This window comes from Legionella quinlivanii, from assembly GCF_003265995.1.
Classification (GTDB): domain Bacteria; phylum Pseudomonadota; class Gammaproteobacteria; order Legionellales; family Legionellaceae; genus Legionella_C; species Legionella_C quinlivanii_A.
The window spans coordinates 1-57,671 of record NZ_MVJN01000015.1; the positions used below are offsets into that span (position 1 = coordinate 1).

Consider the following 57,671-nt stretch of genomic DNA (forward strand, 5'->3'; position numbering starts at 1 on the left):
AGGCAATCAATAAGTTAGAAAATACTGGCAATCTTCCCCAGCGCCCTCGCTCACAATAGGGTATAGGTCAACACTGCCATTAATTTAAGGAATTCTCCAATTACCTGTAGGTTGGGCCCTTGGCCCATAGCCGTCAGGCTAAGAATATCTGATCCCCTCTCCACCGCGCGCAGCGGGGGAGAGGGTTAGGGAGAGGGGGCTATAAACAAGGTCGCGTAGCGATTCATTAATCATATTTCTGTGATTAGGGTTTATTGCCACAACAAAATGGAATCACTAACGTGATAAATTTTTTAACCCCCTCACCCTACCCTCTCCCCCACGCTGCGCGCGGTGGAGAGGGGATAACATTACTTCTTAGCCTGACGGCTATGGGCCCTTGGCCCAACATTCGGTTCTGAAGTGACCCTACAATAATTCCTTAATGCCAGTGGCCTCCTTGCCTTTACTTTTCATTTTCCCGACTCAATGCCATACTCATCTCTTTCTATACCGAGCAGATCTTGTGATAAAGAAAACAGCTTATCTAATTATTATAACGGTGATCATAGGAGTGCTTTCTGGCCTAAGTGGAATGTGTATTGCCTTGCTATTGCACTGGATACAGCATATCGCTTACGGTTACAGCTTACAGCATATTATCAGCCCGGAGAGCTTTCTCCAGGGGGTCGAGGCAGCTTCGGGCGAACGCCGGCTATCGGTTTTGGTCATTTGCGGCTTGGTCGCCGGTATTGGCTGGGGACTCCTCTACCGCTTTGGCACTCCACTGCTTGGCATCTCCAACTCCATTAAAAAAGCCGAGCCTATGCCGGTCATTGCAACGAGCATCCACTCTCTTTTGCAGGTAATAACCGTTGCACTTGGTTCACCGCTGGGCAGAGAAGTAGCGCCTCGCGAAATAGGCGCACTGTTCGCTGGATGGATTTCGCAAAAAAGCGGGCTGAGAAGCGAAGATACCAAAATAATGATCGCTTGTGGGGCCGGTGCTGGTCTGGCCGCGGTCTATAACGTTCCATTGGGTGGCGCCCTGTTTATTGCAGAAGTCTTGTTGCTTAGTTTTAACTGGTCGGTGCTGCTGCCAGCCCTTGTCAGTTCCACAATAGCGGTTGCCGTCTCCTGGATTGGTTTGGGTAATCAGCCGCAATATGATCTTTCAGGATTAGTGCTCAGTCCCGGAATTATGGCCTGGTCAATACTCACCGGACCTGTTTATGGGCTTGCGGGTTACTGGTTTAGTAGAATTGCGAATCAATGCCGTAAAGCGGCAAAGCACAACTGGCAACTACCGATTCTTTGTATTCTGAATTTTAGTTTAATCGGCGTGCTGGCTATTTTCTTTCCAGCTATTTTAGGGAACGGTAAAAGTGTCATCCATGTCGAATTTGGAGCCGTCACGCTGATGTCGCTCTCGGCAATATTATTTCTGTTGCGTGTTATAACCACCTGGTCGAGTTTACGGGCCGGGGCAGAAGGAGGCTTGTTAACGCCCTCAATGGCGGCCGGTGCCTTGTTGGGCGGTTTTTTAGGCGGTTTATGGAATCTGTATTTTCCAGGTATTATCCCTGCTTCCTTTGCTGCAATTGGCGCCACCGCGATGCTGGCTGCCAGTCAGAAAATGCCGCTGACCGCTATTGTACTTATCTTTGAATTTACCCGTATTGATTTCAGCTTTATTATGCCCGTCCTCTTCGCAGTATGCGGATCACTTGCCGTTTGCAAATTATGTATGAGTCTTGAAAAATAACCCGGCTGGGCATAACCGGGTTCATTGCATCAGGACATGCGATAGATGAGCGTGCCGGAAAGCCCATTATCCTGCACATTAGAGGCCCATTGTGCAATATAGGAAAGCTTCAACTGCAAATGATCTGTCTCAGGAGGCTGCAATAACAAACCTGCATCAATCAGTACAGAATTTCGCGCAATGGGACTGCCATAAATAGTAAAGGGGTTACTGCCGCTATTAAAGGCCATCAGCGTCTGCGGGTCTAAATGATGATTCGCATGCTGCCATCCCAGCATAAGACGTTGAGCAATGCTGATTCTGTCATTGACAAGCAGATTGGATGTTTCACGAAGTCCCAGAGTGGAATAGAAAAGATTTTCCTGACCGCGGCCATTTAAGGCGGCAGGACTGCCGGACTCGAAAAAGCGGCGCGTTTCCACATTCACATAGCTGCCGCCTATAAAGGGTTCTGCTTCTATATTGTTCATTGTGAGCGGATAGCCTAATTCCCCAAACAATTGTGCTGTATTGCCGTTGGAATTGGATTTAACCGAGTTGGAAAAGCCGGGGAATACAATATTACGATGCGTATGAATATCATGCCAGGTATAGGCCGCTCCACCTCGTAAATTAAACCAGGCCAGATGACTGCCTGCATAAACTCCCAAATCGTAATTGTCGCTGGATACCCAGGAGTTTCGTGCATACACTTTAATGTCTGAATTACTAATCCCACCAATCATTCCAAGACGAAATGGCAAAACAGAGGTTGTGTCAGCTCCCAGGAAAAATCCACGGGTTCTGCGATCAGTTTGCGCCGCATTCCCATTGCCTTCCAGTTTACCCCAGGCGCCAAAACCTTGGCCCCACCAGCTGAGACCTGACAGCTTCTGGACTTTCTGATTAGTATCCACCTGTACACCTTTCAAACCTGAGAAAGCCTGCTGCAAGCGATTTAAAGCCGCATAGCGCAGATAACGGCTTTCTTCCATAAAGGCACCTAATGTCGATACATGGATTTCCCCAGAAAGGCTGTCAAATGCCTGTGGGGCGAACTGTAAACTGCTCAGGTTACTGATTGCGTCAAAGACCGGATTACCGCCACCAAGACTCTCTACCCCTTCCGCCGTATTGAACTGATTGACAGTTAAGGCGGTACTGGAAAATCGCAGACCATTTCGCAGAATATCCAGATAAACATGCTGCGAATCATAGGCAAGAATAAAATCCAGAAACGGTAAATGCGCATTAAGACTATTGTAGGTTCCTGTAACCCCGCCAAGCGCTGTTAAAATGGTATAGCGGGTTCCAGCAGAATAAACCCCGGGGCTGCGTAGCAACAATACTTCGGCACCAGTAATACTCGCCGCTCCTCCGATACTGATCAAATCCGATTGACCGGCCGCATTAATTTCAAGCTCATAAATTGAGCCAGGAAGCTGCAGATAATTCCCAAGCACAGAGAATGTACCAATTGAATTGCCTGGGGCGATATTTCCACCAATAATTGCCGAGCCCACTGAACCCGTACCTTGCAGGCGCGCCCCAGGCAATACATCAACCGCGCCGGGAAGGCTGCCATCGATTCGTAAAATCCCCTGATTGACGCTTGTTGGCCCGGTATAAGTCTGTTGGCCGCCAATGGTTAACTGTCCTGCCCCGATTTTGGTTAAACCGCCGCAGCCATCGAACACATTATCGGTCCCAATATTAAATCCATTGGAATCAATCGTTAATCCCTGGCAACTTACGAATAACTGTCCAGGAAGAAAACCGCTGATAAACTGCTCATTATTTCCATTGGCTCTGAGAACACCGCCATCGAAATGAGTAGCAATGAAGAGACTGTTGCCCACTAGCTGGTTCGTCTGCAGAACGCCATTAGCGACAATCTCAAGCAGAGCAGGACCATTTCCAAGAACAGTTTTCTGCATCACATTGACCAGCCCTCCATCCTGAATACTGAGAAAACCCGCAGAGTTTTGCCCCACTGTCAAAGACGTATTATTCCAGAGTGAACCCTCACCATTCACTATCACTGCTCCCACGGATCCTGCGTCGGCAGCAATAATTCCCTGCTGATTGCTCACAGTGCCGCCGCCGCTTATAAACAGACTGCCGTTTCCGGATCCACCGACAGTCAGACTGCCATTGTTAGACCAAAGTGAGTTTTCGCCATTCACATCGGCGATACTGACCGAGCTCGCGCCCGCAGCAATTACGGCTGATTGGGAGGTAACCAGACCGCCAAAGAAAATCGACAGCGATCCGTCAGATAATAAGCCTATGTATAAATCCCCTTGATTATGCCACTGTGAGCCATCACCTTCTACGCCCACCCCGCCTGTAGAACCTATTTCCGCACCGAGTATGGCATTCAGATTGGATACCATGCCGCCATCGCAAATACATAAATCGCCGAATCCGCCCTTTCCAAGAATCAGATCACCGCTATTAATCCACTGAGAACCCGGCCCCTGGACATCAATCACCCCCACAGCATTTGCGGTATAGGCAACAGTGGTGGTGTTACTATTGACCTGACTGCCATTATCAATAATTACGTCCCCGGTTCCATCAAAGCCAATTAACCATTGGCTGTTGATGTTCAGCAAGCCGTTATCCATCATCAGCATACCAAGAGAACCAGCCGTTAGACCCATGGTGAAATTGGCCGTATTGACAGCCCCTCCATCCAGGATATTCAAATTGCCAGTGCCAAAACCGCCAAGCTCGAGTACAGCTGCATTATTCCACTGAGAACCAGGGCCATTTACGGTCACCGTTCCACTTGAACCTATGTTGGTACCAATTTGCGCCAGAAAATCGCTTACAACACCCCCATTCACAATATCCAGTATCCCTTCATTGGTATCGCCAACGATTAAGGAAAGCAGAAATGCCGTTGAATTACCGTTGACTTCTGTCGAATTAGGAATAATCGTATCAATGATTACCGAATCACCTGGAACTGGAACCCCTGGAATCCAGTTCAGAGGATCAAACCAGTCATTTGACACTGACCCTGTCCAGTCTACTGCCCATGCGGGATTGGACAAGCAGAAAATAGTCAATAAAGAGATTAATTGTTTGCTGGAAAAGAAAGAATGGGTATTTCTTTTTTTTAGTGAGTGGTTCAAATTCTAAGCTCCGTTTAAACATTCCTGTTTCACTGAATCTTCCTTTAAAACTCACCCTCTCAGGAAGAGATTTTCTATTAAGGAATATTCCATTAAGTCCTCTCTCCCTCAGGGAGAGAGTTAGAGAGAGGTTTTAAAAATCAACCCTCACCTTAACACCCACTGCCATTAAATTAAGCTGTATATTAAACTGTCCTCCCCGCGAAGGCGGGGATCCATCTCTGAGCGAGCTATAATGCCAATTGAGGAATGGATTCTCGCCTTCGCGAGAATGACTGAGTTCCTTCACTTAATGCATTGCCCCTAACCCTCTCCAGCGCGGGAAAGAAATTTTCTCGCAAACATTAATTCCGGTAACAACAACAGATCCAAATTGATAATACTTGAAATTATTCAAGTGTGAAATGGGCTTTTGTATGAACCCTGCTATTGCTAAAGACTATCCGATTCCAAAGCTTTCAACTCAAGGCCCTCAATCTCCTGTAAGGATTTTCCGGCGATACCTTGTAAATCGCCATACATACCCACGGTGGCATTCATCACCCGTTCGATTTGCTCGGCACGCTTTGCCCATTGTTTCATAATCGCTTTACGCTCTTTATCCAGATCTGTCTGCATTGAAGAAAAGGCTTCAACTATGGCTTCAATCCGCTGCCGGAAGCGAGAACCGGTGAGGTATTGATAAACCATTTCCATTTTGCCTAGCTGGCCTTCAGATGATTTTCTGGCAAGAGACAATTCGAGCAGAGTCTGGCGAAGCACTGTCGCTACGGGAAAAGCCGCTTTTGGATGAGTGACCCACACGCCGTCAATCAAATCGAAGGTTTCAACCCCATCCGGTAGTGCCTGACTGACCAGAACTGAAATTTCCGCTTTCGCGCTGCGCTGGTCCTCTCTCAGTTTACTTAACCAGCCGTCACTCCAGTGTTTGGTGCGCTTGGATTCCCATAAAATACTCCCGCAGGGCTGCTGATTACCTCCAAACACCCTTTGCAGCACATCTCCGCCAAATTCGCCTTTGGGCACCGGTTCGATTAAGTCAAAGGGAAATTTGGTTTGCAGCATGGACTCCAGATAAAGCTCCTGCACTTCACCCTGCAATTGCTGCGAACCCTGTTCCGCTTTTCGCTTCAGATCTTCAATCTGTTTTTGCATGCTGGAAATAGTTTGTTCTTTTTCCTTAATTTTAAAAACCAGTCCTTCCTCTGCTTCAAGACGCGCCTTATTCTTAACCGACTCAAGACCCTCATTGATGCGTTTTTCAATGGTTAAGTCCATTTCACGTTTAGCATCCTCAAGCTCACGCTGTTTTTTAATCGCTTCCGCCTGCATCTTTTGTGCTTCAGCAAGTTTTTCATCACGTGTTTTAAGAATGGCCTGTAATTCAGCAATCTCTTTGAGCCTGTTTTCCAGGTCGGAACCGATTGCCAGCTTCGCTTTTTGCGATTCCTCGACAGCGATGCGGCTGCGCTCTTTTTTTAGCTGAGTTTCAAGCTCATCAGCAATTTTCTTTTGCATCTGTTGCTCAGCCTGTTTCAGCAGCTCCTCTTTCTGGCGTACCGCTTCTTCTTTCTGAAATATTGCCTGATCTTTTTCGAGTAATTGCTGCTGGAATTGTTTTTTTGTGGTTTCAATCAGGGGCGCTGCCAGTGATTCGGTTAACTTGATGTCTGTTTTACAGGAAGGACAGCGAATGGTGGGCTCAGTCATTTTTCACCAAAGAGTAAAAAAGGCCCATTTTAAATACCTCGCAACAAAACATCTACTTCCGCATAAAAAAATATATTGCCTATTTTATGTACATTTAATTCTATAACTTATACTTATTAAATCATTATCAGATTTTAGAATGACCCATGAGCAAAGATTATGAAGATGTAAACCCCGCCCCTCCAGTGGCCAGAGATCATCTTCCACAAACAGCAGCGGTGATAGACGCCGATCCCGAACAGTACGTGTACGCCAAGTTTGAAATGGTAACCAAAGCGGATAACGTACAGACGGTTCGCCCGGGAGATACGAAAGAGGATGGAACACCCATAAATGGCATCTTCACTGCCGGTATGACCACCTGTGTTGCCCTCGCCTTCATCGTTCGTGATGAGAAAGGGAATATTTCGCAAATCTCGATGATGCATGTACCGGGCTCAATTGGTTCTTCCACCTTTGAGGGTATTGACGGGATTGATGTGGAAGGTCCCGCTATCATGGATAAAATGCTCAAGGGAGCACCAAAAGGTTCAAGTGTGGAAGTGGTGGTTGGCTGGAGTAAAGATAGTTATGTAGAAGACTTTAAAATTAGAGGAAAAACTACATTAATTGAGGCAGAACTCTCCGAAACAATACAAAAAGTGATCACTGAAAGAGGCTATAAACTGGATAAAATTGAAACCTACTGGGGGGCGAAAAATAATCTGAGTGGAAGCGCTTGCAGTTTTGGCATCAACCTTCAGGGCGAGCGCGGTGAATTTAAAAACTGTCGGGGTAATTGCGATCAGGAAATGGCTTCCCGGATCAAAAAAACTGATTCTCCAGGCACCCCATCAATGGCAGCCTTCATGTTGAACTGGGCTCGAACTATTCGAGATAAAGTATTCTTTAATGATATAAAAAAAGATCTTGCTTCAACCAATAATCCCGATTTTGATGAAGTAAAAAAAATCGGCTTTGACTACAGTAAAGCCGAGCTGCCATTGAATGATATGGTTAAATTAAAAGAAATGATGGTGCTGGCGCGTGAAAAAAACGATGCCAGACTCTGGGCTACCATCAAAGACGCCCTGGTGGAGCAGATTCAAAACAGGCCCGATAAAGCGGCAGCGGTCGCTGAGCGAAAAGAATTATTGTCCATGCATTTTAAGGGGAAAGATAGTAATGGAGAATATAAAGGCAGCGGGCTTTGCCGGATGTTTCAAGGCGGCGAAACCGCTCACTGGCGTCAGGTAAAGCAATTTGAAGACTCAGCACAGGCGGTCATGCAAAAATCGACTGAAATGAAAGCTCAGCTCAGACTTTCAAACCCGGCTCCTGACACGCAGCCCTTGCTAGAGTCGGACAAGGAAGAGGAGCAAGAAAACAGAGCAAGCATTAGCGCCTAGAATCAATATGAGCTTAGATTCCGCCATTTTGTTTTTTAAACCGGAATAGTATACTAGCTGCTTTTCTTTCTTAAGTACCAGCATGACCGAACTATTCCATAGCGCTCTCACCTTTATTAACAGCACCAAGCTGCTCAGCTCGCTTTATGCTGCCGGCTTAATTGTGGTGGGCTACATTGTCGCACAACGAGTCAGCACCATGACTAATCACTCGATCAGCAAACGCTTTTCCCGGCATCATGCCTTACTGATTAGCCGTATTGTGTTTTATATTATTCTCGGATTATTTGCCGTATCCAGTCTTCAGCATCTTGGATTTAAGCTGGGCGTATTGCTGGGGGCGGCAGGTATTTTTACGGTCGCTATCAGTTTTGCCTCGCAAACCGCTGCCTCCAATTTAATCAGCGGTATTTTTCTGTTGTTTGAGCATCCTTTTAAAGTAGGCGATACCATCGAACTTAAAGGGATTAATGGGGTGGTAGAATCCATTGATCTGCTTTCGACCAAATTACGCACTTCTGATAATAAGCTCATCCGCATTCCTAATGAGGTATTGATTAAATCTGAGCTGGCCAATCTGAACTATTTCGACACACGCCGCATTGATTTAATTATTGGGGTAGCTTATCAAAGCAATATCAATGAAGTTAAAGCCACATTACTTGATATTGCCAGCCACTGCGCTCAAGTGCTAAAAGATCCTGCACCCAATGTGAACATTAATACCTTTGCAGACTCTGCAATTGAGCTAAAATTCATGGTATGGGTTAAAACAGAAGATCACTCGGCAGTTAAGAATCAACTGCAGGAAATTATTAAAGAAAAGTTTGATCTCAAAGGGATTGAAATGCCCTTCCCGCAGGTCACCATTCACCGCGTTTAAATAACAGGATGACAACATGACGATTGCCTTACTTGCAACCGGGGATGAAATCATTAATGGGGATACCCTCAACAGCAATGCCCATTTTCTGGCCCATGCCTTAAGCTCGGAAGGACTAACAGTCGGCCGGCATATGTCTTGTAGTGACAGGCAGGAAGATATCCATGAATGCATCCAGTTCTTAGCAAAAGATCATTCCATTCTCATTATTATCGGCGGCCTGGGCCCTACCTCTGACGATCGGACACGCTTCGCCCTCGGTCAATTCATGGGAACAGCTCTGATAGAATTCCCGGAAGCTTTAGAGCATGTACGAAATCGTCTGCTCAAAAGCAAGCTTGCCTTAACTGAGGGTAACCGGCAGCAGGCCAAATTCCCTCCGCAAGCTCTGTTATTGCCGAATCCTAACGGTACCGCTTTAGGTTGTTTTTGCGAGTGGAACGGTCAATTATTCTTTTTACTTCCCGGCCCGCCGCGAGAATGCCATCCCATGTTCAATGAGCACGTCCTTCCCAGATTACAATCGACAGAACATGAAAATACCCGATTATTAAAGTGGCGAGCGTTTGGTGTTGCGGAAGGGCAGATTGCCCAGCAGCTGGATGATGCTTTGAAAAATATAGAGTGTGTGACCGGATATCGTCTGGAAACGCCCTATGTCGAATGCAAAGTCCGTTGCAAACCTGAGCTCATCGCAGAGGTTAATACTATTGTAGAACCTATTCTAAGACCCCATTTAATTACCCGAAGTGATAAAAAAGCATCGGAAGAATTTATTCTGGCTCTTTCTAAAACAGAGATAAGGCTTGCCGTCATCGACAAAGCGACAGGCGGCCATCTGCAGACCCTCATACAAAAGCCCGAGAACCGGCAACAACTTCAATTTCATGACAAAAATGAAGCTGATCTGCACTTGGAGATTACAGGATTAAGCGAGTACTGGCAGCAAAGCTCGAATAGCGGCACGACCCAGCTGACAATACACTGGCGCCGGGGCGACGAGCAAGGCAGTGAGACACACAGCCTGCCCTATCGAAGCGCCCTGGTAGTTCATTCAGCGACGGAATGGTTATGCTTCCGTCTGCTTCATCTCATCAATCAGCTGCATAAGTGAATAACAAAGCTGCTGGGTGCCCTCTCCAGTCATCGCGGAAATCTGGAAGACTTTGTCAGTCCAGTTTAAACCTTGAATCACTTTGTTAATGGCAGCCTCTCTTTCCTCTGGATCAGGAAGCATGTCGATTTTATTGAGCACCAGCCAGCGAGGCTTTTGCAATAGGGCAGGATCATACTCTCCCAGTTCATGAATAATTGTTTTTGCCGCTTCCACTGGATCACTGTCATCTACTGGCGCCATATCGATAACATGCAGCAAAATACAGGTACGTGCCAAATGCCTTAAAAAACGATGCCCAAGACCCGCCCCTTCGGCGGCACCCTCTATCAGACCGGGAATATCAGCCATCACAAAACTTTTATGCGATGAAACACTCACCACCGCCAGACTGGGATGCAAGGTCGTAAATGGATAATCGGCAACTTTGGGTCTTGCAGCAGAAACCGCACGAATAAGGGTGGATTTACCGGCATTGGGAAGCCCTAAAAGACCGACGTCTGCCAAAACCCTCAACTCCAGCCGCAGATGACGGGATTCGCCGGGTGTACCGGGTGTGGTCTGACGGGGGGCGCGATTAACACTGCTTTTGTAACGGGTATTTCCCAAACCATGAAAACCGCCCTGAGCCACCAGCAATTGCTGACCGTGCTCACTCACATCGCCCAGTAATTCACGCGAATCCACATCATACACCAGTGTTCCTACAGGAACTGGGATGACTAAATCCTCCCCTCGCTTGCCCGTGCAGTTTCCACCCATTCCCGGTTGACCATTTTCAGCTTTAAAATGCCTTTGATAGCGAAAATCGACCAAAGTATTGAGGCTGTTATTGCCTTCCAGATATACGCAGCCGCCATCGCCGCCATCGCCGCCATCTGGCCCGCCGCGAGGAACAAATTTCTCGCGCCTGAAGCTCAGACAACCATGACCGCCATTACCAGCATCTACTTTAATGAGGGCTTCATCAACAAATTTCATGTTTTCTTACCCAAAATGAAAAAAAAAGCCCCGGTAGCGGGGCTTAAAGCTATTATCCTGCATGAACAGATTATGCCTGTTCTTCTACTGCCTGGACATTAACAAATTTACGATTTTTGGCGCCTTTTACATTGAATTCAACATACCCGGTAACCAAAGCATACAATGTATGATCGCGGCCACAACCCACACCAACGCCTGGGTGGAAACGTGTACCACGCTGACGCACAAGGATTTCTCCCGCATTCACAAATTGACCGCCAAAGCGTTTTACACCAAGATACTTGGGATTCGAGTCACGTCCGTTACGCGTACTACCACCCGCTTTCTTATGAGCCATTTCTCTCCCCTCTACTTGCTGATCGCAGTAATTTTAACCTGCGTATAATATTGTCGGTGCCCCATTTGTTTCATATGGTGCTTACGACGTCTGAATTTAATAATCTTAACCTTTTTGTGTCGGCCATGCTCAAGCACTTCAGCAGTTACAGAGGCATTGGAGATTAAAGGAGAGCCACAGGTCACCTTATCGCCGTCTGTCAGCATTAGCACTTCGCTAAAGTTGATTTCTTTGCCAACGTCTGCGGTCAGCAATTCTAATTTTAAAACATCGCCTTCTTTGACACGGTACTGCTTACCGCCGCTCTTAATTACCGCATACATAGCTCTTCTCCCACTCGCCACATTTGGCTTACACAAGTTCAACAAAGTGGCATATTCTATGAAATTACTGCCCTGACTTCAAGTTGTATTTAAATTATTGTATACTTCCCTGCCCATCAATTTTAGCATTTTCCCTGGTCGCGGGCAAAATGCCGGGTAAATTTAACGATTTTTATTTATTTGGAGATTTTTTAATGCCTATTTTACTGGAAGCCGAATCAAGAACTGATATGGGAAAAGGTGCGAGCCGCCGCCTGCGTCGTCTTGAAAATAAAGTTCCTGCCATTCTTTACGGCGGCGACAAAAAACCACAAACAATCCATTTATTACATAATAAAGTGATCAAGGCACTTGAACAGGAAAGTATTTACGCAAGTATTTTTGATCTGAAAGTGGATGGCAAGGTTGAGCATGTTATTCTTAAAGATTTACAACGTCATCCTTATAAGCCCATTGTTCTGCATATGGATTTACAACGTGTTTCTGCTAAAGATGTACTGATTAAACACGTCCCTGTTCATTTCACGAACGAACAGCAATGCAAAGCAGTTAAAGCAGGCGGTATTGTTAACCACACGATGACGCAGGTTGAAGTTCGTTGCCAGGCAAAAGATTTACCTGAATTTATTGAAGTTGATTTGTCCAGCATGGTAATGGACCAGGTAATTCATTTATCTGACCTGAAAATGCCTAAAGGCGTTCAACTTACTGTTGACCTGGCAGATGGCACTCACAATCATCCAGTAGTCAGCATTCATGCCCCCAGAGGCAGTGCAGGCGATGCGGAAGAAGGTGAATCCGCAGAAGCAGCAGAATAATTTGTTTTGGAAGAGGCGCAAACCGCCTCTTCCCTGATTTGCTTATTTTATGACTATTAAATTAATAATTGGCCTTCGCAACCCGGGTTCAGCCTATGCGCCCACTCGGCATAATGCCGGCGCCTGGTTCGTGGAAGCTTTAGCACAACATTCTGATCTGGCTTTCAAAACCGAAAAGAAATTAAATGCTGAACTGGCAACTTTGGATGGCCGCTGCCGGCTTCTCCTTCCATTAACCTTTATGAATAACAGCGGTCTCCCAGCGCGGGAAGTTGCCCAGTTTTATCGTATAAAACCTGAAGAAATTCTGGTTGTTCATGATGAACTTGATTTGCCCGCAGGCCGAATCAAGCTGAAATCAGGTGGAGGACATGGCGGACATAATGGCTTACGCGATATTATCGCTCATCTTGGCAGCCAGGCGTTTCATCGTCTGCGAGTGGGAATTGATCACCCGGGCCACAAAGATTTGGTGCTTAATTATGTGCTGGGTAAACCATCGCAGAATGACAAACAATTAATTCTGGAAGCAATTGATCGGGCAATCCAGGCTGCACCGACCATTATTGACGGCAATATTGCTGCCGCAATGAATGTCATTAATGGATAATAACTCATCAATTGATGAGCTTAATTGATTTTGAAGTGAGGTTACTATGGGATTTAAATGCGGTATCGTCGGCTTACCCAATGTCGGTAAATCGACATTATTCAACGCGCTGACCAAGGCAGGAATTGAAGCAGCCAACTATCCTTTCTGTACCATAGAACCTAATGTGGGGATTGTAACTGTTCCCGATCCGCGCCTTGATGCGCTTAGTGCTATCGTTAAACCCCAGCAAACCCTGCCGACTACCATGCAGTTTGTTGATATCGCAGGATTAGTTAAAGGCGCTGCCAAAGGAGAAGGGCTTGGAAATCAATTCCTGGCAAATATTCGCGAGACAGACGCTATCGCCCATGTGGTCCGCTGTTTTGATAATTCCGATGTAATTCATGTTGACGGACGAGTAGATCCACTGTCTGACATTGAAATCATTAATACGGAACTGGCGCTTGCCGATATGGAAACCGTCGATAAAGCCATCCTGAAGTCCGCAAAAAACAGCAGAAGCGGTAATAAGGAAGCGCTTTTTGAAAAGCAGACTCTTGAGAAAATTAAAACGCATCTCGATGAGGGAATTCCGGTAAGAACCCTGGCATTATCCAATGAAGAAGATCAGATTATCAAACGGCTCTTCCTGCTAACAGCCAAGCCGGTGCTCTATATTGCCAACGTAAGCGATGAAGGTCAGGAAAATAATCCTTATCTTGATAAGGTCAAAGAGCTGGCCGCCAGCGAAAATGCCAAAGTGGTTGCTCTATGTGCATCAACCGAATCAGATCTGATTGATTTGGATGATGAAGAGCGTGTTGAATATATGAAGGAACTCGGCATTTCCGAGCCTGGTCTGAACCGGGTTATTCGTGCAGGTTATGACCTGCTGGGCTTACAGACCTATTTCACTGCCGGCGTTAAAGAAGTTCGCGCCTGGACAGTGGCGAAAGGAGCCACAGCACCGCAGGCAGCCGGCGTTATTCACACCGATTTTGAAAAGGGCTTCATTCGCGCTGAAGTAATTGCTTATGAAGATTTTATTCAGAATCGCGGCGAACAAGGTGCAAAGGAAGCAGGCAAATTGCGGTTGGAAGGGAAAGACTACATTGTTCGCGATGGCGATGTGATGCATTTCAGATTTAATGTCTGATACCTGTAGCTCTCCATCGATACGAAAATAGCTTTCTCTTCAGGATCAACGGGACTCGGAAACCATTCTCCTGCGTCCCACGACTTCGACCTTCTACCCTACGTACCGCGACTTGTTCGCGGTATCCAGAAATGCCTGTATCCACGCCTCAACCTGGATGCCTCGGACAAGCCGAGGCACGTAGGGAGGGGAATACCTCAATCTGAATGCCTTAGACAAGCCGAGGGTCGTAAAGGGCCAAAATACTTCAATCAGGGATTAATTACCTCACTAATTTCATAAATCTTTCGCTCTATACTATAAAGACCTTTAAAATCATCAGGTACTTCGCTTCGCATTGCTGCAGCGTGGTGCTCCAGATAAGACTGATAGGCCAGATAGTTTTTCACATAATAGTCGACCTTGATTTTTTTCCATGAAACCGGTTCTGTTTCGATGCAGGTCAATACTTCAGCTTTTAAAAAACCTTCAATATCAAGTAATTTACCGACATGCGTGATGAGCCATGCCATATACTCATCGAATATATCCGGATGAATTTCCACGCTGATTTCATATTTTATCATGGCTATTTTCCGCCTAGCTGCTTATCGCATTATAAGAACCTGCCAGATAATTATTATTGACCTGACGGGTCATTAAATAATAATTAATTAGTTCCGCAAGATTCTTCATTCCCAGTTTCCTCATGATATTCGCCCGATGAATCTCCACTGTGGACAGCGCAATATTGAGCGTATAGCCGATCTCTTTGTTCATTTTGCCATTAATTACATATTCCAGAACTTCCTTTTCCCGAGGCGTTAATTTCATCATATCGTCTTTAAACCGGGTGACAGTATTACACAAGGGAATAGCAGCAAATGACTTCTGCACTGCAGCCAGTAGTTGCTGGTTGTTAAAAGGCTTGGGGATGAAATCGAACGCGCCAATTTTCATGGCTCTTACAGCCATTTCAATATCACCATGCGCAGTAATAAAAATAACAGGCAGTAAATTTTTGCTTTGTGTCAAACTCTCCTGTAACTCCAATCCCCCCATGTTTGGAAGCCGCACATCCAGAATGATACAACCATTCTGAACCTCTCCACGTTGAAAAGCTTCCAGAAATAGATAGGGATCATTGTAACAAACCACCTCAATTTGCACCGACTCAAACAAGGCCATAAGTGCTCTGCTGATAGAAAGATCATCTTCTACCAGATAGACGCAAAAATTAGATTTATGCATTGATTTGACTTCCTGAATCATCAATTATTGCGTATCTTAAAGAGATTAATATCGCTTGACAATTCATTTTTATCGCAGGCTCGCGTATAAAAGATATTTCGTTTGAGCCATTATCAATGGTGATTTAATATTGAAAATTATGTTCGTGGGTAACGCTGAAAACACTAATTCCACTCCTGATGCAGAGCAAATGATGCGTTGCTTACATCAGTTGACTGTGCAACGCACAGGTAACAAAAGCCTCTACTCCCTTCTCCAGGAGCATCTGGAACTTATCATCCAGCTGTTCAAAGTGTCTTATGCCCAATTGAGCCTGCAGAATGTAGATACTCATCAGGTGCTTATTGAAGTGGGGGAAAACCTGAGCGTTAATCCCGTCTCCATTTTGCGCCTAAGTCACAAAGCTGAGAAAATTCATAATAGTTTCTATATTGATAATTCCGTGCTCACCGAGAATATTGCAAGCCGCTTTATACTTATTCCTGTGTCAAGCCCAACAAAAAGCGCCCTGGGCAATCTTTTAATATATTGGACACATGCAGAGAGACCGGATGATATGAGTATCTCCTGTCTTGAGTTAATTGCTTATCATACAGGCAATTTATTACAGCAACGGGAAATTGACAGTCTTTCCAGTCTTTATAAAACAACGGCAACCGAGGAAGGTTATGCGAAAAAACTTTTTTTAGCCACTCTTTCCCATGATCTTCGCTCACCGCTTACTTCAATTTTGACCTGGGCTCAATTATTAAAAACTACCTCATCTCCTCCGGATAAATTACAAACTGGCCTGAATTTTATTGAGGAAAGTGCACTTCGACAAAATAAAATTATCGATAATCTTATTCACATTTCTGAAGTGCTTTTAAATAAAACACCAATGGAATTTGAGTTCACTGATCTCAATTCCATTCTTAACAAATCCCTGCAATCAGTTATTTCGCTGGTACAAAACAGAAATCTGCAAGTTAAAAAATGTCTGACGCCGCACCCGCTCATAATTCGCGCGGACTCGTTTCGGATTAAACAGGTTTTTTGTAATTTGCTCGCCAATGCTATTAAATTCAGTTTTGAAAGCGGAGAGTTATTGATCAAAACAGAGCATTTGGTTTTAAATAAAAAGAGTTATGCCCAGATCGTGTTTGAGGATCATGGTGTGGGTATGAAAAAAGAACAATTAACAAGAATTCTTCGACTATTTAATGAAGACGATGGTATAAAGGCCAAAGAGGGAATGGGAATCGGCCTTGCTTTTTCTGCCTATCTGATCAAATTGCACAACGGCTTTATGGATGCAGAGAATAAGGGAGAGAATAAAGGCGCTATTTTCAGGGTCATGATACCGCTGGTTTAATTATGAATAGTGGTTAACCATTAGTGCAAAGTTAAAAACCCGTATTTTTTGATTGATAAGAACAGGTTATCGTTTCAGTTCTTCTTATAATTCAATGCATTGAGGAAATAGAATGACTGAACGATTAACAGGTAAGGTAAAATGGTTTGATCCTAAAAAAGGATTTGGCTTTATCCATGCTGATGGGCAAGACTATTTTGTGCATTTTCGTAATATTCAGGCGACAGGATTCAGAACATTGACTGAAGGAGCTGAAGTGAGTTTTTCTCCTTGTAAGGAAGATAAGGGATTGAAAGCATGCGAAGTAGAAATTATTAACCAGGTCTGAATTTGAAAATGCGATGAGAAATTAAACATTTGTTAGAGACAAGGAGAGCTCTAGTTAAAATGGAAATTTTGAAACTAAATGCTTTACAGGGGCCAAATTGCTGGTCAAATACACATCCCCGTTTAATAGTCCTGGAACTGGATCTGTTAAACTACGGGGCGCGCCCAAGTAACTCACTACAGGGATTTACTGAGGCCTTGGAAAAGCTGCTCCCTTCTCTAGGAGAAAATCCCTCTTCCGATAATTGCGAGGGGGGATTTTCGCAGAGACTGCGAAGAGGTATTCCCTTAAGCTGCGTCATTGAGCAAGTCGCTCTTGAATTACAATCTCTGGCAGGCATGAGCTGCAGTTTCGGCAGGACCCACTATGTTGCCAGCAAGGGGGTTTATCAGATTGTTTTCAGTTATGAATTTGAGAAAGCAGGCCTATACGCAGCGAAAACCGCAGTCTCTATTGTCGAGTGCCTGGCGCTCAGCAAACCTTATCTTTGCCTGGAAAACGATCTGTCCTATCTGCAACAAATCCGAGTACTTGCCAGTCCAGCCCCAGGTATTCTGTCTATTTTAAGAGAAGCTGAGAAGAGAAATATACCTTATTATCGGCTTGATAACGAACCGTTCTATCGGCTTGGACAAGGATGTAATCAAAAACTTCTTTGCGCAACCCTTGGGTCTCAGAATAGCAGTATCGGTGTTGATAATACTTATGATGAAACAGCAGTGAAAAAAATTCTGGATTCTCAATGTATACCCGTAACTCAAAGCTCGAGCGTCAAGGGGCAGAGTTTTATCTTTTTAGTCATTAATTTCAAACTGGCTGCGGTGATCAAACAGAACCAGCCAACCGCCCAAATTAAAGAAGAAAAAGAAATTACCCCAACGGAGGTTACGGCTCAAACCCATCCTTCCTATGCATTTCTTGCGGAGCGTGTTGCAAGGCTAATGCATCTTAGCGTATGCGAAGTGGTTATAGTAAGTGAAGATATTCGTTTACCACTTAATGAGACCAGCAAAGCAGTCTATGAAGTGAATGCAACTCCCCGTCTTGGCCAGTATCCCCTTGTAAAACCTATTGCAGCATCTATTATTGATATGCTCTATCCACCTAATCAATCTTCACGCATTCCTATTGTTGCTTTCACCGGCGTCAAAGGTCAGCCAGGACTGGCTCAATTAATTGCGTCAATGGCAGAAAAATATGATTTTTCAAGTGGATTTACCTCTATTAATGGAGCCTGTATCACTGGGCAGCCAATTACCTTCAACAACGACAAGCCATTTAATCAGGTGAGAGCAGTATTAAGGGATCCAGCCGTAAACTTTGCGGTTTTTGAATGCGATGCCGAAAGTATCTATGATTTCGGGCTGGCGTTTGACCACTGTGATGTCGGAATCGTAATGAATGTTGCAAAAGAAAACTCAGATTTTGAACGAGTCAAAGAAACCATAGTCCGCAGCGTCCACTCTAAAGGCTACTGTATTTTAAATGCAGATGATGATCAGGTTTATGCGATGCGAACAGTTCCTGATTGCCCCGTGGCTTTATTCAGTCTGAATGCCGATAATTTAAGAATTAGCGAACACTGCCAGCAAAATGGCCTGACAGCTTATTTTGAGGACCAGTTCCTAATCGTTCGTAAAGGCAATAAAATCAAATGCCGCATTTATCTGCCTGAAATAACTCAGGGCAGCATCGCACAAAATATTCTGGCAACTGTGCTGGTATATGCTTGTTTTGAGTTTAATATGGACTCTATCGATAGAAAACTTGCCAGCATTCTGGAGAAAGAACAATCTGATGCGCCTCGCCTATACGACGTTGTTCCTGAATAAGCGAAGCGCAGTTGGCTCAGCGCTAGTGAGTTAAAGCAAGCAAGTCTGCCAGATCATTAGCGTGGTCCTCTTCTTCCTCCAGAATCACTTCCAGCATGCGCCGCGTGGTGGGATCTTCCTGTCCAAACCAGGCGATTAATTTGCGATAGACCATAATCGCAATTCGCTCAGCAACCAGATCATCCTCAATCATACCGCGCAAATCGGTACTGGAACCGAACTCTGTAGCAGAACGTGAAAGGATGTTGGCAGGATTGAAATCAGGGTCACCTCCCAACTGATTAATTCGCTCAGCAATCATAAGCATATGATGCTCTTCCTGCTGCGCATGTTCTTCAAATTCTGCAGCCACCTGGATGTAATCAATGCCCTTGGCAATAATCTGATGGTGGCGATAGCGCAATACACATAAGATCTCTGTCGCCAAAGCATCATTTAACAACTTGCAGGCCTGCGTTAAATCAAGCGGATAGTCACAGGTCACCGCACCGTCCTGTAGGCTATTTTTCGCTTCGTTTCGTATTTCCTGCAGATTATAGGGAACAGCAACCTGTTCTGTGTCTTTCATTATCTATCCTTGACTAGACGCTTTATAGAACATTATAGACAATATTTAATATGAAGAACCAAATAAAATACATCCTGATGCTAGGGAAAACCACTAATAAATCCTGTAAATTCCCCTATTTATAAATAAATACAAACAAGAGATGATAAATAATAGTCGTTTTTCCCTTAAATCGCGCTAACCATGACAAACGCTACTGTACAATTAATGGAGTAAATTTTATGACGGATAAAATTAAAGGAAAGGTTAAATGGTTTAATGCTAAGAAAGGTTATGGATTCATTATGGCCAATAATGAGGATTATTTCGTTCATTTTCGAGAGATTCAGTGCACAGGCTTTCGCACTCTGATAGAAGGTTCAGAAGTAACGTTCGTTGCAGAGCACACGGTAAGGGGGCCACAAGCTTTGAATGTAGAAGTTACTGGCTCTGAGACAAGGAATTGAAGGCTGATTTACAGAGCGAGAATATCCTGTTTGTTTCATCTTTATAAATACTTGATTCCCCTTTTGCTGCACCAGAAAATTTCCCGCCCAAGCGGGAAATTAAACTGGCTCCTTCGTCAGAAACTAATAAGAAGAACCATTTGAACTGCCACTTCCTGTTCCAGTACTGCCTGTTCCGGGATTTGTTGTATCTGTACCAGTTCCTGTGCTGTCGGTTCCAGGATTGGTTGTGCCTGTTCCGGTACTGCCGGCTCCAGGATTAGTTGTGCCTGTGCCATTGCTATCGGTTCCAGGATTGGTTGTAGTACTGTCAGTTCCCGTTCCGGTACTTCCTGTGCCAGTGTTGCCCGTACCCGTTGTAGAGGAAGTGCCCGTATCTGGCGTGCTGGTTGTTGCATTAGTGCCGGTTGATGTGGTGGAATTCGTGCTGCTGCCTGTGTTGGCATGCAGTGAAAATGCCATCACGGTGAATAGAAATGCTATCATCCTTTTCATACTTATCTCCTGACTATGAATTTTTATTTACAAGATCGTTTGATTTATTAAATTGAACGGCGGATCTGGACTGAAATATCATTTGTCCTTAATTGTTCTCACCTTTAAGTTTAGTACAAAATACTCGAGCAAACGCCAGTTTATAAAACTATTTCAGCCGGATAAATTATTTTATGATAGACTAAGTTCAATTTAATCCATACCAGGAGTAAGAATGGAAAGCATGTTCACCTGTCTTGTTCTCTTATTTATCCTGGTTATTTCGGGCGTGGTGTCACGACTATTACCGTCATTACCCTCACCCCTGGTCCAAATCGCGCTGGGAGCGCTTGCCAGCAGCCTTTCTCCCAACTTTTATATTGGTTTTAATCCTGAGTTGTTCATGCTGTTGTTCATACCTCCATTATTATTCAGCGATAGCTGGCATTTCCCTAAAAGAGAGTTCTTTTCCAATACCCGCCCGATTATTATGCTCTCTATCGGACTCGTATTTTTTACAGTCGCCGGCATGGGGTATCTGCTTCACTGGCTAGAACCCTCAATCCCTTTAGCAGCCTGCTTCGCACTGGCCGCAGCTTTATCACCGACTGACGCTGTATCTTTAAAATCAATGACAAGCAAAACCGGAATGCCCGAGCGTTTGCGGCATATTCTGCAAGGCGAGGCATTATTAAATGACGCCTCTGGTCTTGTGTCTTTTAAATTTTCAGTTACCGCGATGCTGACCGGTTTTTTTTCGTTCACTAATGCCACTATCAGTCTGCTTCTGGTGGGATTAGGAGGAATTATCATTGGCGTTCTGCTGACCTATTTATTCATTGCTGCCCTCGGACAGTTAAGCCGTCGAAACGCCAGTGAAACCACCACCGAAAATCTGCTGCTTTTACTTTTGCCTTATGCAGCCTATCTTGCAGCCGAACATCTGGGATGCTCAGGCATTATTGCCGCAGTGGCTGCCGGTTTTACCCTCGATCAGGCCGGTTTTCTGGATAAAACAATGGCTATCATGCGTATTGAAGGCCGCTTTGTCTGGGGTATGCTCGAGACTACCTTAAATGGCATCATTTTCATTTTGCTGGGCCTGTACTTACCCAATTCCTTTCAAATCATTGCTTATACCGGCACCAGCGTATCGAATTGCTTCCTGATTATTGCATTGATAACCTGCTCTCTGATTGCGCTCAGGGCACTCTGGATTTATCTGACCTTGCCTTTTGAGGCAATGATAGCGAGACGAAAACAGGCAGAGTGGAAAATCCCCAATTTAAAAATTGTAACCGCCATAGCGTTTGGCGGAATTCGCGGAGCTATCGCTTTAGCAGCAATTCTTTCATTACCTACCTGGATGCCTGACGGCTCACCCTTCCCCATGAGGGATCTCTTAATCAGCGTAGTCGTGGGTGTCGTACTCTGCTCCCTGTTATTGAGTGCAATAGTACTGCCTCTTATTATTCCCAGCCTGCGCTCTTTAATTATTGAATCGCCGGATGATGAAGAATTTCAGGCCAGAATCGCTGCCGCCCAGGCCGGTATACAGGCTATAGAACAGGAACTTGCTCAACTGGCCGAAAATTTAAATGAAGAGGAATTCAATCTGTGCACACAGGTGGGCAAAACACTTACCGCTTCCCTGAGTCAATTTGTTTCCTCCAGTGTCGGTGGAGAAACAGAGAAAATGGCAAGTCTGAAAGCACTTGATTTTGAAGAATCTTTACGCCTGGCAGCCCTGGAAGGCGCTCGCAAAGAGCTACGACAGCTTCGCAAAAAGGGGCGAATTAATAATTCCACGATGATTGGCATTATCCACTTGCTGGATATTCGCCAGCTTTCGCTGGTGGATAATTACAGACAATCTCAATTAAAAAAAATTAAGCGCTGAAGCTCATTTTCCAGAACTGAGCAAGTGAGAGCTGCTATCATTGAGTCTCGCCAGTAATTCAGTAGTTATAAGCTCTCCCTCCATCTGCCCGCTAATCATTTCAGAGGAGGTCAGATAACTCAAGCCCAACGCCAGCTCTTTAATTTCCGAGCCCATCTCCTGTGAGAGGTACTGGCGAATACGATCAATTAAAGCGAGACAACCCTCTCGGTCTGTCATTGGTAACAGAAAAAACATAGTGCCTTCCATCCTGGAGGATAAATCGCTTTCGCGAAAGATTTGCCGCAATTTTTTAAAAAATTGTCCCATAGCCCGCTCGGTATTAACAATTCCTTTCTCATGCAGTAATTGATCTTCATTGAGGATGCGCAAGGTCATTATGCTGAAATACCAGGTGTTATAACGTTCTGCCAGTTTGGCTTGCCAGGATACAATCGCCATAAAAACGATATAGTCGATGACATTAAAAAACTGATGAAAATTGTGGTAAATTTCCTTTTCTATACCCTGTACCAGATATTCCGCTCTGCGCGTTAATGAATAGTCATACAAAAGTCTTGTTTTTAATTCATCAATGAAAAAGAGACGCTGACAAACCAGGCACATCATATTCACTTCCGCTTCAGCAAAAAAATGACCGCAATCCATGCACATTTTATCTTCGACAGGCTTATCATAATCCACACCCAGTTCTTCGAGCTTGGTATTACAGCGGCTGCAAATCAATCGCTCCCGACGAAGAAACTCTGGAACAGGCCCTATTTTGCCGCAAGTATAACAATGAACAAAATTCTGTATTTTAATACGAATCGAATGGCAGCTGGGGCAGGAATTTTTCAAATTTAACAGACCGGAACTACAGAAACTGCAAATCTTGATTTCATCAATCAAATTATGCTGAGAAAGGATATCCCTTAAGACCAAATCTTCAAGAAATTCCCAGTCATCCCTTTTCTCCTCCGGAGAAGAAAACAGGGTAATTAATGGAAAATAATAGACATAGGGATTGTGATAACTAATCTGACCTCTTAATTTTAATTCGGGACGTGTGTAAAGATAAGTGCTTAGCATTACCTCTTTCTCTTCTGACAAAAGCACATTCCCCGGAATCTTTTTTAAACGCTGATGAATAGCATGAGCTTTAGTCAATAATTCATCGTCAGCCGAACCATCAAATAAGTCATGGAGAGACTCATCAATATCACCATGGTAGAAAATAGGCGTATACCGATACGTGGGAATCGAACGAAGTTCGCGCAACAAGGCAATCCACTCCTGCCGCTCTTTCTTAGACATCACAATAGCATAGGGGGATTGCTTGGGAAGCTCATTGATCTGCCCCACGATTTCTACCTTGAACGGCAAAAATTTATCATCGCTAATATTGCTAATCATCCAAATTGATTGCGGATTATTTATTGTCATTGCGGTTATCCTGACTCAACTTATATTTTGAGTTTAGACCATTTACATTTTGAATACCGCAAAGAGCAGGCATGTTTATAGCCAGGCACTTCTGTTACCGTCCTCTTCAAACTTGACATTATCGCTGACCCGACTTAGCATGCGAGCATAACAAGCGCAGGGGCAGATTATGACGGTTAATCGTTTGAGGGCATTAGTCAGCGAAGACTTTGAAGCCGTTAATTCATTAATTATTGATAAAATCCAGTCACAGGTCGGGTTAATTGAAGACTTGTCGCACTATATTGTCCAGAGCGGCGGTAAACGCTTACGTCCTCTTCTGTTATTATTAGCGAGCCGCGCCTGTGGATATGAAGGCCGGGATCACATTCCCCTGGCCGCTATGATTGAGTATTTTCACACTGCAACCTTATTACATGACGATGTGGTTGACGAATCTACCTTAAGACGCGGAAGAGAAACTGCTAATGAAATCTGGGGCAGTAAAGCCAGTATACTCGTTGGGGATTATCTCTTCACCCAGTCCGTTCAATTGATGGTGAATGTACACAACTGGTCAGTCCTTCACCTTCTGGCTGACACCTCTCATCAAATAAGCTGTGGCGAAGTCAAGCAGCTGGTCAACAAGCATAATTCCTCACTAACAGTCAAAGACTATTATGATGTGATTCGCGCAAAAACCGCCCTGTTATTTGCCGCCGCCGCATCGATTGGCGCTATCCTTAGCAATGCCGGCGAACCTTTGGAAAAGGCGCTTTATGCTTATGGACTCCATCTGGGAAATGCCTTTCAGCTCATTGACGATGCCCTCGACTACTGTGCAGACAGTAAAACCATCGGCAAAAATATCGGCGATGATCTTGCAGATGGAAAGGCAACCATGCCATTATTACATGCACTGGAGCACTCAAATCCAGAACAACAGCAAATTATCAGAGAAAGCCTGCAAACAGGCAATCGCGATAAACTGGAAACTATATTGCAGATAATCGAAGAAACGCAATCCATTGCCTACACAAAGCAATGTGCGGCAGAGGAAGTCAACCACGCGCTTTGCGCTCTGGATATTCTGCCCGCATCCCAGTACAAAACAGCGCTGGTGGAATTGGCCGAATTTGCGATAAATCGAAATCATTAGAATCAACGGAGTGTAGCTCAGACTGGTAGAGCACTGCCTTCGGGAGGCAGGGGTCGCAGGTTCAATTCCTGTCACTCCGACCAATAAAATCAACAGGTTACGTTATTTACCTTGCACCAAACTTCACTTGTAAAGTGCATATAAAGTGCTAATTTATTGTATAAGCATGAGTAAAGTGTAAAACAAACGCTGTGACCATTTTGACTCGCAATCTCCTTCTTTATTATTTCATCATTTCTATACCGCTTTACTTAATGTATCGTTCAATCGTAAATGCCAAATTATTAGACATATTAACTGAGCTTCTGTAAAATAATTGTTCTTTAAAATAGGTTTAATAGGAGACTCCATGTTTTTATCACAGTACAAAATAGGCAGAACGGTGGCTATAGATGAACAAATGATTCACCTGAGCAAGAAAGATCTTGATAATCTTTTTGGCTTGAAATGGAGTTTAGACATGGCAAAACAAGAAAAACGGAAAATAATTATTAATACCAATGGATTAGAAATTACTGAAGAAATGCAAAAGTTGTTTGAAGAATATGATGCTCAAGTCGAGGATTCCTCAAAAGCCCCCAGAATGGGCTAACTCATATAGATAGTTCAAAAGTATCGCGTGAACTTACAAGCTAAATTTCCGAATATGTAAAATATAGTCTTCTCACCTAATTAAGACTGAGAAGACTGAGAAGACTGAATCTTAAGATTATCAGATTGAATCGCTACGCTCTTCTATGCTGGTCGAGCCATGTATCCAAATCCTCTTTTAAATAGCGAATTGATCGCCCTATTTTAATATATTTCGGACCGGGCGTGCGGTTAGCTAGTGTTCCATATGCCCTATCTTGAGAAAGAAAAGAACGACTCATGCAGATATAACTTGCTGCTTCCGCCTCTTTAAAAACCCTTTTTTCCATGTTGTATCCTTATATACTAAGACTAAATCAGATGTAAGATTATATTATACGCATATACGTATAATATCAACAAGGATACATTTATTAAGTATATTTATTTTTTCATACTATACTGAACTTCAAATACTTTCCTATCTACAGAAAACTTACCCTCAAATCGCGTAAGCCCATCTCCTCTCATTTTGGGTGCAAAGTCAGTGAAATACTGGTCTAGTGCTGCTCTGCTCTCTAGTTGATATTGTACCGTTAGTTTTTCTTGACCACTTACCCCTTCTTCTGGCTTTAGGATCTTTGCTTTGATAAAGCCCGGTAACTGAATCATTTCCTCTGCATGTTTCTTTAACCACTCTTGGTATTCAGGATATATATCAGAATCGATAGCCAAATTTACTTCGTAGATAACCATAGCTTTTCCTTTCATGATTAATTATTAACAAACTTAGAGCTGCACAAATGGTAATTGGAATACCCGGATTAACTTGATCCTTTGATGATATCATCCAGTAAGGCATTAGCCCCGCAAATAATGCCAGGCTGATGTTATAAGAAATAGCGAGAGCCTTACCACGTTGTTCTTTTGAAAACTGCATGACAAGAAATGCCGGGAGCGCTGAGTTGAGTAATGCCTGTACTATGGCAAACAGTGCTAACGTTACAATGCAGCTGGTAATACCCAGCTGAGGCAGTAATGCAAATACTACATATGAAAAGAGTAAATAGAGGATAGAGGTGAGCTTTATCTGTTTTCTGATACCAATCCTATCCGCCAACATTCCTCCAAACGGCAAAAGCAATAAATAAATGACTAGCGATAAGAGAGTGATCAGAATTGATTCTTTATGAGAATGCGCATTTAATAGTGACGTTAAAAATGTCGGCAAGAAAACAAAGGTAATATAAAAGGCTGAGGCCGATAAATTTGAGATCACAAACGCTTCAATTAATTCCCGTTTATGGGTTTTCACCAGATTCAGATAAGCTAAAGACGATGAGCGCGACTCCCTAACCACCCCTTTCATACTATGTCGGATAAACAAAACAGCTAAACAACCAAGCGTCCCAAATAGAAAGGGAATTCTCCACGCAAATTGAATGATCCTTTCATGAGATACCATATATAAAAGAATAAAGGCTGCAAAATTGGCAAACACAATCCCAATACAACCCCCGACAAAGGCCAAGCTTCCAAATACGGCCGGCTTGATTTTCCCATGTTCAACAGCAAAAATCATCGCTGATGAAAATTCGCCTGATATCGATAAGCCCTGCATTACCCGGCAAACAATTAAAAGGGAACCATAACTGGCGCACAACCAGCGAGTAGGTAATAGACCAATTGATAAGGTAGCAATAGTCATTAATAATGTCGTGTACAACATTATCTTCTTTTGCCCAAATTGATCTATCAAATAGCCACAGCTAATTGCACCAATGGGTTTTATCAAATAGCTAACTATATAAGCCAGAACAGTAAAATTTATACTCGCTCTACCCGGGTATTCTTGAGAAAAGACTTCAACTAAAACCGGAATCAAAAAGGGAAATACCGTAAAATCATAAACCTCTATAATTGTCCCTAAAAATGCCGAGAGAAGAGGAGCTTTTTTCATTTACATCCCAGTAAAGTTTGAGTACATTATTATAACACTGGATGTATTTAATTAGCAGTATGGACTTACAGTTGTATTCAAAATCAAAAAACCCTCACGGCAGCTTTCCCGAAAAATTTGAACTCCAATTTTATCAGGCCTTTCATACCTTAAAAAAGTTAGGTTGCGACTATTTATATTTCCTGGGTATAGAAGATCAAATATCTTACCGTTTTTGTACACATGACTATTGGATGGATATTTACAATACAGAAAAACTCATCCTAAATGACCCACTTAGACGGGTTAGTGAAAGCAGTAACTTTATTCTTCTTCCTTGGACACAAATCACTCACCTTCACGGTGATGAGAAAAAAACAATGAATGCAAGGAGTTCTAATGGACTGTTTAACGGATTAACAATCTCAAGACAACATAATAACAAAAAATATATTTTTGCCTTAGCAACAGAGTTAAAAGATCATGATTTAGCCAGATATCTAGTATTGGAGAACATAAACACTGTTGAACAAGTCTTCAGTTATTATATTAAATTATTTAATCAATACTTAGCCCTTCAGTGTGAGCCCAATTGCAAGCGAAGTATTATATTTAATTAGCTACAAAATATGCTAGCCTTGAATACCCACTTAAGTTTAATACTAAATTAAAATGATGGACTGTGAAATGAATTTTTATGCTTTTTTAAGTGCTGCATTATGGCCTCTTACAATTGTTTTTTTAACTTACTATTTCGGTTCTGATATATCTAAGCTTCTTTCTCGAATTAAGTTGGCACGTTGGGGTCAAAGTAGTGCTGAGTTTGAATCTCACAGCCAGGAACAGGATATTATTAAGGAAGCAATATCAGATGCAGGTAATTTCTCAGATGTTCCTCAATTTTATGAGTCTCAGAACGAACTTATGAACACCCTTTTGAATAATTTAACGTCAGAGGAAGCTGTAAAGGAATATTGTCGCCGTAATTTTCCAATTATTTTTCTTAATTTTATCTTTTATAAGATTTATCAGAATATATTTGGAACACAGCTTGAATTGTTGTTTTATTTAAACTCCATGCGTTCCACCAAGAGTTTAAATTTACGTCAATTCTATTTGAAGGGAAAAGAGCAATATCCGGACGTATACCACAATATTACACTAGAGGCGTATTTGTCTTTTTTAATAAATAATGGATTAATGCAAGAGCAAAATGGGATAGTGACCTTGACATCTACAGGGCGGGATTTTATAAAATTTCTTAATTATGAACAACTTCCCCCTCGTCCCTTTTAGTGACTATCAGTAAGTCAAATTTGAGCAGTATCTGCGCTAAAATATAAGATACTAATTTACTGCTAACACTCAGACTAATGAGAATTTCCTATATATCATATATCTAGGAATAACGAATTACCTCTTTCTTCGCAAAGCTCTACTGATAAGCCTAGATTTGCGAATTGTTTATGAACATAGTCCAAGGCTCCGAGAATAACGGCTTTGTTATATGCATCCATTCCTGATTTAACAACAAGCCCACCTAATTCGATTTTTCGGCGTGTTTCAGCACGTCGCTTTTTTAGTTTTTCAATCATCAATGATTTTTCTTCACGGCAAACGATTTGTTTCTGTTTTAAAATCTGTTTAGTTATGTCCATGAATCACCTCACGGGCTAACTTGGCAAAGAGAGAATCTAGCTGATTAAGTTCGATTTGATGCAGGCCGTGCTTGTAGGCCAAATGACCAATTTTGAGCTGGTGCTTTTCTTGTAAGAGATCCAGCTTTTCTTTCGCTTTTTGAATTTTATCCATAAGTACAGCTTCCATTTGCGATACTGTCTTCTTTGACATAATTACTCCGCAAATTTGAACGAGATCAAAAACATCATATACCCACAGATCTCCGAGTTCAATAGCTTTTATCCATGAGCGCCAGCGAATTCCACCTGTCCCGAAGAAAAGAATTTTCTAAGGGCGCAATATACAAACTATCGTTTGTTTGCTAAATTCACGCATATGGCGATTTCCTATGCGAATATTTCCGTGCATAGCAGGAGCAAAGGGCACAGTGCTGTGGCTGCCGCCGCGTACCGTGCTGGAATGAAGCTCTATGATGAACGTCTCGGCTTAACCTATGATTTTAGCAATCGACATGATGTGAAATTTTCTGAACTCCTGTTACCTGAAGGAGCAGAACAAGATTTCACAGACCGGCAATTCATCTGGAATGAGGTCGAACGAGCAGAATCGAGAAAGAACGCCCAAGTCTGCAAAGACGTCATGCTCGCCTTGCCTAAAGAGCTGGATTTAATTCAGCAAATCGAATTAGCCAAGCGTTTTGCTCAAACTCATTTTGTCGATAAGGGAATCCCTGCGGACGTTTCCATTCACGACCACGGTGATGGCAATCCGCATGCGCACATCCTAATCACCACCAGACGTTTAGAACAAACTCAATTCTCGAAACACAAAGCCCGTGATTTAAACCCGCAGTTCGCCAAAGGATTTATTACCGAAAAAGAACAATGGCATCAGCAATGGCGAGACTTTCAGAACGTATATTTTGAAGAAAAAGGAATTGATTTAACGGTAGACCTTAACCATATCATTCCAGAACGACATCACGGCGGTTTCAGGGATAAAGCCAGTCATTATCTTCTCGAAGAAAATGAACTCATCAAGCAAGCGCGTGAAGAAATTGCTTTAAATGATATCGAGAATTTCATCAATATTCTGTCGATTGAACACAGCGTTTTTACAGAAGAAGATATCAAAGACTTATTATTTAAAACCATTACAAAAGAAAAATACGACGAGTTTTTTCAATTGACTGTTGAACGGGTGTTAACAAATGAAAACCTCGTTTGTTTGGGTGAAAATGAGCAGGGACATAAAGCCTTTACCACGCGGCATCAGTACTTGCAGGAAAGCAAACTACTAGAAGATGTTGAAACGTTGCAGGCAAGAACAGCCCATGTCTATCAAACAGATACAGCAGAGTTCTTGAAAAGGACTCAGTTAAGTGAAGAACAACAGCAAGCGTTTGAGTTCATCGTGAATAGTGGTGATATCAGTTGTATTATTGGTCGCCCGGGTGTGGGGAAAAGTTACATGTTAACACCCGTTAAAGACTTCTATCAGCAACAAGGTTGCCGTGTTTTAGGCGCAACACTGTCAGGGAAAGTCGCTAAACAATTACAAATAGAATCAGGCATTGAGTCGTCCACCATCGCTTCCTTAACCGCAGGAATTCTTTCCGGAAAACAAACATTAACTGCCAATGATATATTAATCATTGATGAAGCGGGTATGGTGGATTTTGCCAACATGTCCTTTCTAATTAATAAAGTAAGAGAAGCCAATGCCAAAATCGTTTTAGTCGGTGACCCTGACCAACTTAAACCCATTAAGAAAGGCGCTATTTTTAAAGGGATTGCAGCCCTTGCAGGCTGCTTCACGATGGTCGATATCAAACGGCAGCGTAATTCTGGAGACCGACACGCCAGTATTGAATTATCGAAAGGCAATATAGCGGCAGGCCTTGGCCATTACTTTGAACAAAATGCGATTACTATTGCAGATAATCAGAAGGAAATTTTTGCGACAGACCTTCTGATTCGTTCTTGGCAGACCGGTATACATGAATATGAGGACTTACGAAAAAGAATCATTTTGGCCAATGCGAATGATACGGTTGACAGCTTAAATCTGAGTGCACGCGATATTTTAATAGAAAAAGGTATTTCGGGTGCTCAGCAAATTCCTTTTGTTAAAGAAATAAAAAATAAGGGATGCGATTATCGACCTGGTCAATACATCATGGTTACCCAAAGCGATAATGAATTAGGCCTCATCGGTGGTGAACAAGGCAGGATTAGTGAGATAGACGAAGAGAAGAATTTAACGCTGCTAATGAACGATAACCGTGCAATCAAAGTGCCAGCCCATTTAAGACGCTATGTCGAGAAAACTGGTCTACAAGATATTTTCCTAACGACAGGAGAGCGGGTATTCTTTAAGAAAGGCGATACCAGCATTGGCGTTAAGAATGGCGATTTAGGAACTATTGTGCAAATCAATGAGGAGGGTTTTACGGCACTTTTAGATTCCGGGACAGAAATCACTGTTCCTAAGCGCTACAAGCAAATAGATTATGCGTATGCCATGACTGTTCACAAATCGCAGGGAATGTCCGTTGAGAATACCTATGCCTGCGTTGACACCATGTGGTGGAACAGGGCATTAAGTTTTGTTGCTTTTACCCGTCATAAAGAAAAATTAAAAATATTTGCTAACAGCAAAAACCATCCTGATTTTGAAACGATGGTTCAGCTATTATCGCGAAATACCTTACAAGATAACGTCATTGATTACCCAATGAATCTCGGGCTTCGACATGGATTTGAATGGGATGATTTGGCAGAACGTGCAGTGAAGCGCATTACTCCTGTTTCACAAATCATCAGGGATAAAGTCAATTACCTTTATCACTATGCACAAGCAGTCAAAATGCAGCAGCTCACAATCAACAATAGGCGCGCCGGCCGGCAATTGGGAAGAGATATTGCCCAGTACATTGACCTAAAAGCACAAATTGCCCTCCATTATGGGCAATTGAAAAGAAAGGCCGAACAAACAGGGTGTAAGATGTCTGAGCTAAAGGAGTTCGATTATTTTTACAAACTAAGCTGTGCTCGCGACAAAAAAGCGACTGAACTCCTCCATACGGAACAATCGCAACTTTCTAAAATCAAGCTTAAACATTTCAATATGAATCAATTAGAAAAAGAAGCAACCCGCTATGAGAAGATAAAAACAATTCGAGCCATTATTAATGCAAAACCTAATTTTAAAGAGGATAGCGAGCTAGGTAAATGCGCTAATAAGCTATCTATCACAGAAGATGCAATGCCCATCGCTCAGGAAATAAAGAAAGCCAAAGGCTCTAAAAAAATATTCCACGATCAATTACAATCATTGCAACAGCATTATAGAAAAACAATTTATACGAATTTACAAAATGAGAATCCAATATTAAAGCGATATCATGATCTGACTTCGGTGTGTTCAAAGCTAACAGGTTTACAAGCAGAGCAATTGAACAAAGAACTTTTGAAGGCAGCTAGAATGATAGTATCGAACAAACTATTATTCAAAAAGATTCAAAATGACTTACCTAATTTGTCTAATAAACTCAGAACCCAGTGTCTCACACTGGATAAAAATGTTGAGTTAACCTACTAATTCCTTATAGAAGCATTGTATAAGAATATGACTGTATAGCTAATAACCACCAGTAACGCCAAGCCGGTTTCTAACTTACTTTCCGGAAGTGTTGCTTCGTCATCCCATCCCTATTCGCGTATAACAATAACTACATGACTAGCCAATACAAGGTCTACTCGTCGCAAGCTCCTGCGTTCCACCTTGCATTGGCTAGTCATCCCGTTAGAACTCTTTTTTGCGAATGGGGATGACGAAGCAACAAGCAAGTTCTGCGCATTCAAGTGGGAAAAGGAATTCGCTTTGCTCATCACTGTTTAGAAAGCGATGGGTTTAAGGAATCAAAAGCATCAAAATTTTTGAAAACCATGCAAGAAAACATTCTTTATGAAAGCCAATAAAACAATAGGTTATCGATATAAAATTGAGCGGATTAATGATTTTGGTTCAAGTAACAAATAGTTAAAGCGTGATATTCAATCATGCGAAATCTAGCTTCTGTAATTAAAGCTAGATTTCGAGAGCATTATCAGTTAGTTAATGAATCAGCTAATTCTTTATATGCTATCTTGGCAACATTGAAATATAAGTCATCTTGATTTCCTTTAGACTGAGAAAATCTTTTCTTGGCAGAAGTTAAATAGTCCTTAATCTGGTCAATCGAACTTTCGCGCTTTAAATTCTTATACCACTGTTTGGTAATTCCAAAAAACATGCCGTCTAAGTCAGACCGGTTATATTCTTTCAACATAGAAATAATTGAGGGAATATAGATATCTTCAAGTTTTTTAGATTTATAAGCTAATTCAAGCTTTAAACCTAGCTGCAGAGACGGCTCAACTCCTACCATTCTATCCTCTATGAGCTTTAGCTTGCTTCTAACATCAGAGGCAGAATGAAGATCAATAAACCCTCTAATAACTTTATCTGCATCCCTAGGGCTTAACTCTTGATTTAACAATTTTGAATAGAATTGTTTTAGCATTGCAAAATCAGAGGTATTAACTGTTTGTTCCCAGTGATTTTGATAATAAATCATTAAGCCCTGAACCAATTTAGATTTAATTTCATCATTGTGTATTTCGTCATATAAAGAGATAAACTTTGATATTACATCTGGCTCATTAGACACAGCCAATCTATCAATAAATACGCTGCGCTTGGCTTCATTCACCTCCGGGTTAAACAAAAACTCCCATTCCTTCGCAATATGAGTTGGGGTTTCCTCAGCCATAGGAATATCGGCAAGCTCTACAAATTTTTCATACGGAAGCTTATTTAACTCTTCTGCTGTCAATTCGGAGAATTGTTGCTCAATTCTATCCATTAAAGGTATTTGGTTTGGTATTGAGCTGAATTCTTCAGAAAATGCATCGCCATTTGCGTATGGAAATGTGTTGAAAACATTTAATGGAAGCATAATACGATTATTCATTATTTGCGAATAACCTGCACTATAGAAGTCCCATGCTACATACGTATCACAGCGCCAAAAGCCACATTTTGTAGGAACTCTATTTGCAGGATTACCTTGACCAATAACATAAGCGGTAGAGGTTGAGTACGAGGGGCACCACCAACTTTGATGAAATGCTTCAACCAAAACAGCATATGTCCCGGAACTGTAATCACCTATCCCGGAGCGACTACCCCAATACCTGGATCTGGAGGTAAAATTATTAAAGGTATTAAATTGAATAACAGGACTTTCATTTAAAACTTCAATGATTATTTGCGTTGGTTTACCGACATCGTCCCCAGTACCTAATCCAACATGACCAATCCATCCCATCCCAGGTATTAATAAATCTCTTCCTGCTATATCCCCGGAAGCTAATGGTCTTCTTGCCTCTGCACTAAATGCAATTGAGACCATACATAATATCAAGAACTTCTTATTCAACATCTTCTCCTTTTGTCTACAATAAGATGAAACTAACTTTTCGCTAGTACTTTATAACTGACACAAACCAATAAGTGCATTAAAAGAATTAAGGATATAAATAAATAAAAAAGATTAAATAAACCGAGTCCTTTTACTTCAACATAAAATGGCAACCAGTTTTGAATTAGATATCCAAGAAATAAAACGACTGCAAAAACATTTGTATACCAAATATGCGATCGAGTTAGAAATAAAGCGATTAGGGAATAAATTAAACCAATTATATTTGCATAAACAATACCTAATAAAATGAGGATGGGCCACCAACTTCTTACGTCAGTATTTTGTGATTTCAATAACAAAGAGACTATTAATGCTAAGAAAAAACTATACGAAATTGATAGGAAATCATAGCAAAATGAGCTTTTAGTGCCTTTATGCAGAAATGTCTGCGAAAGTAACAAAAATAGCGAAACTAGAGAAAAACTTAAGAAACTATTTGGCCAATCAACTTTTGCTCCAATTTGTATCGAAACAAGCAAAGAAATAAACAAGAGCAATAAAACTGTTGCAAACAATCTGAAGCGAAACATACCTACTCCTTTAGGTGAAAGTTGATGCAGCTCTATCTCACCTCATTGCGGCGAATTCTAGCATAAATATATAGTATTTCAACTTTGCTAAAAGAGAGATGGCAAGAAGGATAATGTAATACAATTAAGTCAAAATATGCGCTATCATTCGTTCAAAATATAAATAAATCGTTTAGTTTATATGTTAATAGCCCGCTGATTTTCATGGAAAATATATTACAAATTTATGCTTATATCAGGAAGCAATATATAATCACTATAAGACGTATGATTAAATTCTTCTCAGGTTTTTTTTCATCTAAAGTATATTCCATTCTATCTACATGCCCTTAATAGACTGAAAAACGCTTTTGGAATCATACAAACAATTATCGTAATATTCCTCTAAGTCGGATGGTAGATGGAATCTCGAATCAAATGGTAGCTCAACATAAACGCATTTATAGTAATATTTAACTGTATTTAAAGCATTGTGTAATTTAGGTATATTCATTACCTTTTCCGAGTCAAGGTGTCCTACAAATTTATCACGATATTTTTTTATATTTTCTCGATCTTTATTGAACTCACCCTCACTAAGATTGCAATAATCGAGCATTTTAACTTTAAAAGTTTCAGAGTCACGAATTATTTTCGTCCAATGATGTTTATCCGTGTATGATCCGAATAATTTCATCCACTCTAAAATGGATATATCTAAAAAATTATTTTGCACTGTAATCCAGAATTTATTATTTGCCATCGATATCCCATCAACCCACCCTCCCCGGTAATAGGCATAATTCCTAACAAAGTGGCAACATAATAATGCAGTCCTGCGTAAACGTTCGATTCTATTCATTAATACCTCCAAAAAAATCATCCCTCTGCTTATCTCATAGTAAAGCACATAGAGATCTATCGGTTAGCACCTCACGCTTGAATGCGTTGCGATGTATTTCATTAATCTGCAAATTTAAAGCGGGTTCCTGAAGGCATTTCAGCTTTTCTTTATACCAGATGAATTGTTCCGCTTTGACTGACGGAAACCCGGAACGCATGATTAAGGTATTCTCCGCTGGGATCTTCATAATCGCTTCAGGTCGCATTAGCGGCACTGCCTGATAATTTTTGCCATGACTGTTGCTAATACCTTGTGCCTGTAATGAAGTGGATTCATTGGCTACCCGCTGCGTTTTAGTGCCTAACATTTTGCTGATGAACTCGGCATCTCCCAAATCTTCAGTGGTAAATGCTACCTTTGTTTTAATATTGGTAAAGGCTTTGGCTTCATCTTGAGAATATTTTTCATAGGTTTGGGCAATGTATTGAAACATGAGAATACAGCGTACCCTATATTCGCGAAGCAGCTTTAATGAACGCCGTAAGCGCTCGATTCGGCCTAAGGAAGAAAACTCATCAATCAGGCACAATAACGGGTACGGTTCTTTTTTAAGATCAGGAATTTCTCTAATCATGGCTGAAATTAATTGCTGCCAAAATAACGTAAGTAAGGGTGCCAAGCGTTCCATGTCATCATCGGTGAAGCCGACATATATCGTCATTTTCTTACGCCGTAACTCTTTGAAATCAAAATCACTGGCGCTAGTCGCTGAATCGATAAACGGATCGTCAAAGAGTTCTAAATAGCCGGAGAAGGATTCTAAAATCGAGCTTCGGGTTTTTTCATGATTATTGATGTAAGAATAGCCGTTGCGGTAAAACTCTGGGTCAAGATGGTCAGTGTTATCGAGCAAGTCTTGCAGCCACACATCGAATTGCTGCTGTTTAATCAAGCGGTTCATTTCGCCTAACGTCGTTCGCCGCTCGGGCGTATCCAGTAGATAGAGTGTTAAGCATTTAAAGAGTTTGCGACTGGCTTGCGTCCAGATAACATCCCCTTTTGGGTTATCCGGTATTAAAATATGTGCGGTTCGTTGAATGTCGGTCATGCGGTGATTAACGTCTTTGCTGATACTGGCCAAGGGGTTAAATCGATGCGTTCGCCCTTCCGGGTGGGTCGGTGCAAAGCAATAGCATTCATGGCCTAATACCTTTTGCCGGTAACCTGATGTCGTTTCAAAGAGAGTTAATTTGACATCATTACAAACCACCGAATAGGGATAATTGAATAAGTTGGGAATGGCAATACTTCGTGTTTTACCACTCCCGGACGGGGCAAAGACCAAGACATGTTCAAAGCCGTTAGAATACAGCGGAACCCCGTATTTCTTACCGATGATTAAACTTTCCTCTTTTTTTTTAAAAAAATCGGCTTTCTGAATTTCATAGCCGTTGGCAAAATGAGCATTCCCCAATACTTTGTTGCCAGGGCGAAATCGTTCAAACAGGGCATGCATAGGAAGTGCGAAGACTAAAAAGAACCCCGCGAGCTCACAACCAATAAAACGGCGTAAGGGTTCGGGTTCTTCAGAAAGCTCCTGCAAAAAAGCGATCAACTCAGCGATATTGTTAAAGGTTTCTTGCGACCACCATTGATAGATGAAAACGCCAACAATTGAGGCAGTTACTGAAAGCACTAAACAAAGGAGCACAATACCGCTTAACCAACGGATAAAGCCGCCTTTGAGATAGCAGGCAGCCAAAATGAAAGGAAGGGATGCGCACAACAATGCCCCTGCACACAAGCCGTAATAACCAAAACGGAACAACACAAAGAGCGACCAAGGATAAGGGGTATTGGAAAGTCCCAAGCCCCACAGACAAATAAAACTGGCTATTTCTAAAGTCAGCAGCAAGCACACCATCGCGATTATTATTTTTTTAGGCATGACTTATCCTTAAAACTGACGCACAGCGCGCACATGGCCTAAAGTGCTTGCTTTATCACTGGCAATCACCTCCCCAGTGCTAAAGTTTTGTAGCCATGCCTGAGAGACGCTTGATTCAGTCGAACTCCAATAGTAATCGGGCGCAAAACTCGTTAACCCCTGCAGTTGTAAGTTCGCCTTCAAAAGGCTTAATTCATAAATAGATGGCAGATACCAACCGCCATAGCAAAGGCTTTGCGCGTTAGCAGGGGTCACACAAGGTGTTTCCCCATCCTCCGACACACTGTATTGATGCGCCAGAAGGGCTGCAAATTGGCCGTTTTGATTATCAATGGTCTGTTCGCTAATGATTAATCGGGTGTTGGATTCACCAGCGCCAATACCATCCGCCCGGGCATTGGTAATCTTATTGCCGCTTTCCCCATTTCGCCATTGAATGCCTTGAGCATTCACATCATGGGTACTGGCAATTAATCCATGCTGACCGGTGTTATCCACCCAGAAGACAATACCGCCCTGATACAGCTCACCTATTTGATGGGTAATGATATTGGCACTAATCACCTCGCCTTCAATGCGAATGCCACTACCGGCCTGATAATGCCCTGCTGGTCCTCGCTCCCCTTTTTGTCCAGGCATTCCCTGTGGACCTTGAGGGCCAGCGGGAATGGAGGCAATTCGATTCGCCAACGCGATAATTTGATTGGACACCAAGACCATTTGGTCTTGCAGCTTACCAATGTGCTCCCACATATCGACTTCCCCTGCATGAGCGCTGTTCAAACACACACAAGACAAGGCAGTAATCGCTAGCTTTTTCATGTATCACCTCATTAATAATTCCGGGGCTGCTCCTTTGAAATAAATCCATGAAATGCCGCGTCCATTGGGTGTTTTTTGCAGTTGAATGATGACATCCACCACTTGATTGATTTCGCGCAGAATGTCTTCATCGCGCATCGAAGGGACATTGTTTAATTTGTAGAGTTGCACCATGCGCATGAGGGCGATTTGCGGGTTATTAGCATGAATGCTGGTCATTGACCCCTCGTGTCCTGTGGAACACGCCGCAATAAAATCCAATATCTCTCGTCCTCTGATTTCCCCCATCATCAAGCGGTCAGGACGAAGCCTTAACGAACATTGCACCAAGTCTTGCATGCAAAGGGCTGTTTCACTTTTAGTTTTCGGGGCTAATAAATTCACTTGGTTGGAATGAGGCAATCGCAGCTCGTAAGTATCCTCTAAAGTGATAATGCGCTCATGCTGGGGGATTCGTTGACAGCAGGCATTTAAGAAGGTGGTTTTACCGGAAGACGTACCGCCTGAAATCACGATATTCTTTTTAGCCAAGATAGCCGACTCGATAAACTCAGGCCAGCATTGTTTACGATAAAAGGCTAGCAATTGCGTATCACTGTCAGTTTCCAGCGATTTATTCCCGTCTATTAAATAGGGCTTGGCATTTCGATAAAAATGCTCCTCGTAATCGCTTAAATGGCGACTGGCTACCGTTTGCCGGCGAATCGACAAAGTATAATGCCTGGCTGCTGGCGGGATGACTAACTGCACCCGTGAGCCATCCATTAAATTGCCCGATAACAAGGGATGCACTTCATTGAGTAGCTGTTTATTCTCATTGGCGATTAAACCAAAGAGACGCTTTAAATGCAGGCTATCCAATGCAGGCACTGAATGCACCTGCATTGTGCCTTGCTGCTCAACAAACACTTCTCGCGGTCGATTGATTAAAACTTCCGAGACACTGGCATCATTTAGCCAGGGCGATAAGGGTTGCAATAACCCCTCTGAACCCGGTGCGTAAAAGGCTTTTGCTTCCATTAGCCTCTGCCTCCCTTCACGCCATAGAAATCCAAATCATGCGCGACAAAGACATTGATTAAGGTGCCTTGATTGACTTGCAAGGTCGGCCGAATGGCCATGCCGGCATTCACTGCCTGGCCTGCGGTTTGCTGAAAGCTCGATGCAATCGCCATGCGGTATTGCGATTCAGAGTTATAGCGGTCTTGACCGTTTACGCCACTGGTAGCGGTATAAGCACCCAAGATGGATAACAAAGCACTGGTGCCAAAGCGCTCGAAGAAATGACGATTGATATAATCCGCTCCTTGGCCTGAACGGCCGATAGCATCTGTGCTCGGGCTGTTTAGACTGACTATCACGCCATTGGCGAGCTGTATCCGATTCCAGACCACAAGTATTCGGCTTTGCCCATCCACCACTTGTGAATCAAACTGACCGACTAACACCGAGCCTTTAGGGATTAGACAATGCTGGCCTTCCAGTGAAAAAATATCGCGCTGCGTAATGGCGCGCACCATGCCCGGTAATTCCGAATTAATTGCCGTTTCCAAAGTCGCTGCCAGCATTTCGCCTGCGGGTACGGTTGAACCCGGATGCGGTAATTTGGTCGCAGTGACTGAGGTAATTTCATTTTGCTGATTCAAAAACTGGGCATTCGGGTTATTACCAGCAAAAGTATTGGGCGACCCGGCATTACCAGTTCCTGCTACACTACTAACAGCTTGCCGATTCACCAGAAACGTAGTCGGTGCATTCATTCGCGCCAGCATTTCTTTGCTCATGTGCTCTTTATGGCGAAGCTTGGGCGGTCTAATCGGTTGTTGATTAGTCAGCTTCGTTTGAGTACCGATAACCGGCTTGGCAGCCTCGGCTTTCATTTTTTCAATCAGCTCAAGGTTTTGTGACAGGGTATAATCGTTTTGCGAATGTGTGGTTGGCTCCTCTGTCTTAACCGTTTTAGCATGCTTGGGCATAAAGGCATAACCTAATAGAATAATTGAAACCCCCATCACTACCGCCATTTTAGGATTTATTCGGAAATAGGACTTTTTAGGCGGTGTCACTTGGGATAGTTCGCTTAAAGACGCATCGTTGTTATCTTGTTTGGTGGATTGCATGCTTATCTCCTGCCTTGTCGAAGTCGTTCAATTTCATTGCTGTTAAAGATGGAGGCCACCAAGCCACCGCTTCGCAAGGTGAACTGGGGGGGCTAAGCGTTGAATAATTAAGAGGTGGCCTTGCCTGCGGGTATTCACTATCGACTCTTTGCCTTGCTTATTATCGACTGCAAAGACCGCCGGCACGGGTTGGGTTGGACTGAATTCAAAATAGGTGAATTGGCCATCGTCATAAACATGCTGCGGGGTTAATTCGGCTCTGCCACTGAAACGATAGTTCCAGTTCAAAGTTTTTGGGTCTTTATGCTGTTTGTTCAAAGAGGCATTGCGAAGCACTGCCGCTTTGCGTGCCGCTTCAAGCTTTGCTTTTTCTTCTTTAGGGTAAGTAAATTGCAAGGCATAGATGGGCTTTACCGAATCACTATCAATAGATTTGTTGCTGGTGATTTGAAAGTAGTAGTTATGCTTATCAGTCACCACCGTCATATTGGTATCGCTGTTGAACAGCGCAGGCTTAACAAATACCATGTAAGGCAAATGCTCGTGAAAAGTCACCATCCACCCCGCATTGTCACCGCCTTCCACCACTAAAATGGTTTCATTGCGATTAAAAAGGATTTGCGTATTGGTAAATGTACGCGCTTTCAGCTTCACCACATTATGCTCTTGAAAAGGTACCAGTGTGACCCGCGCATCCTGCTTGGTGGATTGGGGAAGCTGCTGTCCAAACGCCAGCGTATGGGCAAGCAGTAGTCCTGTCATTATTAATCGTTTCATTATCACCTCACACATTCCGAAGTTGTTTGCTGTAGCGGGTTACCTGAAAGCCATCCCAGTTTTTCCAGCGGATATCGGGCGCATTCGAGGGTTGGTTATACACCCATGCGATTAAAGCGTTGTACTGGGTTTCTGTTTGATGGCCGGTGGCTTTGTCGGTATCAATCAAGGTAAAAACGACTTCCGCCACATTGTGGTGGTTCTTTGGGAAGTCCTTGTCGTTAAACAGGACATTATCAAGAAAGTTAATGCTGTAGACGTGAACGCTTCGCGTCAGCTTCGTGCCGAGCTGCATCACAGGAGATTGCGGATTGCTTTTGGATTGCTCGCGAAGGTACTCATCATTCACCGACTCACTAGACAAAAGCCCCACCAAATCGTATTGCGCACGATAAGCGCTGACTTCATAACTTTCGCGGTGGGTTATATAGCGGACAATGTCGCTTTCGACTTGCGTTTGATTAATGGGTGCATTGGTTTGCGTCACTGGCTCAATGGTGGTCACCCCATTGTCATAATGATGCACCAGCATCGGCACCAGGGTTTGCATGGGAGCGAGGACTGCAACCGCCAATACTGCACAAAGATTCAATCCCATTGAGGTCAAAAAGGCCATTTGATAACGGTTTCGTGATACTTCCACCCGGGTGAACTGGTCATCTGCCCAGTGCTTTGCTTGTTTAAAATAGTCATTTAAAGGCTCTTTGCTTTTATTCATGATTAACCTCGAAAGGATTGAAGATTAAGAGGAGCGCGTGACGCTTGATAGACTTGCACCGGTGATTTGGCACTAGCCGGCACCAGTTGTTTTAAAGTCTCTTGGGATTGGCTGCCGGCTTCTTTTGCCTTTTGGCTAGCACCGATAGCCCCACCAATAAACCCGCCCAGCATGGCAGTGCCATTACTGGTCGAACAAGACGCACCAATGCTTTTGGCAATGGCGGTGACTTCAAGCAAGGCCATGACACAAAAGGCAGCGACCAAGAGAATTGGGATCCAATCCGATAGGCCAATATCAAGGGCATGGTTGGCATAATGCCCATAAACCGACCAATGAATCAGGCGCATGCAAAAGCTCGCCACAGACGACACAAACACCAGCACCAGAGAGAATCCCGCCAGCGTGCCTATCCAGCGCTCAAAAAGGGATTTGGTGAAATCAAACAAGGTGAACAGGATAAAAATGGGCGCGGTACTCAGGCACACCGCGAGCATGAGTTTGGCGATAATGAGTTCAAACAAAGCCAAGCCAATGACCGCAATGCCAGAAAGATAAATCATTAAGGCGACAAAAATCGGGCTCCAGTGTTTAAAGCTCGCCTTATCCCAGGTCCAAGCCCCTACGCGAACCACTTCATTCAAGACCGATTGCAGACCGCTGTTCACACCATCCACAGACAAGCCTGAGAGATTGGCTTTCATCAGCACGCCACCGAGCTCGCTTGCACCATCGACAAAAAGCCCGACAAAGTATTCAGAGAAAAAGCCCCAGCTCATGGCAAAGAGATAAATGCCACCCATTCGCAACGCCAGTTTCATTAAGTCCTTGGACGGCATACGGATAAAGCCCATCATGATGCCAAATCCCATTAAGACTAAGGCAAGCACACAGGCGCCTGCCAGTGGCTTTTCCAAGTGACTAGCCAGTGCCTGATAGCCATTGACCACAAAGGTTTTGCTTATTTCATCGATTTGGCCGGTCAGCTGGCCAATGATATTGGCATAGGTTGGACTTACCATTGGTTAATCCTCGATGCTGTTAAACACACGTTGCTGATAGGCAAGGGCAATGGGGTTATAGAAGGACTTGTCGGTAATCTGTTTGACCTCGATAGACGCAAAGGCGGGATGCGTTCGCAATTCATCGACCATGAGCTTAAACAGTAGGTCGCAATCGATATGGGCGTCATTTAAGCCCATACAGCTTGGATAATAGCCCCCGCCAGTCCCTGAATTGAGGTGCATGGCTTTTTCAGCAGTGCGCGAGGCTTGCATTAACGCATTGACTTGTTCGGCTTGGGGTTGTGACTTCAAAGGGTTTTTATCGCAGGCGCTTAAGGCGACAGTGCAAGCAAGGGTTAGGGTAAGAGTTAATCGGTTCATGGTTTCTTCCTTTTATTATTGTTATTAATTCACAGGGTATTGCGAGCAAGCTCGACCATAGTTCGGGCAAGGTGAATCCAAGTCCGGCGGTTGGCTGCAAGCACACAAATTCAGTAATACAAGCCCTATAAGGATGAGTCGCATACAAGTCTCCTTTCTATTCATCCGGCAAGCGGTTAAAGCGTGCCATATCGGTTTCACTGCTGATGTCATTAAAGCCACTCATGGCCGACTGCTGGCCGATTAAGGTTTGCAGCTTGAGTTGCTCGGTTTGGATAAAGGCTGGCTCTGCAATCAGGCGCGAATTTAAATCGATGGCTGCCTTGGTGTTCGGGGTTTTCTCGATGTGATTGCTAAGCTCATGGATGGCTTTTAAATGTTGGTTGATTTCGTTATAGGCGTAAGTGGCTTGTACGCTCACTGCTTCATTCACTGCTTTGTTTTGCTGGTATTGGCTGAGGCGCTCAGCCGTTGCCCCTTTTAGAAAACTGGCATCATCCAATGTGATGTGGCTTTTTTCGTATGCCTTGACCAGCTCTTGATAACGGCTTGGGTTACCGCCTGCGATATTCTTTAACGCCTCATCCCAGCTATTCGCTGACCATTGGCGGTTTTCTAAATCCGCAACACTGTTGTTTAAGTTACCGAAGCCATAATTACCAGTGTTTAAATCTTTAAGCTGCTGCAAGCGCTCTAGTTGTGATTCGGCGTTTTGATAGGTTTTTTGCAGCACCTCATATTGAGCTTTCAAATGGTTTAATTGCTCAATGGCTTTTTCAAGCATGGCAGCATCGGACACGCCTAGCACATCGGCATACACATTGGCACTTAGACAAAGCCCCGCAATAAGTAAGCGAATCTTCATGCGCCACTCCTTTCGATAAAGACCGGCAACCAGTCTTCGGCGTTGGCGCTGACCTCATCGATGATGCTATCGAGCAATCGCACCGAGGCTTCATTGCCGGAAAAGACGCGAATTTCGTCTGGCAAGTCGCTTAAATCAAGCTTACAGAGAATGCTCTTTCGGTCTTGCTTGTAGAGGAATAGTCTTGATTCAGGCGTTAATGACTTAATGGTTTGATACTCTCCACGGCTTAAGCCTAAGACTTTAATGTAAGTGGCTTCATTGGCTGCCGGATTGGGGAAATAAATACTGGTGGCGACATTGGTGATGATTTCCGCTGCAATCGGTGAATGGATAATGGATTCAGGCGTTTGTGTCATGAAAATGAAATGGCCGTTTTTCTTGCGAATCGTGGCTGCCCATGCTTTTAAGTGTTTTAACCAGAAGGGTGAATTGAATACTTGCCATGCTTCATCAATGACAATCGAAGTGAGTCGGCCATCAAGGCAGAGGCGTACCCGGTGCAATAGATACATGTACACAGGCGTTGAAATCAGGGGAGATACTTCATCCATCAGATAAGTGATGTCAAAGCCCACCTTATCAAAATTCACATTCAGCGCGTCATGGTCATGGTCAAACAGCCAGGCATACTCGCCTGCTACACGGGTTTCATCTGCACGAAGCCAGCGCTTTAATTCAGGCCAGCGCGGAAAGTCTTTCGGAAGACAACGCGCAATATTGCTTAAATTGCGGTAACGGCGCTCTAAATGGTCAAAGGCGTAATTCGTACATTCGTTAATGGTTTCGCGAATGCTACTTGGTAAATCATTTTCATTGGGTTGTTTGATCAGTTCAGCGAACCAGTCTTTGACAAAGCTTCGATTAGCTGGTGTATCCGCTAACATCAGAGGGTTCATCGCGATGCGCTCGGCATGCTTAGGCGAAATGACTGTATAGCTGCTATTGGGTGCGCTTAAGACATAAATTTTGGACGCCTCATCTCGGTCAAAGAAAAAACTGCGATTGTCATAGCGCCCCATTTGCGCATCAAGGAATGAGACCAGTGTATTCTTTCCCGCATTGGTGGCGCCAAAGATGGCGGTGTGCCCTTTGGCAGGGTTTGTTTTGGAGGATTGGCTGTGGTAGTTAAAAAAGACCGGGGTTTTTGAGGGAGTCTCCAACAGCGTGACTGCTTCGCCCAAGTGATTGCCATTGCGAAAGCCCGTATCGAAATTATGAAGCGAGCAGAAATCGACAAAATTATGCGAGGTTATCAAACTTGCCCTTGCAATAAAGGCGTGATTGCCGGGGATTTGTGACCAATAGGCTAACTCTTGGCCTAGGTTCTCGCGTACTAAAACAATACCTGCTGAGGCATAGGCCTTCACTGCTTCGCGTATGGCATCCTCTAGTTGGGCTTTATCAGGCGATAAGAGCATTAAGCTATTGTGATGAAAGCCTAAACGGGCTACTTCACTGGAAAGCCCATCTTCCAAGGCGCTTAATTGCTGGATTTGGCTTGCGCCTAAATCCTTGGCATTGAGTAAATTGCCGCGTTTCTTGTCGACTAAATCCAGTGCCACATCACGAGGCACCGGCGCAAAGCTATGGGTTAGGATGTATTCGGAGTCGAGCTCTAAGAGCTTATCGAGGATAATGGAGCTAGTTTCCAAACCGTATTTTTTGATAGACAGCATGGCCGCAAACGAGCTGCCATTAGCGCCTTGAAACTGGATGGATTGGCCAAAGAAGAGTTGCTTATTCGTCACGTATTGGCTGAGGTTGCCTTCCGGGTACTTGGCATTGGCTTTTAGGGTATCCAGCAAGCCTTTGCCGGTCATTGCATTAAATTGCGGTTCAGTAAAGGGTAGGCGCTCGCCCGCATTCGGGATGAGGGAAAGGAAAGCCAATAACTCGCTATAACCTTTCTGGCGGTCATTTTCGCCTAGCAGATGCGGTTTAAAGGGCGATAACGAGGTTTTTAACTGCTCCATTTTGCCCAGTAGCAAGGCGATTTCAGCTTCCCGCTGCTGTTGTCATGCTTCGATATGTTTTGATGCACTGACTTTGCTCCACCAGCTTAAGGTGCTGGCTGCCTTGCTGGAATTATCACCCTTAAGCACCACGGTGATATAAATCGCATTGCGATATAAGCTCTTGCCCTGAAAGCGGGCATGGTATTTCTCATTCACTCGCTTAGCAAAAGGCGATTTGAAATCACCGTTTAAGCGAATATCTTCTTTGTGTCGATGAATAGTCACATAGGCCATGAAGCGCTCATCGAGGTGTAAAAGTGCTTGATGCAAGCGAAAAGACATCTCATTGAGGTAGTCAGGTTCGGCCATGACGAAGGAGATGCCCTCAACTTGCAAGGTCGCACCGATTGCGCCTTGTTTGGTTTCAAAAATACTCGCTGAGTTTAAATGCGTAATCGGAAACAATTGGCTGATGCCCGGTTCCTGTTGTAGACGCTGTTTACTCTTAGTAAGGCTCATAAGCACGAACTCCCCAAAAGGATGTATTGGGCACATTGGGCAATAGAAACAGACGTTTGCTTAGGATGGTGAATAACGCCGTATCTTGTTTGCAGGCTAACCAGCCAAAGGCATGAAGGGGCAGGAAAATGAGGCCATAGAGCATACTGCCCAAGCCAATAAAGGCACTCATCGACAGAATTAAATTCATCACGTGGAATTCAAGGGTCACCCCGCCGGTCATTGCCGGGCGGGTTAAGGCACCAAAAACAGGGTTACGGTGCAAGCAATTGTCAGTCATTATGCCCCCGCAATATGTTCATAAATCTCCTCAGCACCAAAAATGAGGCCGAGTCCGACTAGGAAGTACACGAAATACTCTTTGGGGAATTTCTGCAATTTAAAACACATGTAACCCAGAATTACGATTATAGCCAGGGAGACTGAGCGTACTAAGTTGCCTTGTAGATAGCTAACCGCTCCATTAATCACCGTTGTCATGGATTTGGCAAAACAGGGAACCGGCAATAAGGCGCAGCACAAGGCTAAGTATTTCGCTTTGGCGAGTTGGTTAAGGCGATGAAGTTTGCGCATCATGCTCTCCTTAGTAAGCCTTGGGCATTTTGAAATACACGTCATTGCAGGCTTTCTCACTTGTATTGGCAGTTGCCTGTTTGCGTGCAAAAATCTCCTGTCGGTCAACATCGATATGCAAGGGCGCTTGAATGCCCAAATACAACATGCCGTGATGGGCTGCCAAGCATTTCACCTGAATGTCACCGTCATTCAGAAACAGCTTGTCGCCCAGATGGCATTGCAACACCATCATGCAATTGGCTTTGAGGTACTGAACTCCCTCCGCTGGTGTGTCGATATCGATACTTACTGAGGATTTGAATCCTAAATGAATCAAGTCGCTATCCAGATGCAGCACCTTCACTTGAATTTGACCCTTGTCAATCAGAATCAATTCGCCTTCGCGTCTTCCCAAAATCAGCATGGTGTTCTCCCTTAGTTGCTGTTTAACATTTGTTTAATCATTCTTAGATGAGCCAGCCCGACTTCCAGAGGAGCTGGGTTTGCTGACGTTTTATTTTCCTGTTCTTTTTGCTCGTCTAACCGCTTTTGAAAGCTTCGGCACAGGTCATAAAATTGCGGTAAGGTTGGCGGAAACTCCTTCTGCTTCAGGCAACATTCGATTGCCTTATCAATAATTTCCGGCTGAAAGTCTTTTAAGCTGTTCAACCACTCTTTTTTCATGAAAGCGATAAATCCTTCTTCCTTCAGTTGCGAGCGCCATAATGCGCCGTAAAAGGAGGCAAACTTCATAAACAAGCGGTTAATATGCGCCTCTGACGATACCCCTGAAGGGGATGACGTTGGAGTCTTCGCTATCGGTTTCGCATCCACTCTGGCATTCTGCCCAGAGCGAATCGTAGTTTGTGGCAGCTGAATAAGATTTTTGATGTGTTGCATGGTGCTCGTCCTTTTGGTGTTGAGTCGGTAATTCATCGTTCCAGCATTGCTGGGCTATCCAGTTACTGGCGTTTTTCCAGTTAGGCATCCAGCGCTTGAGGGCTATTTGTTGGTCGCGGTAAGCGATTTGCTGCTGCAAGGCATTCATCATGCGCTGAAAAAGTTCGGCAGAGGGATTTAATTCGATGAAAGCCTGCTGCGCTTGAGGCTGTGAGCGCTTGACCGGATACACCGACCAAAATTGCTCGAATTGTTTATATAAAAAAAATAAATAATTATTATTACTATTATGAGGTATGGCGGGTTCTGCCTTTTTGGCTATGGCGGCTTGCTGATTAATTTTATCAAAAGCCCTTGCCCCGTCTGGTCTATCTGAGTTATCCACAATGGCGGAATGGTATGGCGCCTTGATGGCGGGTTTATTTTGGGCAGAAAAACGCTCAGACGCTAATAAGCACTTTAAAATAAGCGCATGCTCAGTACTTTGATTTTCGATTAACCCGGCTTTTTCCAAACCTTTAATGGCTCGGCGGATCTGATCTTTGCTTGGGCTTCCGCTTTGTATTCCGGGGTGTGGTTCAACATAAAGCGCTTCAGCTATTGATTGATAACTGATCCCACGTTTTATTCCTGCCATGCGTGTGTTTATGTCCGTATAAGGGCGTATTCCTACTAAGTAAGCCAATTGTTGAACCTGCGGTAAGCCATAAAGCCCTGCAAGTTCATCTTTATTAATAAAAAAATCCATAACGAACACTTCATCCCTAACGTTTTAATGCACTTGATTTTGAGCTAACACTCACATACATTGAGCGAATCGATACTAACTATCCCTTAACCCTTGCCTAATTCATTGACCATTTGATGTAAATTTGTTAAAGCTATTAGTTCAATGGGTTGTGTTTTATGGGATAATACGTATATTAAAATAAATTATACCTATAATGCGTATTATGTAAATACGTTATACGTTATTTTGGTATATAAATTATTTGTACTAGGTTTCTATGAATGAAAATACAGATGATCAACGTATAAATGCCGGCCGGCGTATTAAAACCGCTAGAAGTTTGGCAGGTATATCTCGTAAAGATTTGGAAGAGAAATTCGGCATTAGTATGCATACTCTCCAATCATGGGAGTTAGGCAGAAACCCATTAAATGAAAAAACAGCCTCCAAACTTGTAGAGATATTACATAGCGCAGGCGTAAGCTGTTCAATGCAATGGCTCCTTAATGGTTCAGGGAAAAGCCCAAGTCTCGTTAATGCTGAATTTGTACCATTCCCGACCATTGATAAAGATATAGCCCCACTTCTTAGCCAAGAAAATTCCATCCAGAAAGAAATAGAGTTCTTTAGGTCTAACAATCCGAATGCTATGGTTATAATGGTTTCAGATGACACAATGGAGCCTACATACTCAAGGGGAGACTTTGTTGGTGGTATCCAATACTTAAACACTCCAGATATCGAGAGATGCATTGGGCATGATTGCATTGTTGAACTTAACGAAGGAACTTATTTTCGACGATTTATAAAGAGAAAGAATGGTTATGCATTAGTTTGTCTAAATGCTCAGACGAAAATAGAAGAGCCGGTTATATTTTCAAAAAAAATTCTTGCGGCAACTCCCATTATTTGGCATCGCTGGAAGCTAACCAAACCAAATTCCTCACAAAACGAAACTGCATGATAAAATCAAATTTCATAGGCCACCAATCTGCAACTTGCTCTGTGTTTAAAAGTTCTCGATTTTTTAATTAAATTTACACGGAAAGCAATAGAAAATTATAAATATTAAAATCTTCTATAATTGAAGGAGTTTATTTCTTTGCAGAAAATTTTTTAAGGATAATGAGTTATGAAAAATAAATCTTATGTCATATGGAACAATAAGGGTGGTGTAGGCAAGAGCACAATAACTTTTCATATTGCCTCTGTTTTTGCGGAAAAGAATCCGGATAAAGATGTTATTGTCGTAGACATGTGCCCGCAAGCTAATTGTTCAACGATGTTATTAGGCGGTGGCCGTAAAGGTGAAATTGTTCTGCAAGAGTTAATTGCGCTGGATACGCCCCGAACTGTGGTAGGTTATATAACTGACGTTATTGTCGGCCAAAAGCAAAATACCGCTGATTATTTGATTAAGGTTTCAGATAAAAATCCCACACTTCCATCTAATATTTTCTTAATGTCAGGAGATGGAAATTTAGAATTGATATCTCCCCTTCTTTCGCGAAGAGCTGAAGCTGAGCCTATATCCGAAAAAGACAAGCCATGGAAAGCTATACATTCAATTATGAAAAACCTTACCGTCGAGCGTATAAATAATGATCGACCAGTTACTTATTTTGTTGATACAAATCCAAGCTTCTCAATTTATACGCAAATGGCTGTAGCATCAGGAGATTTTTTGCTTGTACCTATAAATGCTGATGATTCATCAATTTTTGCAATATCTGGTCTTTTTAACTTAATTTATGGTTCTAAGAAAAAACATCCTGTTTATGATAAATATACGTTTGTTACCAGAGTTAATGATAACGACTTAGAACGACCTAAAATTCATTTATTGTTGGGAAACAGGTTCACACAAAAGAAAGGAGCAGCTCATGCCTTCAAAGCATTATCTAATGAAGCAACAAAGAAAATGTATGATGAATATTTAGAGAACAAAAAATGGTTTCGTGAGAGTCAAACGGATATTACGACTCAAGTGGATTTTGAGAATGAGTTCACAATAGAATTAAGAGATTTTAATAGCGCAGGAGTGGTGGCTTCAAATTCTGGCATCCCCTTAAGCAAGATGGACAATCACACCTATGAGGTATACGGAGAAAAGATACAAGTAGCAAAAGAACAGCGTGAGAAATGTAAAGAAACCATCGAAAATTTGGTGGCAAGACTTTAGGTCTAGTGCAATATCTGGTGTCTTGAATAATAAACGTTAAACGTAAACTTGCTTTGATGATATTGTTAAGGATAAACCTTTGCCATGGCATAACCTGTGTGATTCATAGAGATCCTTTCAATTTTTTCATAATCAAATCAGTATGATAATTAGCTATTTGGATGCGTTCATTGTCTATTTTATACTCGTTACTCACCTCTTCTCTAAAGGGGATTATTTCGCTTAATTCAGCCACTATAGCCGAAGGAGGTTTTTCCTTTAGTGATTACCTCCCTCTATAAATATGTGGTAAATTACATTTTTATACCTGAATTTCTGCTGTAATCTGTTGCCTTATCAACAGGCACAGACGATGACGTTCATTGTTTAAAGCGTTGTTGGCATTAGGGCTATCCGTTAGAAAAATTGCGAGTGATTTACGAGAATCTTCTCCGCAAACTGATGGATGTTAATTAAATTAAGGAGTTCAAATGTTTCACGATATACCGACTGTGATCCTGGATCGAATGTATTATTTAGAAAACAGAGATCAAGAAGAGATGCAGGGGAAAATAGATATTAAACATTATGATAAATTGCGTCAAATTCCACCTGAAACTGGTCGGTTTATTAGTTTACTTGCAGCGAGTGCACCTAATGGACAATGGGTGGAAATAGGTACAAGCGCAGGATATTCAACGTTGTGGTTAATTTTAGCATGCATGCAATTGAACAAGAAAATATCAACGTTTGAATTAGACCAACAAAAAATTGCATTAGCGAAGGAGACATTTGCATTGGCTCAAGTTGAGCAATATGTTGATTTAATTCCAGGTGATGTATTTGATCATTTGCCAAGTTATACAAATATCTCATTATGCTTCCTTGACACAGAAAAGGAGCTTTATGCCGATTGCTATGAAATTGCAATTTCTAATATGGTTTCTGGCGGAATTCTATTGGCAGATAATGTAGTTTCTCATCAAGCTGATCTTCAATCTATGATTGATCATGTAATTGCAGATCAGAGAGTCGATTCTTTAGTAGTCCCCATAGGGCAAGGTATTCTCTTATGCAGAAAAAGGTAACGGTTTGAATATCTTGTAAAAATGAGCGAATGACTAAAAACGTCCGGAAATTTCGATGGTTCCGGGCTAGAACCCCAATTTGTAGCCGTAAAAGCGTTAAGACGTTTCTGGGGTTCCGGCTTACAACCCCAGTTTACATAGGGATAAACATGAATGCCTAGCTTTACGGTGGCTCTTGCCTAACTTTCAACGCTTTGGCCAAGGAGTCACCTAAGGAAATCGGGGTTTGCAAAAGAACATCAATATCTAGTTTCTCGCATTCAATAAGGTATTTGACTGCAAACCAATATTTGAAGTATTCAAACTCATAACGGTCATATTGACTGGTTTTCCCTGATAGAACAGCTAGTCCCTCCTCGAGGCTCATGGTTGGGTTTCCTGCAATGTAATCGGCGTAACCTTCTTCTTTCCAAAGAAATCCCATAGGGGACCAATTTAATTCATCCGCTCTTGCAGTAAATGGGATTTTATTTTCAATCATAACATGAACAATTTCATGGGTGATTATTTGATCTAAGGCTCTGCTCGCTCCTGACGGTTTAAAACTTAAATTCGAACTAATATCACCCTTAGAAATAAAAATGTTCCTTATCAGGGGTCTTGTTATAGCAAATGGTTGAGCGGCAAACTGATAAGGCAATATATTGTGAATATTATAATTACTTCGAAGAAAAATCTTGACTGTAGGCTCTTGATTGTACAATGGAGATCGCTTGATTTTGAAATCCACCTTGTCAAGCAAGCTGTCCGCTTCCCTGGGAATGCGTTTATCCGAATACAAAATAAAATTTTTATATTTGAGTTTATAATCGAAATAATAAAGTTGTGGGTAGTAAAGAATGATTGCAGCAAACAATACAAGAACAACAATGGCTGAAACGAATTTAGCTATTTTTCTCATGCGAATTGGACTATACAAATGTGGTAATAATATAATCATCTGTTTAATTAATCAACATTTTTAATCAGACTGTCCTTTAAGAGAAACTTTATACATTTTACAGGAGAAACGGGTGCCTTTTAATATACTCAAAGACTGGTTGAACAAGGAAAAAGAACTCGGGGTTGAGGATCCTGCCTGTGCTGTGTTAAGCACTTGCAGTAGTTCTGGTGAACCCCATAGCCGAGTGGTTGCCATTCGCGAAATTGAGCCAGAGAGCCTTTTATTTTTTACGCAGCAAAAAACACGCAAGGTTGCCGAACTGTTAAAAACCCTAAATCCTGTTTGAATTTTTTATTTGCAAAGCAAAGCCGACAAGTTATTTTGGAAGGAACAGCAATACCCATTTCTGCAGAAGAAATGAGTGACGTGATCAAGTAAAAAACGATAGAAGCTGCGGGCTGACACAGCTATGAACTCTCTCAATATCAATGAGATGAAATAATCAAATTATCAGTTAATTGAAACGATGTCTATGAATCACACACATAACCCCAGTTAATCAGGCACTATGTTTTTAAATTATGCCTTTTTTCATTATTGGAGTAAAATGAACTTTTTCTAGTCCTGCTAAGTTCGTCAATGTGCTCTAAGAAATCGGATGCTTCCAGGTTTTTAAATAATTTCCATTTCATAACGCCCCCCAGATTAACCTGCTTTTATTCGGGTTGCTCAAGGAACCCTATTAACTCCCACACACTTTCAAAAAAATCAATAAGAAATTACGGCGAAATTATTAAGCTACAAGTTATAGAACACGATATTTTTTCAAGGTTAAAACCAAAAGAAGAAAAAAAATATTTTAAACCCTGCAACTTAGCTAAAGTTTCCACTTTCCCGGGATTCTGTTCATTTCACGACCATAGCATATTTAACGAGTTAGACAATTTTAATGGGATTGTTACTCCACAAATTGCATTGTTATCTCACTATCGAATGATTTGTTACGGCCTTTACATTATAGAAAAACAGCAGATCCAAGAGCAATTTTTACGCGAGAGCCAATTTATCGGTCACGCCTCTAAAAGAGCGAAGGAGATACACAGACGAATAATAAATGGTTTTTATCAAAGACGCCTTATGATGGCTAAACAGGAGTATTTATATAGAAAAACCGTTTGTGAAAATCTAATAGACTCAGGCAATTTTAATGAAATACAATTCATATGTTTACAGGGCAGCAATAAAGACCCTTTGTTCAATGGAAGGGCTGGAATATTTTTTCATGGGTTAAAACGCAGACTTCCTCTAAGATTTTTACCTCAAATGCCTTATATCACCTATTCTTCGTTACACAATGGAGATTTTTGCACCTTAATTTTCCACTATCTTTCTATCGACATGGAGTATAAGACAGATCTAAATGCTTTTTTAAACGATGATAATTTTAAAGGTAAGTTGGAACTGTTAATCTCGGCTCATAGCGATTTTTGTATATGGAAAACACCTATTTCTACCGAAGGTGAGCAGAATATTAGAGAAATTATTGATTTTTACCACTAATTCTCTCTCGGAAATGAACATGTCTACGCTTATGTTTTTAATTGCCAATTTATTTTATTAACAGCACTAATTTTATATTCAGGTGCTAAATGAGCATATCTTAATGTCATTTTTATATCAGAATGACCCAGTAACTCTCTGACAGTATTTAAATCAACTCCAGCCATAACCAATTTACTAGCAAAGTGATGACGCAAGTCATGCCATCTAAATTGTGAAATATTAGCTTGCTCTAAAAGTGAAGCCCAAGAGCGCTTGACGTGATTAAACGGCTGATTACCCTTGCTGGGAAAAATCAGCGTACTATCAGCAGCTTTGTTTTGATAAAGCTGTTTCAAAATACTGTATGCTTCGTCATTCAGTGGAATAAAACGAGAGCTGCTGTTTTTAGTGATTCCACCATCTATGAAAATGGATTTTGCAGAGAGGTCTATCATATCCCATGTTAGATTAAATAACTCCCCTCGTCTCAGGCCTGTATTAATAGAGAGTAGTACCATAGGCATCAAATAATCACAGAACTCCCCTTCCCCGAGCTCTGGGTACAAAGTATAGCCGCGAATTTTACGCCATTGATTTCCACTTTCCCTTTTATGCCTCAAGAGAGCTTCTCTATCTTGCAACGCTTGTCGTAAACGTGTTTCTTCCTCTACCGATAAATATCTTACTTTTGGGGAACGATCCACTTTGAATTGCTTTAAATTTCGTAGGGCGTTTTCTTTCAAAAATCCCCACTCTGTGGCTTTAGTAATAACAGATTTAAGCGTGGTAATGTTTCGGTTAACTGTCGCTTGCGCTGTTCCTTCATTCAAACGTTTAACCCGCCACTGTTCCAATAGAGCAGGGGTAATCTCATTAAGAGGCTTTGAATATAGCTTATTAAAACATCGATTAAGTGCTTCTATGGTTTCCCGCCCTCTTTTGTGATGAGATAATGCCCAGGGCTTGTACTCATTCTCAATGAACTCTTTTAAGGTATGTGCTTTATTAGCACCTTTTCGGGCAGTTGGTTCAATACCTTTGTTTGAATTACTTAATATCTCAATAGCCTTTTCTCTTGCTTGAGGCGCCGAGATCACCCCAACGGTACCGATATTAATCTTTTTTCCCCTTTTATATTGGCAAACATAGCGCATTGTTCCAGAAGGGAAGACTCTTATAAAAAATCCCTTCAAATCAATATCATGAACTTCATACTCCTTTTCTGCTGGCACTAATTTTTTTATAAGAGTATTGTTGATTTTTGCTTTCATCTATTTCTCTAACTTCTGAATTTGGACACCTTTTACCCGATAGCTTTCTAACATCTCAAGGGTGCAATGGGTTTTAAAAAATTCTACAAACTCAAACTCTCTTAAATAATTTCTTTTATGGGTAGAAATCCAGCCTATCGCTTTAAATATGTCATTGAATTTTCTACGCAATTCAGCAATACATTCCTGCGGTGTAGTAGCTTTTTTAAATTTCCATATGGGTTCATGATGAAATAACCGGTTTCTGATCAATCTGATTTCCTCAAATCGCTTTGATATATTTTTCCTGTCATCATCCCCTCTCGCATAATGAGGGAAAACAGAAGGTATCAAATCAGGCCACAGTCTATGAGGATTAAACTGATCGGTGTAAGTTTTTTGTTTTATTAAGGTGGTCCAAAAGCCGAATGTCAATGCAGCAACAATATCCGATGCAGAAACCTGCTCAAACCTTTTGGATAAATCCTTTTTAGTTTCTGCAAGAATAGATTTTGATTTGCCATCCTTTACAACAAAATCAAACCAGAACTCTGTTTGAAATTTCTGAGTTGCAGCATGGTGTATCGCATTACGCAATGCGATTTCCACAGAGTGTATGAAAGGGTACAATGCCTGAGATATCAGTAAATTCCAATGATAAGCGCCTATGATATTGGATTGGATTTGATCAGGGCATAATATTTCATAGCTCTTGAGACGATCCATTGATAAGACGTTTAAATACTCTTCCATCCCTTGCCCTTTTCTTTATTGACATATACCTATCAAATGGCTCATAATTACTCAGTAAGCTTTTAGGGATCCGTGAAAGCGCCCCTTTAAGCAGTTGACCAAGAACCACCTTCACGGTGGTTTTTTGGTTTATAGCCCCTCAAAATCTTCCGATACGCCCTGCACTATTTGACTCAATTTCCATTTAGAAACGTACCCCTCATCTTTCAGGGTGCATATAGGGTGCATTTTTATTATGGAATGTAGCATAATGGTGTATGAGTGTAAATTGAAAAACACGACAAAACCCTTTGTATATAAGGGGTTATTATTTATAGAAATGCATTGAGATACATAGGGGAATTATTTGATTTTGCCTTCGGGAGGCAGGGGTCGCAGGTTCAATTCCTGTCACTCGACCAATAAAATCAATAGGTTACGTTATTTACCTTGCATCAAACTTCACTTTTAAAGTGCATATAAAGTGCTAACTTATTGTATAAGTATGAGTAAAGTGTAAAACAAACGCTGTGACCATTTTGACTCGCAATCTCCTTCTTTATTATTTCACCATTCCCAGCACTTGATAAAGATATAGCCCCCCTGCTTAGTCAAGAAAACTCCATTCAGAAAGAAATAGAGTTCTTTAGGTCTAACAATTCGAATGCTATGGTTATAATGGTTTCCGATGACACCATGGAACCCATCTATTCAAAAGGCGATTTCGTTGGAGGAATTCAATACCTGAATACTACCGATATTGAAAAGTGTATCGGCCATGATTGTATAATTGAAATCAGCGAAGGAACCTACTTCCGG

At 42.4% G+C, this 57,671-nt stretch carries 59 protein-coding genes, 1 tRNA gene and 1 pseudogene (1 of these 61 running past the window's edge); 24 read left to right on the forward strand and 37 right to left on the reverse strand.

What is annotated here, in order from left to right:
* Positions 1–505 precede the first annotated feature (505 nt).
* Complete coding sequence (locus tag B1207_RS15025; protein WP_253255886.1) at positions 506–1,744, forward strand: chloride channel protein; 1,239 nt, start codon at positions 506–508, stop codon at positions 1,742–1,744.
* A gap of 29 nt (positions 1,745–1,773) precedes the next feature.
* Here the strand turns inward: B1207_RS15025 and B1207_RS15030 are convergent, their stop codons facing one another.
* The gene (locus tag B1207_RS15030; RefSeq protein ID WP_112220704.1) at positions 1,774–4,866 is read right to left on the reverse strand and encodes an autotransporter outer membrane beta-barrel domain-containing protein; all 3,093 of its coding nucleotides are present in this window, start codon (positions 4,864–4,866) and stop codon (positions 1,774–1,776) included.
* A 432-nt stretch (positions 4,867–5,298) separates the two neighbouring features.
* Positions 5,299–6,576 (reverse strand): DUF2130 domain-containing protein, encoded by a 1,278-nt coding sequence (locus tag B1207_RS15035; protein ID WP_112220705.1) that lies wholly within the window; start codon positions 6,574–6,576, stop codon positions 5,299–5,301.
* Positions 6,577–6,722: 146 nt separating this feature from the next.
* Between B1207_RS15035 and B1207_RS15040 the strand changes: the two genes are divergently transcribed.
* The 3 genes from B1207_RS15040 (at position 6,723) to B1207_RS15050 (ending at position 9,961) form a co-directional block, all read left to right on the forward strand.
* Positions 6,723–7,964 carry a hypothetical protein gene (locus tag B1207_RS15040; RefSeq protein ID WP_112220706.1) on the forward strand — a complete coding sequence of 414 codons (1,242 nt, stop codon included), beginning with the start codon at positions 6,723–6,725 and terminating at the stop codon, positions 7,962–7,964.
* 82 nt (positions 7,965–8,046) lie between these two features.
* Entirely contained in the window at positions 8,047–8,847 is an 801-nt protein-coding gene (locus B1207_RS15045; protein WP_112220707.1) for a mechanosensitive ion channel family protein, read from the forward strand.
* 16 nt (positions 8,848–8,863) lie between these two features.
* Positions 8,864–9,961 carry a competence/damage-inducible protein A gene (locus B1207_RS15050; protein WP_112220708.1) on the forward strand — a complete coding sequence of 366 codons (1,098 nt, stop codon included), beginning with the start codon at positions 8,864–8,866 and terminating at the stop codon, positions 9,959–9,961.
* Here the strand turns inward: B1207_RS15050 and cgtA are convergent.
* The 3 genes from cgtA to rplU form a co-directional block, all read right to left on the reverse strand.
* Positions 9,917–10,942: an Obg family GTPase CgtA gene (gene cgtA, locus B1207_RS15055; RefSeq protein ID WP_112220709.1), complete on the reverse strand. Its 1,026-nt coding sequence runs from the start codon at positions 10,940–10,942 to the stop codon at positions 9,917–9,919. The genes B1207_RS15050 and cgtA overlap by 45 nt on opposite strands.
* Before the next feature lie 70 nt (positions 10,943–11,012).
* Positions 11,013–11,282 carry a 50S ribosomal protein L27 gene (gene rpmA / locus B1207_RS15060; RefSeq protein WP_112220710.1) on the reverse strand — a complete coding sequence of 90 codons (270 nt, stop codon included), beginning with the start codon at positions 11,280–11,282 and terminating at the stop codon, positions 11,013–11,015.
* A gap of 11 nt (positions 11,283–11,293) precedes the next feature.
* A complete protein-coding gene (gene rplU / locus B1207_RS15065; RefSeq protein WP_058506374.1) occupies positions 11,294–11,605 on the reverse strand; it encodes a 50S ribosomal protein L21 in 312 nt (103 codons plus the stop codon).
* A 194-nt stretch (positions 11,606–11,799) separates the two neighbouring features.
* Here rplU and B1207_RS15070 point away from each other — a divergent pair, with 194 nt between their 5' ends.
* Genes B1207_RS15070 through ychF form a run of 3 tightly spaced genes read left to right on the forward strand, consistent with a single transcriptional unit; the run spans position 11,800 to position 14,171 of the window.
* Positions 11,800–12,423 (forward strand): 50S ribosomal protein L25/general stress protein Ctc, encoded by a 624-nt coding sequence (locus B1207_RS15070; protein WP_253255887.1) that lies wholly within the window; start codon positions 11,800–11,802, stop codon positions 12,421–12,423.
* Between the two features lie 49 nt (positions 12,424–12,472).
* The gene (pth, locus tag B1207_RS15075) at positions 12,473–13,033 is read left to right on the forward strand and encodes an aminoacyl-tRNA hydrolase (protein WP_112220712.1); all 561 of its coding nucleotides are present in this window, start codon (positions 12,473–12,475) and stop codon (positions 13,031–13,033) included.
* A 46-nt stretch (positions 13,034–13,079) separates the two neighbouring features.
* The gene (gene ychF / locus B1207_RS15080; RefSeq protein WP_112220713.1) at positions 13,080–14,171 is read left to right on the forward strand and encodes a redox-regulated ATPase YchF; all 1,092 of its coding nucleotides are present in this window, start codon (positions 13,080–13,082) and stop codon (positions 14,169–14,171) included.
* Between the two features lie 251 nt (positions 14,172–14,422).
* On the opposite strand, the gene B1207_RS15085 is transcribed toward ychF, so the two are convergent.
* The gene (locus B1207_RS15085) at positions 14,423–14,737 is read right to left on the reverse strand and encodes a DUF4286 family protein (RefSeq protein ID WP_112220714.1); all 315 of its coding nucleotides are present in this window, start codon (positions 14,735–14,737) and stop codon (positions 14,423–14,425) included.
* Positions 14,738–14,750: 13 nt separating this feature from the next.
* Complete coding sequence (locus B1207_RS15090; RefSeq protein WP_112220763.1) at positions 14,751–15,401, reverse strand: response regulator transcription factor; 651 nt, start codon at positions 15,399–15,401, stop codon at positions 14,751–14,753.
* Positions 15,402–15,540: 139 nt separating this feature from the next.
* On the opposite strand from B1207_RS15090, the gene B1207_RS15095 reads away from it, so the two are divergent.
* From B1207_RS15095 to B1207_RS15105, 3 genes are all read left to right on the forward strand, one after another.
* Entirely contained in the window at positions 15,541–16,755 is a 1,215-nt protein-coding gene (locus B1207_RS15095) for a sensor histidine kinase (protein ID WP_112220715.1), read from the forward strand.
* Between the two features lie 112 nt (positions 16,756–16,867).
* Positions 16,868–17,083, forward strand: coding sequence for a cold-shock protein (locus tag B1207_RS15100; RefSeq protein WP_112220716.1), 216 nt, complete (start codon positions 16,868–16,870; stop codon positions 17,081–17,083).
* A 59-nt stretch (positions 17,084–17,142) separates the two neighbouring features.
* A complete protein-coding gene (locus tag B1207_RS15105) occupies positions 17,143–18,915 on the forward strand; it encodes a cyanophycin synthetase family protein (protein ID WP_112220717.1) in 1,773 nt (590 codons plus the stop codon).
* Between the two features lie 22 nt (positions 18,916–18,937).
* Here the strand turns inward: B1207_RS15105 and B1207_RS15110 are convergent, their stop codons facing one another.
* Positions 18,938–19,483, reverse strand: coding sequence for a ferritin-like domain-containing protein (locus tag B1207_RS15110; RefSeq protein ID WP_112220718.1), 546 nt, complete (start codon positions 19,481–19,483; stop codon positions 18,938–18,940).
* Positions 19,484–19,704: 221 nt separating this feature from the next.
* Between B1207_RS15110 and B1207_RS15115 the strand changes: the two genes are divergently transcribed.
* Entirely contained in the window at positions 19,705–19,929 is a 225-nt protein-coding gene (locus tag B1207_RS15115; protein WP_112220719.1) for a cold-shock protein, read from the forward strand.
* A 123-nt stretch (positions 19,930–20,052) separates the two neighbouring features.
* On the opposite strand, the gene B1207_RS15120 is transcribed toward B1207_RS15115, so the two are convergent.
* Positions 20,053–20,424: a hypothetical protein gene (locus tag B1207_RS15120; RefSeq protein ID WP_146740080.1), complete on the reverse strand. Its 372-nt coding sequence runs from the start codon at positions 20,422–20,424 to the stop codon at positions 20,053–20,055.
* 214 nt (positions 20,425–20,638) lie between these two features.
* On the opposite strand from B1207_RS15120, the gene B1207_RS15125 reads away from it, so the two are divergent.
* Positions 20,639–22,303: a Na+/H+ antiporter gene (locus B1207_RS15125; protein ID WP_112220721.1), complete on the forward strand. Its 1,665-nt coding sequence runs from the start codon at positions 20,639–20,641 to the stop codon at positions 22,301–22,303.
* A 3-nt stretch (positions 22,304–22,306) separates the two neighbouring features.
* Here the strand turns inward: B1207_RS15125 and B1207_RS15130 are convergent, their stop codons facing one another.
* Positions 22,307–23,728 carry a GGDEF domain-containing protein gene (locus tag B1207_RS15130; protein ID WP_112220722.1) on the reverse strand — a complete coding sequence of 474 codons (1,422 nt, stop codon included), beginning with the start codon at positions 23,726–23,728 and terminating at the stop codon, positions 22,307–22,309.
* Positions 23,729–23,897: 169 nt separating this feature from the next.
* On the opposite strand from B1207_RS15130, the gene B1207_RS15135 reads away from it, so the two are divergent.
* The 3 genes from B1207_RS15135 (at position 23,898) to B1207_RS15145 (ending at position 25,458) form a co-directional block, all read left to right on the forward strand.
* Entirely contained in the window at positions 23,898–24,866 is a 969-nt protein-coding gene (locus B1207_RS15135) for a polyprenyl synthetase family protein (RefSeq protein WP_112220723.1), read from the forward strand.
* 6 nt (positions 24,867–24,872) lie between these two features.
* Positions 24,873–24,949, forward strand: a tRNA-Pro gene (locus tag B1207_RS15140).
* 266 nt (positions 24,950–25,215) lie between these two features.
* The gene (locus B1207_RS15145; protein ID WP_112220724.1) at positions 25,216–25,458 is read left to right on the forward strand and encodes a hypothetical protein; all 243 of its coding nucleotides are present in this window, start codon (positions 25,216–25,218) and stop codon (positions 25,456–25,458) included.
* A 133-nt stretch (positions 25,459–25,591) separates the two neighbouring features.
* Here B1207_RS15145 and B1207_RS15150 read toward each other — a convergent pair whose 3' ends face one another.
* From B1207_RS15150 to B1207_RS15160, 3 genes are all read right to left on the reverse strand, one after another.
* Positions 25,592–25,786, reverse strand: coding sequence for a DNA-binding protein (locus B1207_RS15150; protein WP_112220725.1), 195 nt, complete (start codon positions 25,784–25,786; stop codon positions 25,592–25,594).
* A gap of 94 nt (positions 25,787–25,880) precedes the next feature.
* The gene (locus B1207_RS15155; protein WP_112220726.1) at positions 25,881–26,192 is read right to left on the reverse strand and encodes a DUF4286 family protein; all 312 of its coding nucleotides are present in this window, start codon (positions 26,190–26,192) and stop codon (positions 25,881–25,883) included.
* A complete protein-coding gene (locus tag B1207_RS15160) occupies positions 26,155–27,396 on the reverse strand; it encodes an MFS transporter (protein ID WP_112220727.1) in 1,242 nt (413 codons plus the stop codon). Before B1207_RS15160 ends, B1207_RS15155 begins: the two co-directional genes overlap by 38 nt.
* Positions 27,397–27,455: 59 nt before the next feature.
* Here B1207_RS15160 and B1207_RS15165 point away from each other — a divergent pair, with 59 nt between their 5' ends.
* The gene (locus B1207_RS15165; protein WP_172458320.1) at positions 27,456–27,995 is read left to right on the forward strand and encodes an autoinducer binding domain-containing protein; all 540 of its coding nucleotides are present in this window, start codon (positions 27,456–27,458) and stop codon (positions 27,993–27,995) included.
* Between the two features lie 67 nt (positions 27,996–28,062).
* A complete protein-coding gene (locus tag B1207_RS15170) occupies positions 28,063–28,671 on the forward strand; it encodes a hypothetical protein (protein ID WP_112220729.1) in 609 nt (202 codons plus the stop codon).
* 95 nt (positions 28,672–28,766) lie between these two features.
* On the opposite strand, the gene B1207_RS15175 is transcribed toward B1207_RS15170, so the two are convergent.
* Positions 28,767–29,033, reverse strand: a complete 267-nt coding sequence (locus tag B1207_RS15175) for a conjugal transfer protein TraD (RefSeq protein WP_112220730.1) — start codon at positions 29,031–29,033, stop codon at positions 28,767–28,769.
* Positions 29,020–29,226 carry a hypothetical protein gene (locus B1207_RS15180; RefSeq protein WP_112220731.1) on the reverse strand — a complete coding sequence of 69 codons (207 nt, stop codon included), beginning with the start codon at positions 29,224–29,226 and terminating at the stop codon, positions 29,020–29,022. The genes B1207_RS15175 and B1207_RS15180 overlap by 14 nt, the downstream gene beginning before the upstream one ends.
* 165 nt (positions 29,227–29,391) lie before the next feature.
* Between B1207_RS15180 and B1207_RS15185 the strand changes: the two genes are divergently transcribed.
* Entirely contained in the window at positions 29,392–32,619 is a 3,228-nt protein-coding gene (locus tag B1207_RS15185) for a MobA/MobL family protein (protein ID WP_172458321.1), read from the forward strand.
* A gap of 508 nt (positions 32,620–33,127) precedes the next feature.
* Here the strand turns inward: B1207_RS15185 and B1207_RS15190 are convergent.
* From B1207_RS15190 to B1207_RS15275, 18 genes are all read right to left on the reverse strand, one after another.
* Positions 33,128–34,504: a hypothetical protein gene (locus B1207_RS15190; protein WP_146740081.1), complete on the reverse strand. Its 1,377-nt coding sequence runs from the start codon at positions 34,502–34,504 to the stop codon at positions 33,128–33,130.
* An 891-nt stretch (positions 34,505–35,395) separates the two neighbouring features.
* Positions 35,396–35,917 carry a hypothetical protein gene (locus B1207_RS15200; protein ID WP_146740082.1) on the reverse strand — a complete coding sequence of 174 codons (522 nt, stop codon included), beginning with the start codon at positions 35,915–35,917 and terminating at the stop codon, positions 35,396–35,398.
* A gap of 34 nt (positions 35,918–35,951) precedes the next feature.
* Entirely contained in the window at positions 35,952–37,847 is a 1,896-nt protein-coding gene (locus B1207_RS15205; protein ID WP_253255888.1) for a type IV secretory system conjugative DNA transfer family protein, read from the reverse strand.
* 9 nt (positions 37,848–37,856) lie between these two features.
* On the reverse strand, positions 37,857–38,669 hold the full coding sequence (locus B1207_RS15210) for an Lcl domain-containing protein (protein ID WP_437178504.1): 813 nt from the start codon (positions 38,667–38,669) through the stop codon (positions 37,857–37,859).
* 3 nt (positions 38,670–38,672) lie between these two features.
* The gene (gene virB11, locus B1207_RS15215; RefSeq protein WP_112220736.1) at positions 38,673–39,689 is read right to left on the reverse strand and encodes a P-type DNA transfer ATPase VirB11; all 1,017 of its coding nucleotides are present in this window, start codon (positions 39,687–39,689) and stop codon (positions 38,673–38,675) included.
* Positions 39,689–40,789: a TrbI/VirB10 family protein gene (locus tag B1207_RS15220; protein ID WP_253255889.1), complete on the reverse strand. Its 1,101-nt coding sequence runs from the start codon at positions 40,787–40,789 to the stop codon at positions 39,689–39,691. Before B1207_RS15220 ends, virB11 begins: the two co-directional genes overlap by 1 nt.
* A gap of 42 nt (positions 40,790–40,831) precedes the next feature.
* Positions 40,832–41,566, reverse strand: a complete 735-nt coding sequence (locus tag B1207_RS15225) for a TrbG/VirB9 family P-type conjugative transfer protein (RefSeq protein ID WP_172458322.1) — start codon at positions 41,564–41,566, stop codon at positions 40,832–40,834.
* Between the two features lie 7 nt (positions 41,567–41,573).
* Entirely contained in the window at positions 41,574–42,284 is a 711-nt protein-coding gene (locus B1207_RS15230; protein ID WP_112220738.1) for a virB8 family protein, read from the reverse strand.
* A gap of 2 nt (positions 42,285–42,286) precedes the next feature.
* A complete protein-coding gene (locus B1207_RS15235; RefSeq protein WP_112220739.1) occupies positions 42,287–43,306 on the reverse strand; it encodes a type IV secretion system protein in 1,020 nt (339 codons plus the stop codon).
* A gap of 3 nt (positions 43,307–43,309) precedes the next feature.
* Positions 43,310–43,669 (reverse strand): hypothetical protein, encoded by a 360-nt coding sequence (locus tag B1207_RS15240; RefSeq protein ID WP_112220740.1) that lies wholly within the window; start codon positions 43,667–43,669, stop codon positions 43,310–43,312.
* A 157-nt stretch (positions 43,670–43,826) separates the two neighbouring features.
* Positions 43,827–44,534, reverse strand: coding sequence for a type IV secretion system protein (locus tag B1207_RS15245; RefSeq protein ID WP_112220741.1), 708 nt, complete (start codon positions 44,532–44,534; stop codon positions 43,827–43,829).
* On the reverse strand, positions 44,531–46,510 hold the full coding sequence (locus tag B1207_RS15250) for a VirB4 family type IV secretion/conjugal transfer ATPase (protein WP_253255890.1): 1,980 nt from the start codon (positions 46,508–46,510) through the stop codon (positions 44,531–44,533). The genes B1207_RS15245 and B1207_RS15250 overlap by 4 nt, the downstream gene beginning before the upstream one ends.
* A gap of 42 nt (positions 46,511–46,552) precedes the next feature.
* Positions 46,553–47,011, reverse strand: a complete 459-nt coding sequence (locus B1207_RS16120) for a hypothetical protein (RefSeq protein ID WP_253255891.1) — start codon at positions 47,009–47,011, stop codon at positions 46,553–46,555.
* Entirely contained in the window at positions 46,998–47,291 is a 294-nt protein-coding gene (locus tag B1207_RS15255; protein ID WP_112220742.1) for a type IV secretion system protein VirB3, read from the reverse strand. The genes B1207_RS16120 and B1207_RS15255 overlap by 14 nt, the downstream gene beginning before the upstream one ends.
* Positions 47,291–47,587: a TrbC/VirB2 family protein gene (locus B1207_RS15260; protein WP_172458323.1), complete on the reverse strand. Its 297-nt coding sequence runs from the start codon at positions 47,585–47,587 to the stop codon at positions 47,291–47,293. Before B1207_RS15260 ends, B1207_RS15255 begins: the two co-directional genes overlap by 1 nt.
* 7 nt (positions 47,588–47,594) lie before the next feature.
* Complete coding sequence (locus tag B1207_RS15265) at positions 47,595–47,990, reverse strand: carbon storage regulator (RefSeq protein ID WP_112220744.1); 396 nt, start codon at positions 47,988–47,990, stop codon at positions 47,595–47,597.
* Between the two features lie 11 nt (positions 47,991–48,001).
* Entirely contained in the window at positions 48,002–48,319 is a 318-nt protein-coding gene (locus B1207_RS15270) for a Vir protein (RefSeq protein WP_112220745.1), read from the reverse strand.
* A gap of 10 nt (positions 48,320–48,329) precedes the next feature.
* Complete coding sequence (locus B1207_RS15275; RefSeq protein ID WP_112220746.1) at positions 48,330–49,214, reverse strand: hypothetical protein; 885 nt, start codon at positions 49,212–49,214, stop codon at positions 48,330–48,332.
* Between the two features lie 259 nt (positions 49,215–49,473).
* Here B1207_RS15275 and B1207_RS15280 point away from each other — a divergent pair, with 259 nt between their 5' ends.
* Both B1207_RS15280 and B1207_RS15285 read left to right on the forward strand, forming a co-directional pair.
* The gene (locus B1207_RS15280) at positions 49,474–50,160 is read left to right on the forward strand and encodes a helix-turn-helix domain-containing protein (RefSeq protein ID WP_112220747.1); all 687 of its coding nucleotides are present in this window, start codon (positions 49,474–49,476) and stop codon (positions 50,158–50,160) included.
* A gap of 168 nt (positions 50,161–50,328) precedes the next feature.
* A complete protein-coding gene (locus B1207_RS15285; RefSeq protein WP_112220748.1) occupies positions 50,329–51,378 on the forward strand; it encodes a ParA family protein in 1,050 nt (349 codons plus the stop codon).
* A gap of 103 nt (positions 51,379–51,481) precedes the next feature.
* Here B1207_RS15285 and B1207_RS16215 read toward each other — a convergent pair.
* Positions 51,482–51,643 (reverse strand): annotated as a pseudogene (locus B1207_RS16215) (IS481 family transposase); the annotation flags it as partial.
* A gap of 205 nt (positions 51,644–51,848) precedes the next feature.
* Here B1207_RS16215 and B1207_RS15295 point away from each other — a divergent pair.
* A complete protein-coding gene (locus B1207_RS15295) occupies positions 51,849–52,445 on the forward strand; it encodes an O-methyltransferase (RefSeq protein ID WP_112220749.1) in 597 nt (198 codons plus the stop codon).
* A 163-nt stretch (positions 52,446–52,608) separates the two neighbouring features.
* On the opposite strand, the gene B1207_RS15300 is transcribed toward B1207_RS15295, so the two are convergent.
* Complete coding sequence (locus B1207_RS15300; protein WP_146740083.1) at positions 52,609–53,346, reverse strand: hypothetical protein; 738 nt, start codon at positions 53,344–53,346, stop codon at positions 52,609–52,611.
* Positions 53,347–53,458: 112 nt separating this feature from the next.
* Between B1207_RS15300 and B1207_RS15305 the strand changes: the two genes are divergently transcribed.
* Together B1207_RS15305 and B1207_RS15310 are read left to right on the forward strand one after the other, a co-directional pair.
* A complete protein-coding gene (locus tag B1207_RS15305; protein ID WP_253255892.1) occupies positions 53,459–53,674 on the forward strand; it encodes a pyridoxamine 5'-phosphate oxidase family protein in 216 nt (71 codons plus the stop codon).
* 293 nt (positions 53,675–53,967) lie between these two features.
* Positions 53,968–54,888, forward strand: coding sequence for a hypothetical protein (locus B1207_RS15310; protein WP_253255893.1), 921 nt, complete (start codon positions 53,968–53,970; stop codon positions 54,886–54,888).
* A gap of 29 nt (positions 54,889–54,917) precedes the next feature.
* Here the strand turns inward: B1207_RS15310 and B1207_RS15315 are convergent, their stop codons facing one another.
* Entirely contained in the window at positions 54,918–56,141 is a 1,224-nt protein-coding gene (locus B1207_RS15315) for a site-specific integrase (protein ID WP_112220751.1), read from the reverse strand.
* On the reverse strand, positions 56,142–56,873 hold the full coding sequence (locus B1207_RS15320; protein ID WP_112220752.1) for an Abi family protein: 732 nt from the start codon (positions 56,871–56,873) through the stop codon (positions 56,142–56,144).
* 657 nt (positions 56,874–57,530) lie between these two features.
* On the opposite strand from B1207_RS15320, the gene B1207_RS15325 reads away from it, so the two are divergent.
* Positions 57,531–57,671, forward strand: the 5' portion of a protein-coding gene (locus tag B1207_RS15325; RefSeq protein ID WP_146740084.1) for a hypothetical protein. It continues 222 nt past the right edge of the window; the window shows 141 of its 363 coding nt (coding positions 1–141); the start codon lies at positions 57,531–57,533; the stop codon falls past the right edge of the window.

Bases quoted from the DNA above. Each gene is read 5' to 3' on its own strand.
- B1207_RS15035 (WP_112220705.1), bottom strand. From the start codon at position 6,576: ATGACTGAGCCCACCATTCGCTGTCCTTCCTGTAAAACAGACATCAAG.
- B1207_RS15040 (WP_112220706.1), top strand. From the start codon at position 6,723: ATGAGCAAAGATTATGAAGATGTAAACCCCGCCCCTCCAGTGGCCAGA.
- B1207_RS15045 (WP_112220707.1), top strand. From the start codon at position 8,047: ATGACCGAACTATTCCATAGCGCTCTCACCTTTATTAACAGCACCAAG.
- B1207_RS15050 (WP_112220708.1), top strand. From the start codon at position 8,864: ATGACGATTGCCTTACTTGCAACCGGGGATGAAATCATTAATGGGGAT.
- cgtA (WP_112220709.1), bottom strand. From the start codon at position 10,942: ATGAAATTTGTTGATGAAGCCCTCATTAAAGTAGATGCTGGTAATGGC.
- rpmA (WP_112220710.1), bottom strand. From the start codon at position 11,282: ATGGCTCATAAGAAAGCGGGTGGTAGTACGCGTAACGGACGTGACTCG.
- rplU (WP_058506374.1), bottom strand. From the start codon at position 11,605: ATGTATGCGGTAATTAAGAGCGGCGGTAAGCAGTACCGTGTCAAAGAA.
- B1207_RS15070 (WP_253255887.1), top strand. From the start codon at position 11,800: ATGCCTATTTTACTGGAAGCCGAATCAAGAACTGATATGGGAAAAGGT.
- pth (WP_112220712.1), top strand. From the start codon at position 12,473: ATGACTATTAAATTAATAATTGGCCTTCGCAACCCGGGTTCAGCCTAT.
- ychF (WP_112220713.1), top strand. From the start codon at position 13,080: ATGGGATTTAAATGCGGTATCGTCGGCTTACCCAATGTCGGTAAATCG.
- B1207_RS15085 (WP_112220714.1), bottom strand. From the start codon at position 14,737: ATGATAAAATATGAAATCAGCGTGGAAATTCATCCGGATATATTCGAT.
- B1207_RS15090 (WP_112220763.1), bottom strand. From the start codon at position 15,401: ATGCATAAATCTAATTTTTGCGTCTATCTGGTAGAAGATGATCTTTCT.
- B1207_RS15095 (WP_112220715.1), top strand. From the start codon at position 15,541: ATGTTCGTGGGTAACGCTGAAAACACTAATTCCACTCCTGATGCAGAG.
- B1207_RS15100 (WP_112220716.1), top strand. From the start codon at position 16,868: ATGACTGAACGATTAACAGGTAAGGTAAAATGGTTTGATCCTAAAAAA.
- B1207_RS15105 (WP_112220717.1), top strand. From the start codon at position 17,143: ATGGAAATTTTGAAACTAAATGCTTTACAGGGGCCAAATTGCTGGTCA.
- B1207_RS15110 (WP_112220718.1), bottom strand. From the start codon at position 19,483: ATGAAAGACACAGAACAGGTTGCTGTTCCCTATAATCTGCAGGAAATA.
- B1207_RS15115 (WP_112220719.1), top strand. From the start codon at position 19,705: ATGACGGATAAAATTAAAGGAAAGGTTAAATGGTTTAATGCTAAGAAA.
- B1207_RS15120 (WP_146740080.1), bottom strand. From the start codon at position 20,424: ATGAAAAGGATGATAGCATTTCTATTCACCGTGATGGCATTTTCACTG.
- B1207_RS15125 (WP_112220721.1), top strand. From the start codon at position 20,639: ATGGAAAGCATGTTCACCTGTCTTGTTCTCTTATTTATCCTGGTTATT.
- B1207_RS15130 (WP_112220722.1), bottom strand. From the start codon at position 23,728: ATGACAATAAATAATCCGCAATCAATTTGGATGATTAGCAATATTAGC.
- B1207_RS15135 (WP_112220723.1), top strand. From the start codon at position 23,898: ATGACGGTTAATCGTTTGAGGGCATTAGTCAGCGAAGACTTTGAAGCC.
- B1207_RS15145 (WP_112220724.1), top strand. From the start codon at position 25,216: ATGTTTTTATCACAGTACAAAATAGGCAGAACGGTGGCTATAGATGAA.
- B1207_RS15150 (WP_112220725.1), bottom strand. From the start codon at position 25,786: ATGGAAAAAAGGGTTTTTAAAGAGGCGGAAGCAGCAAGTTATATCTGC.
- B1207_RS15155 (WP_112220726.1), bottom strand. From the start codon at position 26,192: ATGGTTATCTACGAAGTAAATTTGGCTATCGATTCTGATATATATCCT.
- B1207_RS15160 (WP_112220727.1), bottom strand. From the start codon at position 27,396: ATGAAAAAAGCTCCTCTTCTCTCGGCATTTTTAGGGACAATTATAGAG.
- B1207_RS15165 (WP_172458320.1), top strand. From the start codon at position 27,456: ATGGACTTACAGTTGTATTCAAAATCAAAAAACCCTCACGGCAGCTTT.
- B1207_RS15170 (WP_112220729.1), top strand. From the start codon at position 28,063: ATGAATTTTTATGCTTTTTTAAGTGCTGCATTATGGCCTCTTACAATT.
- B1207_RS15175 (WP_112220730.1), bottom strand. From the start codon at position 29,033: ATGGACATAACTAAACAGATTTTAAAACAGAAACAAATCGTTTGCCGT.
- B1207_RS15180 (WP_112220731.1), bottom strand. From the start codon at position 29,226: ATGTCAAAGAAGACAGTATCGCAAATGGAAGCTGTACTTATGGATAAA.
- B1207_RS15185 (WP_172458321.1), top strand. From the start codon at position 29,392: ATGGCGATTTCCTATGCGAATATTTCCGTGCATAGCAGGAGCAAAGGG.
- B1207_RS15190 (WP_146740081.1), bottom strand. From the start codon at position 34,504: ATGTTGAATAAGAAGTTCTTGATATTATGTATGGTCTCAATTGCATTT.
- B1207_RS15200 (WP_146740082.1), bottom strand. From the start codon at position 35,917: ATGAATAGAATCGAACGTTTACGCAGGACTGCATTATTATGTTGCCAC.
- B1207_RS15205 (WP_253255888.1), bottom strand. From the start codon at position 37,847: ATGCCTAAAAAAATAATAATCGCGATGGTGTGCTTGCTGCTGACTTTA.
- B1207_RS15210 (WP_437178504.1), bottom strand. From the start codon at position 38,669: ATGAAAAAGCTAGCGATTACTGCCTTGTCTTGTGTGTGTTTGAACAGC.
- virB11 (WP_112220736.1), bottom strand. From the start codon at position 39,689: ATGGAAGCAAAAGCCTTTTACGCACCGGGTTCAGAGGGGTTATTGCAA.
- B1207_RS15220 (WP_253255889.1), bottom strand. From the start codon at position 40,789: ATGCAATCCACCAAACAAGATAACAACGATGCGTCTTTAAGCGAACTA.
- B1207_RS15225 (WP_172458322.1), bottom strand. From the start codon at position 41,566: ATGAAACGATTAATAATGACAGGACTACTGCTTGCCCATACGCTGGCG.
- B1207_RS15230 (WP_112220738.1), bottom strand. From the start codon at position 42,284: ATGAATAAAAGCAAAGAGCCTTTAAATGACTATTTTAAACAAGCAAAG.
- B1207_RS15235 (WP_112220739.1), bottom strand. From the start codon at position 43,306: ATGGTAAGTCCAACCTATGCCAATATCATTGGCCAGCTGACCGGCCAA.
- B1207_RS15240 (WP_112220740.1), bottom strand. From the start codon at position 43,669: ATGAACCGATTAACTCTTACCCTAACCCTTGCTTGCACTGTCGCCTTA.
- B1207_RS15245 (WP_112220741.1), bottom strand. From the start codon at position 44,534: ATGAAGATTCGCTTACTTATTGCGGGGCTTTGTCTAAGTGCCAATGTG.
- B1207_RS15250 (WP_253255890.1), bottom strand. From the start codon at position 46,510: ATGGAGCAGTTAAAAACCTCGTTATCGCCCTTTAAACCGCATCTGCTA.
- B1207_RS16120 (WP_253255891.1), bottom strand. From the start codon at position 47,011: ATGAGCCTTACTAAGAGTAAACAGCGTCTACAACAGGAACCGGGCATC.
- B1207_RS15255 (WP_112220742.1), bottom strand. From the start codon at position 47,291: ATGACTGACAATTGCTTGCACCGTAACCCTGTTTTTGGTGCCTTAACC.
- B1207_RS15260 (WP_172458323.1), bottom strand. From the start codon at position 47,587: ATGATGCGCAAACTTCATCGCCTTAACCAACTCGCCAAAGCGAAATAC.
- B1207_RS15265 (WP_112220744.1), bottom strand. From the start codon at position 47,990: ATGCTGATTTTGGGAAGACGCGAAGGCGAATTGATTCTGATTGACAAG.
- B1207_RS15270 (WP_112220745.1), bottom strand. From the start codon at position 48,319: ATGAAGTTTGCCTCCTTTTACGGCGCATTATGGCGCTCGCAACTGAAG.
- B1207_RS15275 (WP_112220746.1), bottom strand. From the start codon at position 49,214: ATGGATTTTTTTATTAATAAAGATGAACTTGCAGGGCTTTATGGCTTA.
- B1207_RS15280 (WP_112220747.1), top strand. From the start codon at position 49,474: ATGAATGAAAATACAGATGATCAACGTATAAATGCCGGCCGGCGTATT.
- B1207_RS15285 (WP_112220748.1), top strand. From the start codon at position 50,329: ATGAAAAATAAATCTTATGTCATATGGAACAATAAGGGTGGTGTAGGC.
- B1207_RS15295 (WP_112220749.1), top strand. From the start codon at position 51,849: ATGTTTCACGATATACCGACTGTGATCCTGGATCGAATGTATTATTTA.
- B1207_RS15300 (WP_146740083.1), bottom strand. From the start codon at position 53,346: ATGAGAAAAATAGCTAAATTCGTTTCAGCCATTGTTGTTCTTGTATTG.
- B1207_RS15310 (WP_253255893.1), top strand. From the start codon at position 53,968: ATGTGCTCTAAGAAATCGGATGCTTCCAGGTTTTTAAATAATTTCCAT.
- B1207_RS15315 (WP_112220751.1), bottom strand. From the start codon at position 56,141: ATGAAAGCAAAAATCAACAATACTCTTATAAAAAAATTAGTGCCAGCA.
- B1207_RS15320 (WP_112220752.1), bottom strand. From the start codon at position 56,873: ATGGAAGAGTATTTAAACGTCTTATCAATGGATCGTCTCAAGAGCTAT.